This window comes from Candidatus Flexifilum breve (genome assembly GCF_016713355.1).
Genome location: NZ_JADJPI010000010.1, coordinates 1 through 54641, shown reverse-complemented (window position 1 = coordinate 54641; position 54641 = coordinate 1). Strand labels below are relative to the sequence as shown.

Sequence of the window (54641 nt, the reverse complement as noted above, 5' to 3'; positions counted from 1 at the left end):
GTTCAACGTTCACCCGGATATCACCGTGGCGCAGGAAGAGGGCAACCTTGTCGTCACACGGCCGTCCGACGAACGCGAACACCGGGCGCTGCATGGTTTGACCCGGGCGCTCGTGGCGAACATGGTCAAGGGTGTGTCGGAAGGCTATACCCGCCAGCTCACCGTGACCGGCGTTGGTTACAACGGCGAAGTCAAGGGTGGGAACCTGGTCATGAAGCTCGGTTATTCGCACGAGATTGTGGTCCAGCCGCCGGAACATATCACGTTCGAAGTTGAGCGTCCGAACCCGACCGAATTCTTCATCCGCGTCAAGGGTGTGGATAAGCAGGTGGTGGGTCAGGTCGCGGCCAACATCCGCGAACTGCGTCCGCCGGAACCGTATCTCGGTAAGGGCGTGCGTTACTCTGATGAAGTCCTGCGCCGCAAGGTCGGGAAGACTGGGAAGTAAGTTATGGCGACTGCAAAACAGCTTATCAACAAACGTGAGCAGCGCGCGCGGCGTCAGCGCCGGGTGCGCGGTCGCGTGATGGGGACGGCCGAACGTCCTCGTCTGAATGTCTTCCGCAGCCTCGATAACATCTACGTGCAGGTGATCGACGATATCGCCGGTCATACGCTCGTGTCTGCGTCCAGCATCGACAAAGAAGTCGCGGCGCAGATCGACGGCAAGACGAAGAAGGAATCCGCCAAGATCGTCGGTCAGGTCATCGCGCAGCGCGCCAAAGCCGCCGGGATCAGCAAAGTCGTCTTTGATCGAGGCGGCTATCAATATCATGGTCGCGTGGCGGCGGTTGCCGAAGGTGCACGCGAAGGGGGTCTGGAGTTCTAATGCCGAAGAATAACGAACAACGCGATCCGCGTGACAACCGCGAAGGCGGTGATGGTGAACGTCAGCGTCGTGACCGCCGTGATCGGCGCGACCGTGAGCGTGAGCCTCGTGAGGAAAAAGAAGAACTTGACGAACGCGTTATCGATATTAAACGCGTCGCCAAGGTAATCAAGGGCGGTCGTCGCTTCGCCTTCCGCACCGTCGTCGTCGTTGGCGATGGCAAGGGGCGGATCGGCATCGGCATCGGCAAGGCACGCGCTGTGCCGGACAGCATCCGCAAGGGCACGGATCGTGCTCGTCGGCAGATGCGGACGGTCTCCATCTCTGGCCCGACCATCCCGCATCCGGTGGTGGCGGAATACGGTGGCGCGAAAGTGCTGCTGCGTCCGGCGGCGCCCGGTACCGGTGTTATCGCCGGTGGTGGCGTGCGTGCCGTCCTCGAAGCCGTGGGTATTCGTGACGTGTTGACCAAGAGCCAGGGCAGCAACAACCTGCTGAACGTGGCGATGGCGACCATCACCGCCCTCGAAATGCTGCGTTCGCCCGAACAACTCGCGGCGATGCGCGGTAAGCCGGTGGAGCAGATGCGCCCGTTCTGGGAGCGTCAGCGCCGTGACACGGAGACGACGAGCAATGGCTAAGATCAAGATTACGCTGGTCAAGAGCCCGATTGGCTACGAAAAGAGCCAGCGCGACACGGCAAATGCCCTCGGGCTGCGCCGCGTGAAGACGAGCGTTGTTAAAGAAGATTCGCCGACGGTGCGCGGGCAGGTGTTCAAGATTCGCCACCTCGTGCAAGTCGAAGATGTGCAGGAGTAACGATCTATGAAGCTGCACGATTTACAGCCCGACAAGGGTTCTAAGAAAAAGAAGACCCGGCTCGGTCGCGGTATCGCGTCCGGCAAGGGTAAGACCTCCGGTCGTGGTTCCGCTGGTGCGGGCGCTCGTGGTCGTACCTCCAAGAGCCCGGCGTACTTTGAAGGCGGTCAGCTCTCGTTGGTGCGCCGCCTGCCGTTCAAGCGCGGTTTCAACAACATCTTCCGCATTGAATATCAGGAAGTGAATGTTGGCGCGCTCGAAGAGTGGTTCGAAGCTGGCACGGCCATCACACCGGAAGTGCTCGCGGAAGTGGGTCTCGTCCGCAAGGCCGACCGTCCGGTGGTGATCCTCGGCGAAGGCAACCTCACGAAGTCCTTCTCCATTCGCGCTCATCGCTTGTCGAAGGGCGCTCAGGCGAAAGTCACGGGCGCGGGCGGCACGTTCGAAGTGATCCCGCTGCCGCTGACGGGCGCGCGCTTCACCGTGAAGCTGCTCCCCAAAGAAAAACTCGCCAAATTCTATGGACAGGCGTAAAATCCGGTAGGGGTTGAGAGTAAATGCTCTCACCCCTTCTTTTTCGTGTAGACGTTGAATTTAGAGGAACTTTGGCATGATTGAAGGTCTGCGTAATGCCATCCGCCTGCCGGACATTCGCAACAAAATCCTATTCACCCTGCTGATTGTCTTGATCTATCAGTTTGCGGCGCATGTCCCCGTCGTCGGCGTTGACCGTGACGCTATGCGCAGCCTGATCGAGAACCAGGGTGGTTTGTTCGGCGTACTCAACTTGCTTTCGGGCGGGGCTCTGGCGAACTTCAGCGTGATCGCGAACGGCGTGTATCCTTACATCACCGCATCGATCATCCTGCAAGTGTTGACGCCGGTCATCCCGCAGCTTGAAGCACTTTCGAAGGAACCGGGTGGTAAGGAAAAGATGGAAACCTACACCTACTACCTTGCCGTTCCTTTCGCCATTCTGCAAGCGATTAGCCAGATTCAGATTTTCAGCACGCTTAACAACGGCCAGCAGATCATCCCCGGCTTCGGCTCGGATATCCTGCTGACGATTACGGTTATCGTCACGATGACGGCGGGCACGATGCTCGCGGTGTGGCTCGGTAATCAGATCACGGAGCAGGGTATCGGCAACGGTTTGTCGATCATCATCTTCTCCGGCATCATCGCCCGCGCCCCCAGCAATCTCATCCGTTTGCTCACTGGTTCGACGCAGCCGCTGTTCCAACTGGTGCTGTTTGTGGTGATTACGCTCGTCGGGATTGTCGGCGTCGTCCTCGTACAGGAAGGCGTGCGGCGTATTCCGGTGCAGTACGGTAAGCGCGTCCGTGGTCGCCGGCAGTATGGCGGCGCGAGCACGCACATTCCGTTGAAGGTCAACTCGGTCGGTATGATCCCGCTGATCTTCGCGCAGTCGATCATCACCTTCCCGGCGCTGCTTGCCGGGTTGTTCCCGGACGGCCCGGTGCGCCAGTCGATCACCGCGACGTTTGGGCAGCAGCAGGGTGGCTTCTACTGGGCGACCTTCTTCCTGCTCGTGTTCGGCTTCACTTACATCTACTCCGACATCATGGTCGGCAATCAGGATCTCGCGGATAACCTCCAGCGTAATGGTGGGTTCATCCCCGGCATCCGCCCCGGTCGGAACACGCAGGTGTATATCTCCCGCGTGGTGCGGCGCATCACGTTTGTCGGCGCGCTCTTCCTGGGCATTGTCGCCATTGCGCCCGGTGTGGTGGACTTCATTAACCGCCTGCTCTTCCCGACGGAATTCGTCAGCGGGTCGGCGGGGAACGCGGCGCAGGTCTTGTCCGGCTCGGGCATGATCATCGTTGTCGGCGTCGTGATCGATACGCTGCGCCAGCTCGAAGCGCAGTTGGTCATGCGCAATTACGACCGCTTCATGCGGTAAATTAGCATCCCGATGTAGAATTTGTGTAGGGGCGCACGGTCGTGCGCCCCTACATTGACAATTACGGGGATACTACAGGGCGCAATCCTCGTGCGCCCTTGCAACTATTTCACTGGAGTTCCAAAAATGAGCCTCTATATCATCCTGATGGGCGTACAGGGCGCGGGCAAAGGCGAACAGGCCAAGTTTATCCGCGAACGGTACGGGATACCGCACGTCTCAACGGGTGACCTCTTCCGCGCGATGAAAACGCGTGAGGACGAGCTGGCGAAGCGCGTGCAGCAGATCATGGCGTCGGGTAATCTAGTCGATGATGCGACCACCAACGAAGTTGTGAAAGATCGCCTGAGCCAGCCAGATGCGCAGGGCGGCGTGATCTTCGACGGCTATCCGCGCACCCCGAATCAGGCGGCATGGCTGGAGAGCTATCTCGCGGAACGCGGCGAACAGATCAACGCGGTCATCCTGCTCGACCTCGATCTGTACACGGCGTTCAAGCGCGCGTTCGGACGCGTCTCGACCGCCGCCGGCAAGACCTATAACATTTATTTCAATGCTGATGGTCTGCAAGAATTCAAATTTGAAGATCACCCGGAAAAGCAGTTCCCGCCGCGCTTGGTTGCCGTGGAGCAGGGGACAGGTGAACGCCTGATCCGCCGCGCCGACGACGCCAACGCCGACGCGATTCTCAAGCGCATCGACACCTTCGTCGCGACCACGCAGCCGCTGATCGACTACTTCGATGCCAAGAATCTGGTCAAGCGCGTCAACGCCGACCAGTCGATTGAAGCGGTCAGCACGGCCATTCAGCAGGTGATCGGCTAACGACAAGTCAACAGGACTGAGGACTGAGGGCAAAGGACTGAGAAAAAACGCATTGGGGTCGCCTATATAGTCGGTGCTAACCCGGCGATTTTCTCTTTTACTTGGTCCTCCGCACTCAGTCCTCATTCCTTCAGGTGAAATATGTCCAACACAGGCAAAATGCAGCGCGGCACGACCGTGCATCTCAAATCGCCCGAAGAAATCGCGGTCATGCGCGAGGCCGGGCGGATTGTGGCGCTGGCGCATCAGGCGATGCGCGCGGCGGTCAAGCCGGGGGTGACCACCGCTGAACTCGACAAGATCGCCGAGACGGTCATCCGCGACAACAAGGCGATCCCTGCGTTCCTCGGCTATCCCAAGCATGGCGCGCCGGATTACCCCGGCACCATCAACGCCTCGATCAATAACGAGCTGGTGCATGGGCTGCCGGGCAAGCGCGCGCTTAAAGAGGGCGACATCATCAGCCTTGACGTGGGCTGCATCTATGACGGGTTCGTTGGCGATGCCGCCTTTACGATGGGGGTCGGCGAAATCAGCCCGGCGATTCAACGCCTGCTTGATGTGACCGAACAGGCACTGTACGTCGGGATCAAGGCGTCGGTGCTGCCCAATGAGACCAAGCACGTCTCGCTGGCGATTCAGGAGTACGTGTCGAAGTTCGGCTACAGCCTCGCCCGCGAGTACACGGGGCATGGCGTCGGGCGGCACATGCACGAAGAACCGCAGGTGCCGAACTGGTGGCCGAAAGGCGCGCGGCAGCGTGGTTTCATCAGCTACAAGCTGCAGCCGGGTATGACGTATGCTATCGAGCCGATGGTGATCGCTGGGCGCGCGGAAACCCGTGAGCTCGACGACAAGTGGACGGTAGTTACGCGCGACGGGTCGCTGTGCGCGCACTTCGAGCACACCATTGCCATCACGGGCGGCGAACCGATCATTCTGACGGTGTTGTGAGCAGCGATTAGCTGTTAGCGATTAGCCATTAGGGCAAAGCGCAGCGCTCCGCGAGTCATGGACATCAGCACCGGTCTTTCTGTAGGGGCAAGGCATGCGGGTAGCTCAGTACGATACTGTGAAGTCCGTTTGGGGAGTGCGGACGCAATGAATTGCGTCCCTACGAGAAATACTGTGTTTGTGTAGGGATGCGATTTATCGCGTCCGCAAAATCCCAAAACCGATCCATAACCCGTTTTCAAGGTGTTTTCAGCACTTACTGGATGCCTTCCCCCTACAAGATCGCAGTCTCCCGAGTCGATATCCGCTCTTGCTTTTGCTAAAAGCTAATCGCTAATGGCTAACCGCTGATCCGTACCCTAGACGAGATAGCCGCATTTCGTTATAATCAACTGTCTGTTAAAACGCTTTTTTGAGGAAGCGAGTGTTGTCATGCGCGTTTCTGCATCCGTCAAAGTGCGCTGCCCGAAGTGCCGGGTGATCAAGCGCAACGGACACGTAATGGTCATTTGCACGAACCCGAAGCACAAGCAGCGTCAGGGCTAGTGCGGGGAAAGGGTCACCTAAAGTATGGCTCGTATTGAAGGGGTGGACTTACCCCGCGACAAGCGCATTGAAATTGCGCTGACTTATATCTATGGGATCGGCCGTCCGACGAGCAAGAAATTGCTCGAAAAGGCGGGCGTCAGCGCGAACACCCGTGTTCGCGATTTGACGGAAGCCGAACTCCAAGCCCTCCGCGACGCTATCGGCGGTCTGACCGTCGAAGGCGATCTGCGCCGTCAAGTGCAGTTGAACATCAAGCGCCTGTCTGAAATCGGCGCGTATCGCGGGATGCGGCATCGTCGCAGCCTGCCCGTTCGCGGTCAGCGGACCCGGACGAATGCGCGCACTCGAAAAGGCCCCAAGAAGACCGTACCCGGTCGTGGCCGTCGTCGCGGCGCAACCAAGAAGTAAGCCGTTCACCCTTGCCGGTGAATTGTTCGCAGTGACATCTGCGTGGAGGCACGCTCCACGTTTCGGGCGGGTAGGGACGAGACAGGCTCTCGTCCTCCGCCCATTAACTGCTGAACACTTACGAGCGGTTGGCCCAAACAACGAGTTCCGGTGATGCGTGGGGTGGTTCGCCGCCCACGGTCAGGTGTGAACTGATCACCTATCGAACACGATGCGCTCTTAAGGCGTATCACCGTAGTACATTCCGTCTGGAGAACATATGCCGCGTACACCAGCACCGAAAGGCAAGGCAGGTGGTCGTCGCGCCACTGCCAAGAAGGCCGTCAAGAACATTCCTTACGGGCAGGCGCACATCTTCGCCACTTTCAATAACACGATTGTGTCGTTGAGCGATCAGTCCGGTAACGTCGTTGCGTGGGCGAGCGCCGGGACTTCCGGCTTCAAGGGCAGCCGCAAGAGCACGCCCTATGCCGCCCGTGTGGCCGCTCAAACTGCGTCGGATTCCGCCCGTGAACACGGGATGCAGGAAGTCGACGTGTTCGTGAAGGGTCCGGGTCCCGGACGCGAAGCCGCTATTCGTGCCATTCAAGGCAGCGGCCTGAAAGTTCGCTCGATTACCGATTTGACCCCAGTTGCCCACAACGGGGTTCGCCCACCCAAGAAGCGTCGTGTATAGAGCACAGGGAACGCCGATGGTCATGAATAACATGGTACTCCCTCACAAAGTTGAGAGTGATGCCACGACCCGCAATTACGGGCGCTTCATCATTACCCCGCTGGAAAGCGGGTACGGCTTGACGCTGGGGACTGCCCTGCGCCGGGTTCTGCTGTCGTCCCTACCCGGGGCGGCGGTAACGAGTATCCGCGTCTCGGACGTTCATCATGAATTCTCTGCAATTCCGAACGTGCGCGAGGATATGACCCAACTTATCCTGCAGGTCAAGCAGATCCGTCTGCGCTTGCTGGACGGTGTCGAAAGCGCGCGGATGCGCCTTGATCATCGCGGTGAAGGTTTGGTGACGGCGGCGGACATTCAGCATTCGTCCGAAGTCAGCATCATCAACCCCGACCTGTATCTGTTCACCGCCGACTCGCCGGATGCGCACATCGAGATGGAGTTCGAAGTTCAGGCCGGGCGTGGTTACAGCCAGGCCGAAGAACGCGGACGTCTGCCGATTGGCGAACTGCCCGTCGATGCGATTTTCAGCCCGATCCGCCGCGTGAACTTCGAAGTCGAACGCGCGCGTGTGGGTCAGCGGACGAACTACGACAAGCTGATCATCGAAATCTGGACGGACGGTACGATCCGCCCGGAAGATGCGCTCAACCAGTCCGCGCAAATCCTCATGAAGCATCTGACCGTCATTGGCGGCGCGATGCCCGGCATGTTGGGTGAGGGCGGCTACATGGTCGGCGACGAAGGCCCGGAAGGCGGCGACGATTCGCGCCCGACCGCGCTGTACGAGAAGCCGATCGAAGAGCTGGATCTGAGCGTGCGCGTGTTCAACTCGCTCAAGCGTACGGGGATCACCACCATCGGTGACGTGCTCGACATGCTCGACCGCGGTCCCGATGCGATGCTGGCGATCCGCAACTTCGGCGAGAAGTCGCTGGATGAGTTGGTGTCGAAACTCAAGGAGAAGGGGTACCTCCCGCCGGAGTACGAGACCCCTTCGCAGGGAAGTGATTAAGGAAATAGGACAATGCGACATCGCGTAAGTGGAAAGAAACTGGGACGCGACACCGAACAGCGCCGCGCGCTGGCGCGGTCGCTCACGATGGCCTTGATCGAACACGGGCGCATCGAGACGACCCAAGCCAAGGCGGACTTTGTGCGCGCTCACGTGGAAAAGCTGATCACGGTCGCCAAGCGCGGTCTGGCCAGCGATAACCCGGCCTACACCGTGCACACCCGCCGCCTCGCCGCCTCGCGTCTGTTCAATGATCGCGACATGGTGACGAAGCTGTTCGAAATCGCGGCGCGCTCGAAGGACCGTCCGGGTGGTTACCTGCGCATCATCAAGCTGGGGCCGCGTAAAGGCGACGCCGCGCCGATGGTTCTGCTGGAACTGGTGGATCAGCCGTCGAGCTAGTCGGGATGGAGATGAGCCGCTTCCGAGCTACGCTCGCCTATGATGGGACAGCGTATATCGGATTTCAACGGCAAACCGATCCGCGCACGGTGCAGGGAACGCTCGAACGGGCGATCCAGCAGGTGACCAAGCAAGAAGTCACCGTGATCGGCGCGGGGCGAACAGACACGGGCGTACATGCCGTCGGGCAGGTGATAACGTTTGGTGTCGTTTGGAAACACAGCGATGATATTCTGCTGAAGGCTATCAACGCTGTCTTACCGAACGACATCGCACTGCAAGACCTGACCCGGTTGACAGGGGACGCACAGCATTTTAACCCGCGTTTCGACGCGGCGAAGCGCCTTTACAGATATACGCTCTACGAGTCGAAGCAGCGTCAGCCGTTGTTGACGCGGTTCGCGTGGCAGGTCTACCCGCCGTTGAACGGTGAGGCGATGAGTCAGGCGTCCGCGCTCTTGATCGGCACGCACGATTTCGGCGCGTTCGGCAAGCCGCCCAAGGGCGACAATACCGTGCGAACGGTGTATCGCTCAGAATGGACACGGCAGCCCGAAACGTTCGGCGTCCGCTGGGAATATGTGGTTGAGGCGAATGCCTTTCTCCAACACATGGTTCGCCGGATCGTCGGGATGGTGGTGGATGTCGGACGCGGTTGGACGACGCTAGAGCAGTTTGAGACAGCTTTTCGGAACGCGAAAATTGACCATGCGGTCACGGTCGCGCCGCCGCAGGGCCTGGTGCTCGAACACGTGACATACAAAGATAGGATTGCGGGCGATGTTCCCGCAGAGGATTAGACGATGCTGGTGAAAACCTATTCGCCGAAACCGCAGGATATTCAACGGACGTGGTACGTGGTGGACGCCGACGGGCAAACCCTTGGTCGCCTCGCGTCTCGCATCGCCCACATCCTGCGCGGCAAACACAAAGCGATCTTCGCCCCCCACATTGACACGGGCGATTTCGTGATCGTCATCAACGCGGAAAAGATCCGCGTGACCGGTGACCGTTTGGACTCGAAGGTCTACTACCGCCACTCGAAGTATCAGGGCGGCCTCAAGGCCATCACCCTGCGTGATCAGCTCGCCAAGTTCCCGGATCGTCCGATTATGGACGCGGTCAAGGGGATGCTGCCCAAGGGCGCGCTCGGCCACCAGATGATCAAGAAGCTGAAGGTGTATAAAGGCTCGACGCACCCGCACGAGGCGCAGAAGCCCGTCGAACTGAAGTTGGATCTGTAAGCGAGGGTTATAGATGACACAGTATTATGAAGGCATTGGACGCCGCAAGGAAGCTTCCGCGCGCGTTCGCCTGTACCCCGGCGGGACGGGCCGCATCACCATCAACGACAAAGACGGCCCGGAATTCATGCCCCGCGCCGGCGACATGGAAATTCTGCTCCAGCCCCTCACGTTGATCGGGCAGGAACGCAATTACGACATTTCGGTGCACGTCAACGGTGGCGGCGTGTCGGGTCAGCGTGACGCGATCCGCTTGGGCATTGCCCGCGCCCTGCTGCTGGTCGACCCCGAACTCAAGTCGCAGCTTCGTGGTGCCGAACTCCTTACCCGTGACGCTCGCGTCAAGGAACGTAAGAAGCCCGGTCTCAAGCGTGCGCGTAAGGCCCCGACCTACACCAAGCGTTAGCGCTCGGTCCGTGGTTTGAGCTGATAGGCAAGGGGGAACTCCCCTTGCCTCTTTTTGTTTTCGCTAGACGGTGCGCGGTTGCAGCATCGGTGCTTTGCCGAACATGCCCGCGCGAACGGCCAACCCCAGCGCGACCAACCACGCCAATACTACGCCGACCACCGCCCACATGACGCGTTCGCCGTCACTGGCGGTTGGCACTTCCAAAATCAGCGAACTGGACGAGATAAAGAAATGGAACAGCACAACGGCGAGCATACTGCCGCGCGTGCCGTTGTACAGCGCTGTCAACATCACGGAGAAAGCGGTCAGCAGGGCGGGGCCGAGCAGGATGATCAGCGCCACTTTGGTCAAGCCTTCTTGCGGAATCCCGAGATAGTCCGCAAACCCGTGCCAAATGCCTCCCCACACCAGTCCAACGATGATCGCCGAAACAAACGGCGAGTGATGCTTTTGCAGGTGCGGCAGCATGAAGCCGCGCCAGCCGAACTCTTCGATGAATCCCGCCGTCACGCCGAGCATGATGCCCATTGGCAGACGGGCGGCGAAATCGATGGGCGTGCTGCCGCCGAACAAGGTATAGGCGGCGAGCTGGACGAGGTTGAGCAGCAGCGGAATGAGGATGACGACACCCCACACGCCGACGCGCCACATACCAAGGCGACCGTACAAGGCGCGCACACTGCCTTTACCGTAAATCGTCCGTGTCAGCACGATGGCGGCAAACGTCGGACCGATCAGGCCGAGCATCATGAAGCCGAAGGCGGCTGGCTTCATCGGCTCGACCATGAGCGTCCCGGCTGGGGTGACGGTGAGGATGAGACCCCAAAACAGAAAAGACCAGGCGAGCGTGAGGACGATATAGCTGAGAACCGGGCGCTGCCGGGCAAAACGAACCAATGAGTTCACAATGCTTGTTCCTTTGGAGATGGTGAACCTGAAACACGCAGAATCCCTTAATGATTCTCTCTAACTGAGACGTCTCAGTCACTGATATTCCTCATGCTTGTGCGGTGCTGATCATGCTGAAACGAACTTCCCGCGTGTATAATGATCACCGCATTTGGGGACAATGGGTCAGGCATGGAACTGAAAACAGACTATCTCGTCGTGGTGGATCTGGAGGCGTCCTGCTGGTTGGGACATCCACCGCCCGGCGAGCAGAACGAGATCATCGAGGTCGGCGTGTGCCTGCTCTCGCTTGATACTGGCGCAGTGAGCCACAAGCATAGCCTGCTCGTCAAGCCGACGCGCTCCAAGATCAGCGAGTTCTGCACGGAGCTGACGACGCTCACGCAGGAACAGGTCGACGCGGGTATGCCCTTCTCTCAAGCGTGCGACATTTTGCGGACGGAGTACGACACGCCGAACCGCTTATGGGCGAGCTGGGGTAACTACGACAAGAATATGTTCATTTCCCAGTGTGCCAGCTTCGGCGTGCCGTATCCCTTCGGCCCGAAGCATTTCAACTTGAAGAAGATCTACGCGAAGGTGTATAACAGCCGTCCGCCGGGGATGACGGGCGCGCTGGAACAGCTCAATATCCCGCTGACCGGGACCCATCACCGCGGCGGAGATGATGCCTACAACATTGCGCTGATCACCGCGGCGATGCTCAACGCGCGCGGCAGTTCAATCTTTGGAGTGAAACCAGCATGAGCGGTCAAAACGAGTACATCCTGTTCGACTTTCCCGATGAACGCCTGCGCGAGGACGCGCTGATGCACACGCTGCTGGGCAAGATCGCCGAATACGACCGCTTCCGCTACCTGAAGAAAGCCATCGTGTGCGACGACTCGCCGGGTGACATCTACGTGCCGAATACCCCGCAGACGCTGGCGGGCGCGTGGGCGAACGCCAAACGGGCTGTGCAGCGGTACGGCGGCTACTGGATGGAATTCGAGGATACCGACGGCGTGAAGATGTCCTTCGGATTCAACCCGCAGGAGCCGCGCCGCCTCTTCCTGCAGACGAGCAGCAGCGTCCTCAACAAGCGTGACCAGTCAGAGAACGTGCGCGCGTTCGTCAGCGTAATGCAGAAGATTTACGACACGCTGCACCCGGACTACGGCTGCGGCCTGTTCAGCTATGAGAATCACGACTCCGTTGCGCCGGGGACAGCGCCATTCGCCATCTGGGATTACAACCTGTTCAGCCCGGCGTTGGTGGAGCAGTTTGGACGCGACCGCTTGCTGGCGCTGCCCGCGTGGCGCAAGGTCGAATTCAAAGACGGCGGTCTGCTGCTGGAGATGTCCCCGCAGCCCGTGGTCGATGCTCTGGCACACCGCGATCAGTACAAGGCAGCGGCAGCGGCGTTGGGGTTCGAGCGCGTCATCATGGGTGGGTAGCCGCACCCGATTGGCCAAAAACATTGTAGGGACGAGACATGTCTCGTCCTTGTAACCAATATGAGCACAGAGGACGAGGCATGCCTCGTCCCTACGAAGGAACAATCAGGTATGACAATCACCATCGTGGGGTTGGGTTCGGGGCACATCGACGATTTGACGCGGCGGGCGTGGCGTACGCTGGAAACGGCGCAGGTGGTGTATCTGCGCACCAAAGAGCATCCGTGCGTGCCGGAACTGCCGTCGAGTGCCGAGTACCGCTCATTCGATGACGTGTACGAGGCGAACGACGCGTTCGAGCAGGTGTACGCGACCATCACCGAGCGCTTGATCGACGCGGCGCGGGCGGACGATGTGGTGTATGCCGTCCCCGGCGATCCGCTGGTCGCAGAATCGACCGTGATCCGCCTGCTGGAACGCGGACGCGCCGAAGGCATCCCGATCCAGATTGTGAGCGGCGTCAGCTTCATCGAGCCGACGCTCGCGCTGATTGGCGTGGACGCCTTCGACGGGCTGCAAATCCTCGACGCGATTGACATTGCCGCGCTGCACCACCCACCGATCAACCCGGATTATCCGGCGCTGCTGGGGCAGGTCTACAGCCGCGAGCTCGCCAGCGACCTCAAGCTCACGCTGATGAACCAGTACCCCGACGAATTCGAAGTCAAGCTGATCCACGCGGCGGGGACGCCGGAAGCGCTGGTGGAGACTGTGCCGCTCTACGAGATTGACCGCAGCGAACATATCAAGCACCTGACCGCGCTCTACCTGCCCGCGCTCGGTCATATGTCGAGCTTTGAGCAGTTCCAGGAGGTGATCGCGCACCTGCGCGCGCCGGAAGGCTGCCCGTGGGATCGCAAGCAGACGCACCAATCGCTGCGCCAGTACCTGATCGAAGAGGCGCATGAAGTGCTGGAAGCCATCGATGAGGAAGACTGGGACGGGCTGCGCGAAGAACTCGGCGATTTGCTGCTGCAGGTGGCGCTGCACACGCAGATCGCCATCGACGAGGGGGAATTCCGCATGGGCGACGTGCTGAGCGGCATCAACGCCAAGCTGATCTTCCGCCACCCGCATGTGTGGGGCACGACCGAAGCCGACACGCCGGAGCAGGTGGTCAAGAACTGGGACGCGCTCAAGGCGCAGGAGAAGGCGCAGGCGGGCAAACCCAAGCGCGAATCGCTGCTCGACGGCGTGCCGAAGAGCCTGCCCGCGCTGCTGCAAGCCTATGAGTATCAGGCGAAGGCGGCCAAACCCGGCTTTGACTGGCCGGTCATCGATGATGTGATCGCCAAGGTGCGCGAGGAATTCGACGAGGTGCTGACCGCCGAGAGCGACGAGCACCGCGCCGAGGAACTGGGCGATTTGCTGTTCGTGATCGTCAACTGGGCGCGCTGGCACAAGATTGAGCCGGAGACGGCGCTGCGGATGGCGAACCGCAAGTTCTACCGCCGCTTCCGCTACATTGAGGAGCAGGTCGCCGCGACGGGCAAGCCGATGACCGACTACACGCTCGATCAGCTCGACGCATGGTGGAACGAGGCCAAGCGAAACGGTTTATAATAGAGTCAAGTAAGCCGCGAGGGTTGAAATGGTTGTTCAGGAAAAACGCTATACGTTAGTTGAATACCGCGCTTTCACCGAACGACCGGAAAATCGCAACCGCTTATTTGAACTCATCAACGGGGTTATCGTTGAAAAGGCGAGAACCCTATCACGCCGTGCGGATCATTTGGTATTGCCCTACGCTCGATGCAGACGATCCCGCTTGTCTCGTAACAGGCGCTGATGGAACCCCTACAGCCTTTGTCAAACCGGGGACTCAGCAGATCGGCCGATGCGGCCTGACGATCACGGAAGTCTATTTTGGCGAGTATTCGGGCTCATGGAAGTTGGGATCGATGCGCGTGTTGAAGGTGATGTGCCCCCGGTCACCTGCCAGCGTCTTTTTCTGGCACCTCAGTAAGCGGAACATTTCCGCTAGCAGCTAGATCAGCACAAAATTTGATAGGCCGTCAGTTTCCGGGGCGATCAGCGCTGCTTTAGTCAAATTACGTGCAGCACGTTTGCAGCTTTAAAGAAATCAAACGAGGCGTAGATCGACGAGAGCGCCTGTTGTGAGTTACAAGGATTTACGATGCTTTGGCCCAAGATTGCCCCGGGTGAACTACGCCCGGGAATTGGTTATGCAAGACATTCGCGTATGGCGACATTGGAATAATCTTTCAGTGAATGTTTCAACAATGCCCCTCGATCAGCTTCGGCCAAAGCTACTATGGTTTCCCCCAAGAAGTGCGGTAGGAATGATACATTGCCGCTATCGATGAAGCAATTCAGCGACATGGTGAGAACTCATTGATAATGCAATGAGTGACCATCACAGACTGTCGGATTGAGTCCCACGTTTCTGATAGACTTACTTCTGATTGACCAGCACCAGCCCACGCCGACCACTGTGATCGGCGTGCGGTGTGCGCGGAACAACAGCTATCCCGCGTAGTGCTCACTTAGAAATGCGCTGACTGCCTCAAGATAATCCGGCGCATTGTCGCGGCGTATTGAGTGACCCGCGTCTGCAATCTGCACGGCCTGCCCGTCTTTCCAGAGGGCTGCGGCCTCCTGCGCGATGCTGTCATCGACCAGCGTGTGATTGTCGCCATACAGCAGCAGCACCGGACACGCTACCTGCTGCATCAGCGCTTGCCACACGGGGCGCGGCGACCGCGCTGCAAACACGTCCAGATCCACGCGCTGGAGCGCCGCCGCCCAGTACTGCAGTTCGGCGGCGCTCCAGCGGGGCGACCGCTGCCCTTCACCCGCCGCCAGTTCTTCGAGGGATTGCCCCTGCATCCGGCGTAGATTATCGGCCCATTGCTGCATACCTGTTCCGCGTGCCGCTTCCATTTCGGGCGTCGGGGGCGGCGCCAGCGGCGGATCTTCCAGCAGCAAACAGCCTACCAGCTCCGGGTGCTTTGCCGCCAGAATCAGCGCCGTGAAACTGCCCATCGAATGGCCAAGCACGGCGGGGCGGTTCAGCTTTAAGGCGGAGATCAAGGCGGCCACATCTTCGGCCAGCGCCTCGTTGTCAAAGCCGATGTCGGCAATGCGACTCGATTGACCATGTCCCCGCGCGTCGGGCAGAATCACATCGTAGTCCTGTGCCAGCACTTCCGCGACCGGAAACCAGCACGAGCCGTCGTCGGTGAAACCGTGGAGCAGCACGAGCGGTAACTTAGCACCGCCGCTGCGATAATAATGTTGGGTGAGGCCATTGGCCTGAAGCGTGTTCGAAGTAAACATCCTGTGTTCTCCTAGTCTGAGGAGAGGATAGCGCGAAGCGTCAGCGTTGTCACCGCTGGCCACATTAAGCTTTACTTCTGATTGACCAGCACCAGCCCCACAATGCACAGCACCACGCCGAAGATATTGGTCGGCGTGAGGTGTTCGCGGAACAGCAGTACGCCGATGGGCAGCAGCACGAGCGCGACCATCAGGTTGCCCATCAGCGACCCCACGTGACGTTCAACCCGGCGCGGTACGCCAGCACCCACCCGACCTCAATCCCGATGATCGACAGCCCCAAAACCACGTTGGGAATCCCGATGCGGCTGGTCTCCACCTGCAGCGACTCCTTGAGCGGCCACACGATGAATAACAGCAGCGAGGCGATCAGCGCAACAGCGTAGGTCACGACGAGCACCAGCACGGGATTGGCATTCGGCGGAAGGTACTTCTGCACGATATGGTAAGCAGTACTGCCTGCCACAGTGATGAAGAGTGGTATATAGATCATAGATGTTCTCTTTGGATTGAACGGTGCCTACATCATTCTAATCGAGAGAATCAAACGGGGCGATAACCATGTATCGCCCCGCTAACACCAATCCAGCTAGCCGCTGTTACGGGCTGGTGGTCGCTTCTTCGGTCGTGTCGAGCGTCGATCTGAGGGTCGGCATCTGCGTGGCCATGCTGGTCTCCTGCGTGCTCGCGGCCTGCGTGATCAGCGGTGAACGTGCCGCTCATCGTCGGGACGGGCGTCGTGGTGATGAAGTCCATATCGTCATCGAACATGTCGATGCGCGCATTGCCCGTGCAGCCGGTCCAGCCGTAGATGAAGCCCTTGCCATCCGGCAGGTAACCGGTCAGGCGGAATTCGTTATCGCCCACCAGGAACAGCCGCACCGGGCCGTTGACCGCCGTCGCCTGTCCGAGCAGAATCGCAGGCTGCATCGTTTCCATCATATCCGGGGTATTGGTCGCCATCAGCGCCGGTTCTTCCGTGCCCATCGTGGCATCCATCATGCCCATATCGCTGTACTGGTGCAGCGCATCTTCTTCCGCAAAGACATACTGTTCGCCGTTCGAGCCGTACACTGCGATGCGTCCACCGTTATCAAACGAGGCCGCCGGTGCGCCATTCACGTCTTCGCAGAAAATACCGAATTCACCGAGGATGATCGCATTGTTGATGCGACCGTCGCGGAAGATGACTTCCGGCGTACCATCCATCGTCGCTTCGGCGGTCGCTTCTTCAGTCGACTGCGCGAGCGGGGCGCTCACATTTTGCGCGCTCAAGGCGGCGCTGGAAAGCACAAAGATGGCAACTAGCAAGACCAACAGATAGCCAATACGTTCCGTTTTCATATGACAAACTCCTCACGTTTACACATCAAAGCTCATTGTAATGTCAAATGTTAGGTTGTGAATAGGATAGAAGGTGTAAATTCAGATGGCCAATGCACCCACGGGTCGCATGAATGGGGGAGATGCGGCTATAATCCGCGACGCTGAAGGATATCACTATGAGCGAACAAGCAATTCTCGAAGGTATCATCTCGATTGAGGCGGCGATCCGCGCGAACAGCCGACCCGTGCACCGCCTTTTGCTCCGGCGCGGCGAGCACGATCGCGATCTGGGTCGGTTGGCGCGGCTGGCGGAGCGTGAGCAGATTCCCATCGAGCGCGTCGCACCGGATGAGATTGATGGGCAGGCGCAGGGTAAAACGCACGGCGGCGTGATCGCGTTCGTCGGGGATCGGCGCTTCGTGCCGCTCGATCAGCTGATCGCCGGGAAAGCCAATCCGCTGATCGTCATGCTGGATGGCGTGGAGGACCCATTCAATTTCGGGCAGGCGGTGCGGGCTTTTTATGCAGCGGGCGCGGATGGGCTGGTGGTGCGGCCGCGCAACTGGATGAGTGCGGCGGGCGTAGTCGCGCGCTCGTCGGCGGGCGCGTCGGAGTGGATGCCCACGGCGGTCGCGGAGACGACGCAAGCGGCCGCCGATGTGCTCCGCGGGCATGGGCTGAAAGTCGCCGTGGCCGACAAAGAGCGTGCGATATCGATCTACGATGCTGATTTACGCGGTGGGCTGTTTGTGGTAATCGGGGAGAAGCGCGGGATCACGCGTTCGTTTGCGGACGCCGCCGATGTGCGGCTGAGCATTCCCTACGGGCGGCGCTTCGAGCAGTCGCTGGGCACGACCGCCGCCTCGGCGGTGATGGCGTTCGAACTGATGCGGCAAAGATCAGCCGCCGGTGGGAGAAATAAGGACGATGCAAATGCATCGTCCTTACATCGTGTCGGGGCGGCGAGATTTGAACTCACGACCTCAGCGTCCCGATCGCTGCGCGCTACCAAGCTGCGCTACGCCCCGTCGAATGGGATTTAGTCTACTGGACACACGGCAGAATGGCAAGAGTGAGTTGACACAATGAAGCAAAATCCTGTGACATTAACCGACCGCATCCGCGGCGTGACCGGCGGCTGACCAGCGCCGCCGGGATGGCAGTCCATCGGATGGGCGTGCACCCGGACGTGATTACGATCATCGGCTTGGTCGTAGTGGCAATCGGCGGGTATTTCATCGCGGTCGGGCAACTGCAAATCGGCGGCGTGCTGCTGGTGATCAGCTTGCCGCTCGACGCGCTTGATGGGGCGGTCGCACGGGCGATGCAGCGCACAGATCGGCGCGGCGCGGTGCTCGATTCCACGCTGGATCGCTACGCTGACGGCCTGATTTTTGGCGGGCTGGCCTACTACTTCGCCGTGCAGGATCAGTATGGCTATTTTCTCCTAAGTCTGGCATCCCTTGTCGGCAGTTTTGTGGTAAGCTATGTCCGCGCACGGGCAGGAGAGGCTGACCTGTCAGTTAAAATCGGCTTGTTCTCGCGGTTTGAGCGAGTTGTGGCGCTGCTCTTGATGCTGCTCGTTCCGCCGCTGCTTATCCCCATGCTCTGGGTATTGGCAGTGGGCACGAATATCACGGGTGTGCAGCGTCTTTTATACGTTTATAGACATCTTGACAAAAACTGAGGCTGATCATGGAGTTCCAATCCGAACATATCGTCCTGTTTAACACGCTGCAAATTCGTTACTACGGCATCATCATTGTCGTGGCTATGCTGATTGCAGCAACCGTGGCCGCGCGTCTGGCAAAGCGTGACGGGCGTGATCCCGATCATGTGTGGGGGGCGCTCACCTGGGCGATCATCCCGGCGATCATCCTGTCGCGTCTGTGGTTCATCTTCACCCCGAGCCGGGAACTGCTCGCTCAGGGGATGGATACCGCGTGGTTCTTCCAGAACTTCTTTAATACGCAGAACGGCGCCATCGCGATTTGGAGCGGCGGGCTGAGCATCTTCGGCGCCGTGCTGGGCGGCGGTCTCGGCGCGTATGTGTATATGCGGCGCAATAAGCTGCCGGTGGGGCGTGGCTCGACATTGCGGGCATCGTGCTGCCGCTCGGTCAGGCGATTGGGCGCATTGCCAACTACGTCAACCAGGAACTGTACGGTACGGTGACCACGCTCCCGTGGGGCATCACCATCGACGCGGCCAAGCGTGTCGCGCCGTATAAGAGTCTCGTTGATTACCCCGTAGCTGATACGCGTTTCCACCCGCTGTTTCTGTACGAAATGCTGCTGAATATTGTCTTGTTCGTCGTGCTGCTCAATCTGTTCACGCGGCGGCGCAAGCAGTTCCGTTACGGCGATTTCTTCCTGATCTATCTGATGGGTTACGCTGTGATTCGGTTCTTCCTCGAATTCCTGCGTGCGGATATCGCCTACATCGCGGGCACGACGATCAATTCGTCGCAGGCGATGGTGGTGCTGGTGTTCGTGATCGCGCTGGCGGTGTATGTGCTGCGCCGCAACCAACCGACGGCCGCTCAGGTCACGGAACAGCCGGTCAAGCAGTAGTAATTTAATAGCTAACCGCGGCGAACGTGGGACTGTCGGGACGCGATTTATCGCGTCCGTTTGTCGGGGTCAGGCAAGCGGATGTCATGAATCGCGTCCCTCCGATTCCCCTGTAGTAACCCCCGTGACAATCGTCTAGATTTACGTTATCAACCTTCCTTTGTGTCTGACGGCTGGCAAGTGTGCGATAATCGGTCATGGTGTGGGCTAGCCGAAGATGACATACATGATCGAATCGCAAAATCTGACCAAGTTCTACGATGATTTCCTCGCCGTTGACGGGGTGAATCTCAACGTCCCGTCGGGGTCGGTGCTGGCGCTGTTAGGTCCCAATGGCGCTGGCAAAACGACGACCGTCCGGATGCTGACCTCGATTCTGGCGCCATCCTCCGGGTGGGCGAAAATCGCCGGGTATGATGTGAGCCAGCAGCCAGAACAAGTGCGCGCGCATGTTGGCGTGCTCACCGAGCAGCACGGCCTCTATGAACGTATGAAGGCAATTGAGTATCTCGACTTTTTCGGGCAGGTGTACCACATGCCGCTCGAAGTGCGGCGCAAACGGTCGTTTGACCTGATGGAGCGTTTCGGGTTGAGCTTTGCCCTCAAGAAGACGCTCGGCGAATATTCCAAAGGGATGAAGCAGAAGCTCGCACTGGTGCGCGCCATGCTGCACGATCCGCCGGTGCTGCTGCTCGACGAGCCGACTTCGGCGATGGACCCGCAGAGCGCCAAAATGGTGCGTGATGCAATTGTCGAATTGGGGCACGATGACCGCACCTTCCTGATCACGACGCATAACCTGACCGAGGCGCAGGCCCTTGCCGACCAGATCGGCATTATCCGGCATGGGCGCATTATCGCGCAGGGCAACCTCGAAGAATTGTCGCGGCGCATCGCGGGCGATCCGCTGATGGAACTGCGCGTCACGGGGCAGGTGAATGGTTTGGCGAAAGATATCGGTGATCTGGTCAACGTGGAAGAGAGCGGCGCCAGCTGGGTCACCTTCCGCGTGCGTGAACCCAACGTAACCAATTCCTTGCTCCTGCGCCGCGTGCTGGATCTGGGCGTGAATGTCGTCACGCTCGCGCCCATCTCGCAAAGCCTGGAACAAATCTATTTGCAAGTTGTTGAAGAGGATGAACAGCAGCATGGCCGTGAAGGTAATCAACGTTAACGAGCGTCAGCCAGAGAGCGGATGGCGCACAACCATCGCCAATGCCTTGATCATCACCCGGCGCGAGGTGCGCGACAGCTTACGCGACTGGCGCATCATTTCGCCGATCGTCATTCTGACCTTTCTGTTTCCGTTCCTCGCCCAGTTTGTTGCGGGGCGCTTCGCCGGGTTTGTGGAAGGCTTCGGCGCGCAGATCATCGGCGCGCGGATGATCCCCTTCCTGCTGATGATCGTCGGCTTCTTCCCGATTTCCATTTCATTGGTGATCGCGCTGGAAACGTTCGTCGGGGAGAAAGAACGCCGCAGCCTGGAGCCGCTGCTCAGTACGCCGCTCACCAACACCGAGCTGTATATCGGCAAGACGCTCTCGGCCATGCTGCCGCCGCTGATCTCCAGCTACGGTGGGATGACGGTGTATCTGGTCAGCCTGTTGTTTGGCGAGTTGGAATGGCGTCCGCCGGCGATGCTCATTGTGCAGATCATTCTGGTCACGACGGTGCAGGCGCTGGTCATGATCACCGGGGCAGTGGTAGTCAGCAGTCAAACGACCAGCACGCGGGCCGCGAACCTGCTGGCGAGCTTCATCATTATCCCGATGACGCTGGTCATTCAGGGGGAGAGCGCGATCATGTTCCTCGCGCCAGACGCCGACTCACCCAACGGGATCGGCGCGATGTGGGCGATCATCGCCGGGATGCTGGTCGTGATTATCCTGCTGCTGCGCGTCGGCAATGCGATCTTTAACCGGGAAGAACTGCTTGGTCGCACCATTGATCTGCTCAATCTGCGGTCAACGCTGCGCAAGATCGTGCGCTACATCTTAGCGGTCGATGAAGCGGGAACACCGGCGCGCAACCTTGTGGATTGGTATCGTAAGGGCGTGCGCCTGAGCGTGAAGCGGCTCGGTTACGCCCTGCCGATCACGATCGGCGTGTTTGTGCTGGCGTTTGTGGGGGGTGTGGTCATCGGCTTCCTGCCCGAATGGAACCTAAATCTGCCGCAAAACATGCCGCTGAACTCCGTGGCCGGGTCGATTAACATCCCTATTCGGATCTCTTTTCGGCGAAAACGCCATTATGGCGATCGCGTGGCAGAACGCGCGGATTCTGCTAGCGGCGGCGCTGCTCGCCATGTTTACATTCGGCGCGGCCGCAGTGATCCTCACGCCGCTGGTGTATGTTGTGCTCGGTTACGTCCTCAGTCAAGTGATCCTTGCGGGCTACAATCCGTCGTTTATGCTGGCGGCGATCATCCCGCATGGGATCGTCGAGATTCCGGTGATTGTGCTGGCGACCGCGGCGGCGCTGCGCCTCGGTGCGGTCATCACGCGCCCGCCGCGCGGTTATACGGTCGGCCACGCGTGGACGGTCACGTTGGGCGATACGGTCAAGATCGCGCTCGGGTTGATCCTGCCCGGTCTGCTGATCGCCGCCTTCCCTCGAAGCTAACCTTACACCGGTGATCGTACGCGCAGTCCTCGGCGGATAACCTCGGCGACCAAGAAATTGATCTTTAGGAGCGCACAGTCGTGTGCTCCTAGGGATTTTCGCAACTTATGCACCTTCAGCGCGCAGCGCACACGGCCGACCTAGACATCGACCCGATGCAGCCCGAATCCAACACAAATCCTCGACTTTAGGATCTTTCGCGGTACGCAGTACTCATGTCTGCACACCTGTACTATACTTAGGGTGGGACATCAATCGAGCGTTGGGGCGAACATGGCGCGTATCATCAGCTTGGGGTCAGCGGCGGCGGTTTCAGACGCGGAGCACGACAATACCCACTTCATACTAGAAGGTGAATCGACGCCGATTTTGGTGGATTGTGGTTCCAACCCGCTCGGTAAAATCCATAAGCTCGGCATCAGCGATGATACGCTGCAAGATATGATCCTCACGCATTTTCACCCTGACCATGTCTCAGGCGTGCCCAATATGCTGATGCATATGTGGCTGCTTGGGCGCAAAGCGCCGCTGCGCATTTACGGGCTGAATCACTGCGTCAACCGCGTCGAAGACATGATGATGTTCTTTGCGTGATACCTGGCTGAACTTCTTCCCGGTCACCTTCATCGCATTCTCGAAAGAAATAACGCCCCGGTCCTTGATAACGACGACTTCCGGATTTTGCTTACCCGACCAAACACTTTATTCCGACAATCGGTTTGCGCATCGAGAACAAACGCAATGGCAAGGTGCTGGCGTATTCCTGCGACACCGAACCGATCCCCTGCTGCTCGATCTGGCGCGCGATGCCGATCTGCTGATCCACGAGGCGGCAGGGCAGGGCTTCGGGCATTCGGAGCGCTGCTCGCCGGGGAAATTGCCAGTGAGGCGCGCGTGAAATCGCTGTACTTGATCCACTATCAGGTGTGGAATACCGACCCGACGCCGCTGGTCGCCGAAGCGCGCACTACCTACGATGGGCCGATTCACCTGTGCGAGGACTTCGACGAGTACGAATTCTGAACGTTGGTTGACACCCGTCTTGACGTGTAAAGTGGAGAATTAATTGAGAAGACAATCTTTTGGGGTTACACTTTAATCAAAAGTAGCCTGCCAAAGGATTAGTTTAGCGTTGGATGCCGGACATCCGCGCCCATCAAACGTCGCACCCGTAAGTGCTTTCGACGCTCCGGCATCGGGCACAAGTCGAACTTCAGGAGCGCCGGACACAGTACAATCCGCCGCTCAGTGAGGCGGCTAACCCAACATGAAGAGCGTTAATTTTTGCTGAATTGGTTGTATTACAGACTAAAACCAGAAAAAGTTATATTCACTCCTCGTGAGTTGCACTATACAATAGAAACAATCATGATTTTCTGACAGCGCGAATGAGGATATATGAGACGGCTCGTCTCCGAGAGCATTCGACACCTGACAGAAGCACCTCTGTCGAACAAAGACTCAGCAGTCCGTACACGTCAGGTATTTGGCGCGCTGCTGCTGATCAGCACGCCAATTCTGGTCACTTATCTAACTCTGTGGACGGTCTTCGCTCCGGGTCGTTCGGATCGTCTGCTTTTTGGTGTCGCCTTTGGCTTGGTCTCGGTGATCTGCCTGGTGCTGGTTCGGACGCGCTATTACTGGGTGGCACAGTATGTGTTTGTCGGCAGTATCTTCCTCTTGGCGACCGTGATTGCGGCGACGGCGGGTGGGACGCTGGCAGCGTATTACGGTGTGTATCTGGTCGTCATCATCCTGACGGCATGGTTGAGCGGCTGGCGCGCAGCGGGTGTGGTCACGGTCTTGTCGATCCTCGTTGGATTGGGCATGGGGTTGCTGATGCAAGCCGGCAGGTTGCCGCCACCAATTGGCACGCCAATGACTGCCTGGTTGACCCACAGCTTGATCATCACGATCATCACGTTGTTCAGCTACGCTTTGTCTATGCGCCTGAATGGGGCGCTGCAGCACGCCATCGCCGAACTCGACGAGCGGAAAAAGTTGGAATTCGCCTTACGGGAGAGTGAAGAACGCTTTCGCCTCATCACGAGTACCGTTTCGGATTACACCTTCCAAACGCGGGTGGCTGCGGATCGGTCGGTGGAGCCTGTCCTTCTGGGCGGCGCTTTCGAAGTGATTACGGGCTATTCCCAAACGGAATATGTCGCACGCGGCGGTTGGCCGTCGATTGTGCATCCTGACGATGTGAAACAGGATGTGGAAGATATGGCCCGCCTTCACGAGAATCAGCGGGTTGTAAGCGAAATCCGCATTATCGCGAAAGACGGTGCAATCCGGTGGGTGCGGGTCTATGCGAATCCCATGTGGGATGACCAGGCCAACCGCATGATCGGCATTAACGGCGCGGTGCAGGATATCACGGAGCGCAAACTGGCCGAAGAAGCGCTGCGCCAGAGTGAACAACGGTATCGAGCCATTAGCAGCATCATTTCCGACTATGCCTATGCCTATAGAGTCGATCCCGATGGCAGTTACTACCCGGACTGGTTGACGGAAGACTCTTTTCGCCGCGTGACGGGCTACGAGAAGAAAGACATCGATCCCGCCTACGCCATCTATCACCCGGACGATGGCGGGCGGGCGCGACACGATGTTGAGGAAACCGTACGTGGGAACCCGATTTCGGGCGAGTATCGCATCATCACGCAGGAAGGCGAACACCGCTGGATCTATATCCGGCGGCAGGTGGAGCGGGATGAAACGGGGCGGGTTGTCCGTTTTTACGGAGCGGCGCAAAACATCAGCGAACAGAAGCGGCTGGAGGCGGAATTGCAGCAGTACGCTGCGCATCTCGAACAACTTGTCGAGGCCCGCACCGCGCAGCTGCGCAGCACCAAAGAACAGATCGAGATCGTCCTTAACCACTCGACCGACGCGATCGCCCTCATTCAGTCCAATGGCGACATCAAGACGATGAACCCTGCCTTTGTCTCGATGTTTGGCGATCAGGTTTCAGACTGTATCGAGCGCATTTTGTGGGTGCTGGCAGATGATTCGCATCGGGCGGCGGTGGGGAACGCCCTCATCCGGGCGCTGCAGGAACAAGAACCTCTGCGCGTTGAAACACAGATTCTGGCGCAGGATGGCCGCGAACGCGATTTTGATCTGGCGTTCATCCCGGTCGAGCTGGCCGACGAATCGGGGCAGAATGGTTTGCTGGTCAGCGCGCATGATATCACCAACCTGAAAGAAATCGAACGTTTCAAAGCGCGTTTTGTGCAGGATGCACTGCACGACATGGCGACCCCGATCATGGGGCTGACGACGCGTCTGTATTTGCTGCGGCGCGCGCCGGAAAAAGTCGATGAGCATGTGCGGGCACTGGAAAACCAGGTGCAGCACCTCCGGAATCTGCTGGCCGACCTGCGCATGTTGTCGCAGCTAGATCGCGGAGAGCTAACGCTGACGCCCGCCGCCGATGATTTGAATCGCGTGGTGCGCCGCGTGTTTGACACCTACGAGCCCGTGGCGATCAGCAAGCAGCAAACGCTCACGCTCTCGATGGATGAGAATCTGCCACCGCTGTTGATCGATGGCCGCCAGATCGAACGGGCGCTGGTGAATCTGATCTCGAATGCGGTCAATTACACACCGGATGGCAAAGACATTTACATCCAGACGCAGCTGGAGGGCGACTCGGCTGTGTTTCGCGTGGGGGATCAGGGGATGGGCGTGCCGCCGGAGGATCTACCGCGCATCTTCGAACGTTTCTACCGCACCGACCGCGCGCGTAAGACGCAGTCCAGCGGGACGGGGTTAGGCTTGGCGATTGTCAAGGAAATTGTGGAACTGCACAAGGTACAGTCAGCGCGACGAGCAAAGTCGGGGAGGGCAGCACTTTTACTGTCCGCTTACCGTGCAGCGGTTTGCTGTAAGCGCCTCGGTGGGTGGTTTCTACGCAATCGCATTGAGCGTTCGCCGCGTTGTAAGGCGGATGACCACCATGAACCCGCTGACAAACAGGGCCGCCAACAATGGGTTGTAGCCTGAGCCATAATTCGGCGTCATGAACGCTGCGACATTCGAGGTAGCATGGAGCATCACCGCCGCGAAGATGCTGTTCCCCGTGCGTGTGTACCCCCAGCCAATGATCATGCGGAAGGTGACCGTATACACACACTGCCAGACGATCCACCAGATCGGGTTGTGGGTTTGGATAAAGGGGACGATGTGCCACACCGCCCAGACCACCCCTAACCCCAGCCCCGCGCCCCACATCCCCCATTTGGTGCGCAGCGGCTCGAAGGCGTAGCCTTGCCAGCCGATTTCTTCACCCACGGCCGCCACGAAGAAGATGACGCTCATGATCGGCAGCGCGGTGATGGGCACGCTTGGATCAGGTGCCGCTGCCGAGCAGCACCGCTGCTCCGTAAGCTAACCCGATGAGACCCGGCATGAGCAGGATAAGCACAATATGCCAGAAACGTGGACGAACGCTGTCGTAAGCGACAGCGCGCCTGAGGAGACGGCTGACACCCGCTCGACCGTCCGTCCGCCATACGAGAATGATCGCGGCGATGGCGGGATTGAAGGCCATGAGCGCGCTGATCGGGAGCTGGATCGGTAGGTCGTTAGGCCGCACAAGCGCGCCTGCCACCCAGAAAGGAATCGAGAGCCCAAGAATCACCCCGAAGAACAGCGGAAGGGAGATGCGCGATGGCTTATTGGTGTTCATACAGCGCTCCGGCGTTTGCCCCATAACCAGCTATACGCAGCCGGGAGGAGAAAGTTCTAGCGCTTACAGGGGTAAACAAAACAGTCCGTCTAGGCGCCTAGACGGACTGTTCGTGACTGGGGCAGATTGCTGGCTAACTGACCTGTGCCGTGGCGGTGAAGGCACGCTGCACGGGGGTGACGTCTCCGGTCAGCGTTACGCTGCCGCGCAGCGGCAAATCTGCGGAGGAGGTGCCGACCATGATATCGACTGCTCCGGGCGCGACAACCAGTTGATCCGCCGCGTTGACGAACGCCAGCAGATTCACGGGCAAGGTGAACGTCACCGTGCGGGTTTGTCCCGGCTCAAGCTGGACACGCTGGAAGGCTTTGAGTTCCTTCAATGGGCGGGTGATACCGCTCACGAGTTGATGCGTGTAGACTTGCACCACTTCATCGCCCGCGCGGGAACCCGTATTGGTCACATCGACTTGCACGGTGAACGTTTCGTTTGCCTGAGCTGTCGCGCTGACGTTGAGATTGGCCAGCGCGAACGTTGTATAGCTCAGACCGTAGCCGAACGGATACAGCGGCGACGTGGGGGTTTCGACATAGTCATTCTTCCAATTGGAGCGCCCGCCCGACGGACGGTGACTGTAGAAGACCGGGATTTGACCGACCGCCCGCGGGAAGCTGATCGGCAGCTTGCCGCCGGGGTTGGCATCGCCGAACAGCACATCTTTGATTGCGGCGGCGCCTGCTTCCGAAGGAAACCAACATTCGAGAATCGCCGGGATTTTTTCCGCCATCCAGCCGAGGGTGATCGGGCGACCATTGATCAGCACGAGTACGACGGGCGTACCTGTCTCATAGACCGCCTTGACAAGATCCGCCTGGACGCCGGGCAGATCGAGCACGGCGCGATCGCGCGCTTCGCCGGAAGTTGCATCGTCGGTGAGGCCGCCCTTATCGCCGACCACTAGGATCGCCACATCGGCTTTGCGCGCCGTTTCGACGGCCGCCGCAAACCCTGCTGTGGAGGTGTCACGCACGGCGCAGCCCTGAGCGTACAGGATCTCGCAGTCGAGGTCATCGGCGGAGTGGATGGCCGTATACACGCTTTGCGTCTCAATGAAGTCGGCGCCGGCATCAATGCCCGTGGCGGTCGGCATGTTGAACACGTTTTTCTTGTGCATCATTTCCAGCAGGGTTTCCATGTGCGCTGGATAGGAGTAATCCCCGAACAGATTGCGCAGATTATCGGCATTGGGGCCAATCACGGCGATCGAGCGGAGCGTCTTGGGAGCGGCAGCAGATTGCCTTCGTTGCGCAGCAGCACCAGCGACTGCACGGCAATGGTGTGTGCCAGCATCTGCTGATCGGGGGTATCGAACTGCACCGACGCGGAATCGACGTAGGGCGTCTCGAATAGTCCGAGTTCAAATTTCTGGCGCAGCAGGCGCAGCACGGCCTGATCAATCAGTGCCAGCGGGACGCGCCCGGCCTCGACCGCCTTGACCAATCCGTCGTTGTAGGCGTCGGTGGACGGCAGCTCGACATCGATTCCGGCCTCGAGCGCGAGATGGGCCGCTTCGACGCGATCCGCCGCGATCCGGTGGTAATCCTGAAGCTGGGCAACGGCGAAATAATCGGACACGACCGTGCCTTCAAAGCCCCAATCGCCGCGCAGTACATCCGTGAGCAGCCACTTGTTCGCGCCGCAGGGGATGCCGTCGAGTTCATGGTAGCCGTTCATGATTGAGGCGAGTCCGGCTTCGCGGATAGCCGCTTCAAACGGCAGCAAGTAGGTGTCGCGCAGTTCGCGCGCGGTGAGGTGCGCGGGCGACCAGTTCATGCCGCCTTCGGTCATGCCATAGCCGACGAAATGCTTGCCTGTGGCGATGACACCATCGGCGAGCGAACGTCCCTGGATCCCACGCACGTAGGCGCTGCCCATTTGTGAGACGAGATATGGATCTTCGCCGAACGTTTCTTCGACGCGTCCCCAGCGGGCGTCCCGGGTGACATCGAGCACTGGGGCAAGCGCGTGATGCCCGCCAACGGCGCGCATCTGCAGGCGAATGACATCAGCCATCGCTTCGACCAATTCGGGTTGCCAGGTACTTGCCACGCCGATGGCTTGCGGAAAGACGGTTGCGCCCTTCGCCATGTAACCGGAGCAGCATTCCTCATGCACGATGGCAGGAATTCCCAGACGGGTGTGCGCGATCAACCATTTTTGAATCGCGTTAGCGACCTCGGCGCTTTCCCTGCGGGTTGACGTTGCTGGCGCCGCCGATGCGGGTGATGTGACCGACGCCAAGTTGGAGTTTCGGCGCGGCTTTTTCCGGCGCGAAGGTGATGTTGTCGATCAGTTCATAGACCCAGCAGCTGCCCAACTGCGCGACTTTTTCGGTGAGCGTCATGCGCCCCAGCAAGTCGGCACTGCGCTCATCGATAGAACGAGTTGAATCTTGATATGGAAGGGACCCCCGAAGCATGACCTTGTTATCCTTTGAGTTCGCCGCCGGTCAAGCCAGTGACGATCTACCGCTGCGTGAAGATAGAAAATAGAATCGCCGGGACCAGCAGCGACACAAACGTCCTTATGCGATTCCAGTTCGAACGATACTGACCCTGAAATACCATAGTGCCGAGCGTGAGCGGTTGCTTGGAGGCATCGGTGAAGACGAGGAGCGACAGGAAATACACATTTCATGACACAGTCGTTTGCAGCACGATGATCGCACCGAGCGCCAGACGCGTGAGCGGGAACAGCAGGTACCAGAAGAAACCAAGTATACCGCATCCCTCAATATACGCCGTATCTTATCAATGACGGCGAGCAATCCTAGGCTTTTGCGAACGTGCAGGTTTGTCTCAAATAGCTTTTCATTAATTGCAAACGTTTGCAGCCCAGGTACAAGAAAAATCGTTTGTGCTCATGCTCCTTTCGCTTGTTTCGTTCACTCTCTAGGTGGAGCACACGAGTCGCGGATGACGAGCTCGGTTGCGAGCGTCACGCGCCGGGCTTCCTTCTCCGGGTCATCGAGCTTTTCAAGGAGAAGGCGGACGGCGACCTGCCCAATCTGGAATGAGCGGCTGCCGGATCGTTGTCAATTTGGGGTACACAATGGATGCTTCTGGGATGTCGTCGAAGCCAATGACGGACACATCCCGCGGGATTTCTAGACCACGTTCCCGGATCGCCTCCAGCGCGCCGAAAGCCGAGAGGTCGTTCGCTGCGAACACGGCCGTCGGTCGAATGGGTAGATTTAGCAGGCGGAGCATGCTGAGATAGCCGCCTTTGGTCTCGTAATTACCTTCGATGATGAGGTCTGGGTTAACGGGAATTCGGTGATGCTCTAAAGCAGCGCGATACCCGTCGAGGCGTTCGGTCGAACTGCTCAACTGCGGTATACCCGTGATGAAACCTATGCGTTTGTGGCCGAGACCGATTAAATAACTGGTTGCCTCATACGCGCCTTGCCAGTTGGTCACATCAACAGTGGTGCTGGGGCGCTCACTGTCTGCCTGATCAACGAGGACATAGGGGAAATCCTGAGTGGGGAGGGCTTGAAGGTAGTTTTCAGTGACGAGCGGTACGATCAACAGTAAGCCATCGACCAGCCCGTTCGCAATCATTTTGACGTAGTAGGCTTCCTTGCCCGCATAGCGGTGAGTGGTATACAGCATCAGGTCATACTGTGAATTCGCCAGTTCCTGATCGATTCCCTTGACGATTTCACTGATGTAGCCGTTATCAATGCCCGGCACAAGCAGCCCGACGATATTCGAGCGCCCACCGGCCAGAGAACGGGCTTGCAGATTCACCACATAGCCAAGGTGGTTGGCGGCTTCCACCACTTTGCGCCGTGTATCTTCGTTGACAAATTCAAAGCCGGAAAAGACCCGCGACACGGTCGAGTAGGAGACGCCAGCTTCTTTGGCGACATCGACAATGGTGACGCTGCTATGCGATTTTTTGCGGGTGTTCTTTTGAAACTTCATTGATGAAAACGACCCGGAATAAAGCTGCGCAATCTGGCTGAATCATTCTAGTGCTGCAAACGATTGCAGAAAACGCTATAAAACACAGAATATCTTGCCTGACCCCAAAAAGGAGTTCGAATGTCCTGCGAAATATCTTGCAAACGCTTTCAACCGGAGACTAACATAGATGAATTTCGTTGTCAAGAAAGTTGCAGGGTATAAATGAGACCGGCTCATAAAAATCACGTCGTCCCCATGCTAGTCGCTGACACTGATGGGAATACTGTAGTACACAAGCCCATTTTCTCCGATAAGCCGCTCCTGTGTAATATAGTCGTATAACCCGATAGCGAGCACATAATCCCCTGCTACTAACTCGTCCGGTAGGGTCAACTGCAGCGGTTCACCAAAATAGACTTCAGACAGATCCCCCCATGTGGAGGTCGGGCGATTTCAATTCGGCAGCGGCTCTCCGTCCCACTGCGCGACGATGCTTTGCGTACCAGTGGCGAGGACCTCGGCGTTATACACGTGAACGAACATTGACAGGTTTTGAACGCTGGCTTGCTGTAATCTCCAGTACAAACGCAGGCTGATTTCCCCACCGGGATGTAGAGCCGACGACGAGAGATCATAGCCCGTTAAGCGAAACTGTTCGCCAAAGGAAAAATTAACCCGCTCTTGGGGTGGTTCCATACGGTAAACATAGAGTGCATCCCCATCAATGTGACCGGACTCCGGTTGAATACTTTTCACGAACAACAAATTGTCCAGATACGCACGCACTTGCTGCTGATCCTGAGATCGCTCTAGGTCAGGCTCGCTGACGACCAACCAGCGGATATCCCTATCTAAATACTCGCGTGTTGAACTCAGCGGAATTTCGTCGATGGGTGTTAGCCACCATTCATAGGGTTTGCTGCCCACATACGCACCCCAAAAGCGATTCCACAGCGTTTCATAGCGTGATCCTTGGGGTATCAGCACCCATCCATCGTGGGGCGGGTTGGTGTCAAACCAGTCGAGCAGTTGGTTGACGGTATGTGGTCGGCTGTACTGCTCAATAATCTGCAAGTTGCCCGGCACAAACCCGATCACCAAGGCACTGGCCAGACGCGGCGACGGCCCAGCGAATCAGACTCGTTTGGCCTAGATTACGTCTGAGCAGTTGTCTTCCAGCAACTACGATCTGTTCCAAATACACGCACCAAAAGGGCACAAATGCAACGACAATGGGGAAGATATGGCGCATGCGCCCGGCAGTACCGAGGTCGACACGGCTAATTCCTGCACTCAGCCACCAAGTCGCAATGATGTAGGTGCCGACTATCCACAGTGACCCAGTATCCGGAATTATCAGTCGTTTATACCGGCTGTAGAGATAGGCTGTGATGCCGAGCGCGAGGATGACAAACGACAGCCCCATACCTCCGTCGATCGTGTAGGCGATATGCCAAAGGTTGTTGAGTAAGCGGCTAACATCAAACAGATTGGCTAAAAAGCTGCCGCTTGATAGGTTATCGCTGATTTTATTCGTGTTCTGAAGCGGATTGACGACAATGATGAAATGGATTGCGAACAATATTGCGCTGCCGTAAAGCAGCGTGATGCGCAGTAGAAACTTCTGTCGATTGCGTACTATCAGCGCGAGACTCGTCATGATGAAGGGTACTATCGCTGTGACAATCCATAACTTGAGGTAGATAGCTGCAATGCCACACCCCAACGAAATCATGAGAAAGCGCAGCGATTTGCGCTGCCATGCAGCAATAGCGGAGGCGACTGACAACGCGCACGCCAGGTACAACATTGGATCAGGGAGGGCCAGACTGTTGAATTCGACCACAACTGGAGAGAGCGCCCAGACTAAGCCGCTTAGAATGGCGGCCAAGCTACCTGACAACTGCCATCCGATCCATGTCATAGTGAGAGCTGTACATACACCGAACAGCACCGACAGGAGGTGCATCGAGTACAAATACTCGCCTGGAATGTGCCACAGGTGCGACTTAAGTGCGTCATGAATGCTATGCACGATGACGTTGGTACTCACATACAAAGGAGCTAGGGAACCATACTGTTCGCGCAGCGGAGCTTGATTCGAAAAACCACGTACTTCATCAGCCAGCGCGATGTAGACTACTTCGTCCGAGTAATCGACAAACGGAAAGTAGCGATCAAAGGTGAGCAGGCGCGCCACAGTTGCACACAATGTGATCGATATCACCACGAGAAGTGTTCGTATCACACGACTGTCATTGAAATATCCAGTTACGATATGCCGAGCTTCAGAGATTTTCGCCATTTTTTGTTTTCGGATCCTTGTAACTGGAGAGTATAACGCTGTGCTGGTGGATACGCAGCAGCGGTAGGTTGCGATGTAGGGGAATAAAAAGCGGCGTGATCCTAAACGATCACGCCGCTGTGGTTGAGCGTGTGACTACCAGCCGCGCTGCGCGATCTTTTGGCCTTCCGTTATACCCGGTTCAACGCGGTGATTGAAGATATTCGCGACGCAGTAATCCGCTTGTTCTATCGCGCTGGCGATTGCCCGGATGCTGTGGCGGCCATTCCCGATGCGATCAAATACTTCCATGGTGCGGCCACCGATTACGAACGTGGTTCGCGGTTTGATCGCTTGATGTATAAATGCCGGGTGATCGCGGATTGGAGTTCGACCCTGTTGAAGCAGTCTCCGAAACTGTCCGAGAAAAAGGCCGAAGTTCATCTCCAGTTCCTGGAAGCTTTCAGGCGTGCCGAAGGCATCGGCGAAACGCTGATGACGTGGTCTGCTCCCAAAGCTGATCCGGACACGATTGTCTATACCATGCGTGGTCTACCGCTCGCCTACAATCCGGAGATTTATCTGGCCCATCTAGTCATGCTGCTGAACCTGTCCACGACCTACCACAATGACAACTCGGCGCAGAGCGATATCGTACTGGTCGCGTATCTGGCGGTGATGCGCCGTTTCAAGATTGATCTGCCGCAGGAGATTTCGACCTTGCAAGGGCTGAATACACTGGCGCCGCAGACCTACAGCAGCGTGATTGCGGTCATCAATGGCGTGCTGACGGAGCTTTCCTCGCCGGAACTCGCGCAGCACATCCTGTTTAATCCCTATGAAACGTCAGTTAGGGATAAGCAATTGCTTCAAGTTGGCGGGCATCAAGGTGAAGTGAAGGTTTTTTGGGCTGATGGCAGTAGGCAATCAGCCCACACAAGACATTCACACAGAAATTGAGCGGACTGCGGTGCCGGGTGTGTTCAATCTGGAGAGATGTTCTTGAGTTGGTCTGGTGATGGACTCGATGATGGCGCGCTTGCGTAACAAGAGCTTGTCGCTCAGGGGCATCAAACGGTTTTTCATGTTGGATTTCAGTTTGGTGATGAGGTGGACGCCCTGCTGGAAGAGGTGTTCAAAGGCCGCCTGCGAGAGGTAGCCCTTGTCGCCGAATAACTTGCCGAAGAGGTGTTTGGCGAGCTTGGGCAATAACTTGACATCGGCTCGGTTGGCGGGCGTCAAACAGCACGCGAGCAGCTCACCACGGTCGTTCACCACCAGGTGCAGCCAGGCCAAAACACCAGCCCATCGACCCACGCCCACGGGTGGCCCAGCCCAGAAAGACGGTGTGCTGATAGATCCGGCGGTTATCACAGACCGCCAGGAAGGTCGAATCGATGAAACTAATGCCCGCACCGCCAAACAAGTGGGAGAGGTAGCCACACAACAACGCCGCCACCCGCGGCATGAGTTGGACGAAGCGAGCATAGCCGACCAAGCGCGGAAACCCGCCCGAAGATGTTTCTGCACATGTTCGGTGTAGTACGCCTTGAAGGTGCGATAGTGGCTTTGGTGAAAATGGATCAGGATCGTCATGATTTCACTCGCGCTCAGTTCTCCTGCTCGACGGCGATGGGCTTTCCCGTCCGTCATGAGACCGGCTTCAAAGCGCGCTGCGACCTGTTGGTAGAAATCATCGACATGACAATACAGTTCGAGTAGGTCGCGGGATGCCTTTCTGCAGGGGTACCTAGGAGGATAACACCTCCAGTGAAAGGCATCCCGCCTTATCCCTAACTCACGTTAAAGCGCCGTCCGCCGAGAAGTGGCTGTCGGTGCGCGAGATGATGGATGAAGGCGCTGCTGCGATCCACACCCCGGGTGAAAACACCACCTTGAGCAACCCGGCGCCGCATGAAGCGAATTTCTTCGGATCTGCCGCCGCACCAACCTGATCCTGCTGTTTTTATGTGGCCGACGAAGCCCAGCGGTTTCCCCGTCTGGATTCAGAGAGCGGCGAAGCGTTATTTCTCGAAAAATGCCCGGCATTCCGCGGGGTTTGCGTGTTAGCGACGCAGTCGATTGCTAGCCTGCGCTATGGGTTGGAAGCGCAGGACAACATCACGAGCGTGGATGGACGTAATGCACTCCCGATGCTGCTGAATCTGATTGGTTCGTTCTGTACTTCCGCTGATCGTCGCAGCAGCGTCTGTATCAAATGCGCCCGCGCCCAGATCGTCCCCACGTTGTTACAAAGTGCGCCGATCCCGACCCTATAAAGTAGGCGAAGCGTACTACCTGTTTAGTGGTGGACAGATGGGACGCGGACAGATCGTGCTTTAGTAGTAAACGAGCTCGTTACGCGTTTGGGGATACCGGCAGGGGCAGACTAGCCATTCGCCCCACAACCTGTCCTGCAAAATGCTTGCGCGCTACCTTATGCTTGACTGGAAGGCCGCGGGATGCGCAGCGCCGGATCTTGCCCGGCATTTCCACTTCGGGCTCGGGGCGTCCCGGCGCGGGATAGCCATAGCTGGGCAACGCATCCAATCGACGCACGACCGCCGGGGTGATGGTCATCTCCCACGTGTCGATCAGTTCGAACTGATACCTGTCATCCGGAGGAAGCCAGAGCAGCGTGCGCGGTTGATATTCCGCGGTGGAGCAGGTGATAGTCTCCGCAAAGCCGCCGGCAAAGCGATCCACAGCCACTGGCTGATGGGGCGGGGAAAACTCCGGATCCGCATCGATTTCCGGTGACAAACCGCCCGGCGCGGCTTCGACGAGCTGGCGCAGGGAAGGCGATCCGCTTCCAGCTTTCACCGTGCAGGGCACCGCCCTGACCACCACAACATATCGTCGGAATGTATGCCCGGCGTAGCCGTTCAACACCATCAACCAGAAGCGGTGGACTTCTTCCTCGGCGCTGATGCCGCCCCATGGGTAGAAGATGTTACCCTCATATTCCAGTTCGTCGTCAACGATGGGCTTGCCGTACTGTTTGCGCCACCCACGACCCGCCGAACTCTGCGGATGCTGGATGGGGTACATGCACGCCCGGTTTGTTGTGATCATACATGTCTTCCGGGTTCCCCTGATGGATCGAGCGCAGATGATTGTAGGGGTCTTCCGTCATCAGCATCTTCCAGCGTTCCATCGCTTGTATTAGCCGTTCGCCAGTGACCACCACATTGCGATACGCTGACAGTCGCGCAATCAGGTAGCTCAAATAGCGGTAGTCGGTTTCAGCGCCATCCGCGCGTAGCCCCAGCGGTCGTAGGGGTGGAAGATGATGATATCCGCCTCGATCCCGAGTTTGAGCAAATCGCCAACGCGCTGCTCAAAATGTTGGAAGTAGGCCGGGTTAAACCGCGTGAAATCGTGATTGCCGTCTGCATCCCGCTCATAGGGTCAGTGGCGGTTCATTCTGTCCCACGGGTAGTCCTGGGGAACACGCACATGCGATCTTGTTGAATGACGCCGCGTCTGTTCTTCCAATGCTTCGCCCTGATGCGTCCATGCATAGCAGGTTGTGCCGAATGATAATACGGTGTTCCGTCAGCGTGGGCGAAATGGAAGGTATTGTGGACGTAGACCGGTCCATGAATAGTGGCGGAGGGGGCGGTGCAAGCAAACGAACCGGTCAAGTTGTTCAAAGCGCTGGCGCTGCTCTGCGTTGTGTAGCCCGCGCCGAGCGCTCGGCATAAAGCGAATGCAGTACGTACCGCCACCTAAAACCCCGACCTTGAGGGCGTGATCGCCGTTCGTGAACTGGGCGGAGAGTGTAACATCCAGAAAGGGATTGCCGTCAGCCGGTCCGGTTAAGCGGCTTCAAAAGACCCCACTGCAATGATTATGTCAGTCATGTGTAACCTTGTGTCCACCATTTTGGGTCAGTCTGGGGGGTGCCGCCACACAGCACAAGACGGCTGTGCAGCAAGCAACCCTCGAAGAATTGGCGGTTTTGACGTTGGAGCGGTTCTGGCAACAGGAGAGCCGCGTAATCAATCAAACCCTGCACCGATTGATGGGTAGACGCCGCCTTGTCCTGCTCGGTGGCGAAATTCAGGGTGCAGTGGAAGTAAAACGGCGGCAAGTCCGCCACGCTTAATCGACCTTACCAGCCTCGTTTCCCCAAAACTACCTGGTCTGGCGTCACATTGATGCCGACCATGGCTTCGCCGAGACCACGGCTGACATTCGCCAGTACGTCCGGGTTGTCAAAGTGGGTAACCGCTTCGACGATCGCCTTGGCGCGCTTGGCCGGTTCGCCGCTCTTGAAGATGCCCGACCCAACGAACACACCATCGACGCCGAGCTGCATCATGAGCGCGGCATCCGCCGGGGTTGCGACGCCGCCCGCCGCAAATTCGACCACGGGCATGCGCCCCATTTTCGCCGTCTCGACCACGAGATCGTAGGGCGCTTGAATATTCTTCGCAAACGTGTACAGCTCATTGTCATCCATTGAGGCTAGACGGCGAATGTCGCTGTGAACCTGCCGCGCATGGCGCACCGCTTCGACAACATCGCCCGTGCCCGCTTCACCCTTCGTGCGGATCATAGCCGCGCCTTCGGAGATGCGGCGCAGCGCTTCGCCGAGGTTACGGCAGCCGCACACGAACGGCACTTTGAACGGGTGCTTGTTGATGTGATTTTCTTCGTCGGCAGGTGTCAGGACTTCGCTCTCGTCAATGTAGTCGATGCCGATCGACTGGAGGATTTGCGCTTCGACAAAATGACCGATGCGGACCTTCGCCATGACCGGGATCGTCACCGCCTTCATAATGCCTTCGATCATGTCGGGGTCGCTCATGCGCGACACGCCGCCATGCGCGCGAATATCTGCCGGAATGCGTTCCAGCGCCATGACCGCCACTGCGCCCGCATCTTCCGCAATTTTCGCCTGCTCGGGGGTGACCACATCCATAATCACGCCACCCTTAAGCATCTGCGCTAGACCGCGCTTGAGGGCTTCCGTCCCGGTTTCACCACTGCCATTCTGATGACCATTGGATTGCATCGCTTAACCTTTTCCATTCAATTTACCGTATGGGATATACTGCAAGGGTAGCCGCGGCTAACCCGTGTAAATAGAGCCACTTAAGACCATTAGAGCCAGGACTGCGCTGATTCCAGTGCAACTTGCGCATCAGGTTATTCGTTGATTGAAGTTCGATGAAACGTTAGGTTAAAATACATCTGTTTCGCAAGCATCAAAGGATGACATCATGGCTCAACTGCCGATATTGATAGTTCTGGCGGGTGGTGCGTCGTCGCGCATGTGGCCGCTGCGCGAGAAATCACTGTTACGCTTTGGCACAGAACCGCTTTTGGTCAGCCAACTCCGGCGCTACGAGTCGCTGGGGTTACAAGAAGCGGTCATCGTCGCCAATCCGGGCAACCTCGAAGATATTAAAAGCCTCACCGCGGCGATTCGGTCGATGAATATCCGCGTGGTGGTGCAGACTGAAGCTAAAGGCATGGGCGACGCGCTGCTGCAAGCCGCGCCCGCGCTGCCTAACCAACCGGAAACGCCGATCTACGTGGTGCAGGTGCATGATGTTGTGGACGATCAACTCCATGCAGATATGCTCAAGGCCTTCACCGCTGACCCGACTTCGACCTATATCGCCGGCTATGAACGGGAAGAATACTTTCCCGGTGGCTATCTGATCGTCAGCCCGACCGGGCGTATCACGGGAATTGTGGAAAAACCGGGCGCGGAGAATCGCCCGAGCAATCTGGTCAACATCGTGGCGCACATTCACCCGGACGCGACGCGGTTGATGAACGCGCTGCAGGAGGAATATGCGAAGCCCATCGCCAGCGATGATCACTACGAGCGCGCGATGGATCGCTTGATGGCGACGCAGGTTTATAAGGTTGTGCCGTATCGCGGCCCGTGGAGCGCGCTCAAGTTCCCTTGGCATACACTCGACGTGATGAATTACTACCTGTCCAAGATTTCCGGCAAGATTGTCACGGAAAGCGCGTTTGTCGCGCCGACGGCCACGTTGGTCGGCGATGTGTTCATCGGGGAGCGGGCGTAGGTGTTCCCCGGCGCGGCGATTGTCGGCCCAGCGTACATCGGGTCGGATACGATCATCGGCAATAATGCCCTCGTGCGCAATTCCATGGTCTTGAATCACTGCAATGTCGGCTACACCACCGAAGTCGCGCGCAGCTACGTCGCAGATCACTGCGATATGCATGCCTGCCGCGTGCTCGACAGCGTGTTCGCACCGGGCGTCAATTTCTCGGCGGGCTGCACGACGGCTAACCTGCGCATTGATCGCAAAACCATCAAGAGCACGATCAAGGGGACACGGCTTGACAGCGGACGTGACAAATTCGGCGCGATCATCGGTCAGGGCGCGTTTCTCGGCGTTGATGTGATGACCATGCCCGGCGTCAAAATCGGTGAAGCGGTCGAAGTGGGGCCGGGAACGCATGTGCATGAGGATATTCTCGACCGTCGCCGCGTCTATGTGAAGCAGCAGATCGTCATCGTCGAGAAAGAGTAGATAACTAAGGAGGGCTGAGACTGGAATACCTTCAGGACTCGGCACTCCCTACTCAGGACTAGGGGGATTCATGGCTACTGTCAATCCAAAGCTCTTTAAGAAATACGATATTCGCGGTACGGCAATGGGTAAGGATGCACCGCTCACACCGGAAGTCGCCCGTTTGATCGGGCAGGCGTTCGGGACATACCTCCGCAACGTTGAGGAACGCCGCACGGTCGTCGTCGGACGGGACAACCGCCACTCGTCGTCGGCGCTCATGGATGCGGCGATGCACGGGCTGACGCAGGCGGGCTGTTTTGTGGTCGACATCGCGTTGACCTCGACCCCCATCGTCTACTGGAACGCGGTCAAGCGCAACAATGCCGGCGGCATGATGGTCACGGGCAGTCACCTCGCGCCCGATCAAAATGGCTTCAAGTTGAGCGTGGGCGCGCGGAATATCTATGGAGACGGGATTCAGGAAATTCTCCACTTGATCCAGACCGAAAGCTTCCTGCGCGATACCGGCGAAATCGACTGCATCGAATCGGTCGAGGACTATTACAGCGATATCGTCCCGAAGCTGCGCGTGAAAACGCATCCGCTCAAGATCGTCGTCGATGCGGGTAACGGCACGGGTGGGATCTTCGCGCCGAAACTGCTGCGGACGCTTGGTCACAATGTCATTGAGCTGTTTTGTGAGCCGGACTGGAACTATCCGAATCATCAGCCGGATCCGCAGGTGCCGGCAAACATGCGCGCGTTGGGCGACAAAGTGCGCGAAGTTGGTGCGGATCTGGGGATCGCCTTTGATGGCGACGCCGACCGCATGGGCGCGGTGGATGAGCAGGGCAGCATGATCGCGGCGGATCGGCTGCTGGCGCTGCTGGCGCGGGATATGCTGGCGCGGCATCCCGGCGCGACGGTGGTCGGCGATGTGCTGAGCAGTCAGGTGCTATTTGACGAGGTCACAAAGGCGGGCGGCACGCCGATCATGTGGGCGAGCGGGCATTCGCTCGTCAAAGCGAAAATGGTCGAAACGGGCGCGCTGCTCGGCGGTGAAATGAGCGGCCACATTTTCCTCGGCGAAGACTACTACGGCTTCGACGATGCCTATGTGGCGGCAGGGCGCTTGCTGCAAGTGCTGGCGACCGCCAAACAGCCACTCTCCGCGCTTAACGCGAGTATTCCCACACTCTACAGCACGCCGGAATACCGACCGCACTGCCCGGACGATGCGAAAGCCAAAGTCATCGACGGCGTGCGCGCGGTGCTGGAAGGGAAGGGTGAGATTGTCGCCGTTGGCGGCATCCGCGTGCAGTTCGAGCATGGTTGGGGCATCCTGCGCGCCAGCAACACCGAACCGGTGCTGAGCCTGCGCTTTGAGGCCACCACCGAAGTGGACGCGCTTCGCGTACCGCGATCTGTTCGTCGCGGCGCTGCAAGCTTACCCGGAAGTCGAAGCGATTCAGTAGCAGCGCATTATTTCAGGGTGCGTGAGCGGCACGAATCCCACGCTGCCGCTCATGACTCATTAACTACTTCGCATCACTTGAGGTGAACCTATGGAACTCGAAAAACCGATCGTCGCGCCGTTTAAGGTGCTGGTGATTGTGGCGCATCCGGACGATATTGAATTTGGTTCGGCGGGCAGTGTGGCTGTATGGACGGCGGCAGGCGCAGAAGTGATCTACTGTATCGTCACCGATGGCGCCGCCGGCAGCAACGACAAAGACGTGATCTATAATCAACTGGTGGAACGCCGTCAAGCTGAGCAGAATGAGGCAGCCCAGATTGTCGGTGTCAAAGAGGTGGTCTTTCTCGGCTATGCCGATGGCGCGCTCACACCGTCCATGGAATTGCGCCGTGACCTGACGCGCCTCATCCGCAAACTGCGACCGGATCGCGTGTTAATCATGGATCCGACGCAGGTGTTGATCTCCGGCGAAGGCTTTGATTATATCAACCATCCTGATCACCGTGCTGCGGGAGAAGCCTCACTCTATGCCGTGTTCCCGTCGGCGGAAACGCGCCCGATCTTCCCCGAACTGCTCGAAGAAGGGTTAGAGCCGCATCACGTCAACGAACTGTACCTGATGATGAACGACAAGCCGAACATCGCCATCGATGTGACCACGGTGTGGGACAAGAAGATTCAGTCGCTGCTAGCGCATCGTTCGCAGGTCGGTGAAGATGTGGCCGATATGATCCGCAAGTGGGATGTAGCGACGGGTAAAGAGGTCGGCGTGGAGTTGGCGGAGAGCTACCGTGTGATGCGCTTCATTGATGCCACGCCAGAAAAAGACACCCCGGCGGAGTAGAGGCAAAGTAGGTTGCCGAGTGGTTGCTGTAGACACGTATGCGCCCGAAAAAGGGCAGACACATAGGTCTGCCCCGACACCAACGCTTTCGGTAACCTGCTTTACACCAATCGATAGACTCGCGTTTCCCCGTCGATGCCGCGCAGCAGCACGGTATCGAGCTGCGGGGTCAGATTCGCCGCATGGATCATATCGGGCGCGCCGGGGTAGCTGTACACCGGGTCAGTGATGACCAGCTCACCCGCTTCGGCCACCGCCTGCACCCGCGCCGCGATATTCACCGTTTGCCCGAAATAATCTAACCGTTCATTATTTTCGACGGCGATGCACGGCCCCATGTGAATCCCCAGCTTGATGATCAGGCATTCGTGATCGTCGCCGATTTGCCCGATCTCCCGGCTGATCACGAACGCGGCTTGCAGCGCCGTGTTTGGCTCGGAGAAGGTCGCCATGACCGCATCGCCCATCGTTTTGACAACCGCACCGCCACATTCCGCGATGATGTCGCGCAGCAGTGTGAAATGCTTGCGCACGATCTCGTAGGCGCGGATGTCGCCCACCCGCTGATACAGGGCGGTCGAGCCTTTCAAGTCGGTGAACAGGAAGGTCACGCTTTTGAAGGCGAGGCCAAGATCGGAGGGGATGCTTTCCGCCCGGAATAACTCGCGGAAGACCTGCGAGGTCGCCACCTGTTTCCCGGTCAAAAACTCCACTGGTTGGCTGAAATGCGCTTGCAGCAGCGTCTCTTCTTCTGGTGTGAGGTTGGGAATGCCGCGCCGTGGATCGTAAATCACACCGAACACAGTCTCTTTGCCGACCCGGTTGCGGAAGGTAATGGTGACTTTGCCCGGTTTGACGTAGGCGCCTTCCGGCACAATGCGCCCATCGAAGAGGTCGAAGGTGATTGCGCTCGGGGCATCAGGGGCGGTGCTGAGGTTGGCGAAGGCATGAATATCTGGCGTGGTCACAAAGTAGTTCGCGCCATCGACCAGGTTAACCTCGACCGTGCGCCGCGCATCCACCCCGATTTTGTCCGACGTAATCATCAGTTTCACGGCGACATCGCGGATTTCCGGTGCGTGATACATGCTGTGGGTGTAGAACCACAGCAGCCAATCGCGCTGAAAATCGAGCGTCTCCATATCGTGAAAGCGTATGCTGCGTGTTGACGGGGCGACAGTGAATGCGACTTCGATGTTGTCGTCGACGGAGACTTCAAAGCCGATCATGCAGTGGTTGCAGTAATCTTGATTCTGGATCGCGCGCAGGCCGCCCGGCGATGTGATGAACGCATGGCACGAGGGGCACAGCACGCCCCAGTTGAATTCCAGCAGGCCGAAATGCGTCGCATATAGAAAGAGATCGGTTGCTTCGCGTACGGATAATCCGGTGCGGTTCGCGTAGTAGTATGGGCTGACGCGAAACAGATCTTCGTCCGGCGCCGTGAGCAGGTAGCTGGCGAAGTCGTCGATCACCTTCGCGTCAAATTTGCCGAGATCTTTGACCGCATTGAGGCGCGCGGCGAGCGTTGTGTTTTGCAAGGACGTTGACATGACTTCACCTGCCAAAAATATAGTTCATATGCAATCTTGTAGACGAGTCCAGCACGTTAATTGTTACTCTTGTTGCTGTAATAGAGCAAGCTTTCCGGTTGCTTTCAATCGCTGTCCCGCCGGAGTGAATCGATGGTCTGCTGCTCCAGCTCCCACATATCCATTGCCTGGCGGCTTTTGAGCAGGCTGCGCAGGCGCGGATAGTCTGCGTTGAACTCCCTCGACCATTCCTGCGCGAACTTGCTGCTGCGGATTTCTTCGAGCGTAATTTCCATCAGGCGTTCCAGTTTCAAATCGTTGAAGCGTTCGTAGCGGCTGAGGATGCCGTACTGCGCCGTCAGCGACTGCGAATCGAGCGCCTTGAGCAGCCCTTTGCTCGCCGCCGCCCGCAAATAATCCGAGGTTTCGCCAGAGAGGTACAACTCGGTGAACACCGCTTCCGGCGGGTAGCCGAGTTTCATCAGCAGTTCCGCGGCTGTAATCACCACCTGGTGCAGCACGGGCAGCACTGCCTGCTGCAAGAAGAGATCGAGTTCGGTTTCCTGTTCAAAGCGTAGTTCCACCGCGCCGACCTTGAGCGCACCCGCCGCTTTCGCCACCGCGAGGATGGTTGGCCACGCATTGCGGCTGGCATCCTGCGCGACCGCGACGAACGAGGCATAGCCTTCGCCGGAGAGGTAGCGGTTGCGGACGGCCGCACCATGTGTGCGCGCTGCCACCAGCCCCACATCGACGAACGGCGGCGCTTCGATGAAGCCGAAAGTCAGGTTATAGGCGCTGCTGAAGATCAACGTTTGTCCCCGGCGCAAATGCGGGGAGACACCTTCGAGATAAATCTTGGGCATGGCTTCGTCGCGGAACAGCGGCATGATGATATCCGAGACTTCCACTAGTTCCGCGATCGCAATCGGACTGAAACCGTCGGCAATTGCGATCTCCCGCCGTTCGGGGCGTGGTTCATGGAGTACCACGTCGACGCTGCTGTCCCGCAGATTAAGTGCCATCGGACTGCCCATGTTCCCGTAGCCAATAATGCCGACGCGCTTGCCTCTTAGATAATCTACGTTACCATCATCGTCATGATAGACCATGGTCATGGTTGGATCTTTTCGCTAGGAGCGGATGAATGTCCAAACGATACCTTTTGTCCCTGCTGATCGCAACACTCCTTTTGCTGCCGCTGGTGCTGACGGGCTGCGGCGGACTTAGTTTGTTTGGGCCGCCGACGCCGACCCCGCTGCCGTTCGCGCTGTTCACCGCGCAGGATGTGTTCGCAGCTTTCACTGCGGCCGGGCTGGAGACCACGATTGCGCCGGAGGATGAGCAGATTGTCGCTGGTCGCGATGACCCGGCCGACTACGATGAGCGGGTGGTTTTCCAGATTGCCAGTATCGCGCCGCTGGGCGGGCAGGTAATCACCTTTGAAACGGCGGAGCAATTGGCGGCATGGCAAGCCTATATCGAGAGCCAGCGCAACAACTCAGCGACGCGCCGCAGCGTGGTGTATGTGTACTTTCGCAACAATGTGATGGTACAGCTCAACAGCTCGTTGACGAATGCGCAGGCCGAAGATTTCCGCGCCGCACTTGAGGATATGACGTTCTCGTAGGGACGCGATTTGTAGGGACGCGCAACGGCGCGGCGGACAACTGGCGTCAAGCTGGGCCTATCCTGCGCGGGGGTAAGCGCTGAGGTTACAGCTTAATCATCCACACGGGCAGATCGTAGCCGTTGCGCCGGAAGCCATAACGCTCGTAGAGCCGCTGCGAGCGCGTGTTGCTGAGCTGCGTGTTGACCGTCACGGAGGTGATGCCGCGTCGTGAGAAGCGCCGCAGGAGATCATTCACCAGCGCTGAGCCGACGCCCATGCCTTGCAGCTCTGGCAGCACGGCGAGCCGTGCCAGATGGCCCCCATCAAAATACATGGTGCTCGCCTGATAACCGACGATGCGCTCCCCGCTCACCGCGACCGTGCAGTACGCAGAGGCGCGCACTGCTTCACGCACATCGTCGTCGGACAGCTGCCACGGTGGGGTAAAGGCCGCCTGATCCACGCGCGCGATGGTTGGAATATTGCCGTCGCGCGTCGGGTGAATGACCAGATTCAGCAGTTGTTCCTCCAGCGGCGGTGGTTGATCGGCGCGGCGCAGCGTGATGACCTCCTCGGCGAGGGCGAACCCGTGTGGTTGCACGAACGGGATCAGCCAGTCGCGAATGAGCAGCACGGCCACCGTGCGCACCTGCATGGCAATCATTTCTATTTGCAGTGCTTCGAACAACGCCTCAAAGGTGCGCTGCGCGTCGGCGTTGTCGGCCAGCGCCGCGATGCGAATCCACGTCGTATCGCCGAGGGGGGCAGCGGTCGCCAGCATCCCCATCAGCCGCCCATGCTGCCACGCCAGGCGTGTGATTCCCTGCTGCGTTTCCAGCCATTTATCGGTTTCCTGCCAGTCGAGATGCGTGTGAACATTGTAGTTGCGGAACAATAAGTCCGAAACGACGTGCCGGTCGCGGCGGGTGTAGGGCGTAACGGTGATCTGTTTCAGCATCGCTGTATTCATGTCGTCAGTAGGTTTTGTACATCCGGTCGACGTAGGCGCGTCCAGTGAGGACGTAGACCGCCGAACGGCGGCGATCGAGAATGCGCGTGCGCAGGCGAGCATCCATTTCTTCGACGGCGCGCGTGCTGGTGATCACGGTTTTCATGCGGCGCAGATAGCGGTGATCCAGCACCTGAAAGACTTTCTCGCGCGCCCACGCCGACATGGATTCGAAGTTCAGGTCGTCGAGGATGAGCACGGAGACGTTACGCAAAATCGACAGGCGGCGCTCCAGCTTCAACTGGGTACGGCTGTCCACGCCGGAACGCAGATAGTCGAGCAGTTCGGTGTTGGTGACCATAATCACGCCCGCGCCCGCCTTATCCAGTTCATTGGCGATGCCCGCCGCGAGATGCGTTTTGCCCGTGCCAGATGCGCCGAGCAGCACCAGCCACATCGACTTGACCTCGACGAATTCGCGCGCGATCTGGATGGCACGTTCGAGGTTGGCGCGTTCTTCTACGGTCGTGCGGTTGCGCGTGTCGAAGTTCTCCAACGTCATCTCCCGGTACAGCGAGAGATCGGGCACTTCGTCAACGGAGGTGGTCTTATTGGTGCGGAAGTCTGGCGCTTTGATGGCGACGTGCTGCACCAGCTTGTTAGCGGCGAGGCGGCTGGCGAGACGCGGATCGATGGTTTCGAGGTCGGCGTTGGTCGTGACGACCGTGGGCAGGCGGTAGACGTAGCGATGATTCAGCAGTTGGAACAGCTTTTCGCCCGCCCATTCGCTCGGATTTTCCACGCCGAGATCGTCAAGGATCAATACGCGGGCGTCGCGCAGGCGGTCAAACGTCTCGTCGTAGCCCGATTCGGCGTGGGGTGCGTAGGCGCTGCGCAAGTAGTCGAGCAAGTCAGGCACGGTCACGAAGATCACGTGCTCCTCGTGGTCGAGCAGGGCATTGCCGATGGCCGCCGCGAGGTGGGTTTTGCCCGTGCCATACGTCCCTTCGAACAAAATCCACCCGGTTGGCTGGGTGGCGTACGCGCGCGCGTAATGCACCGCCTCGCGCAGCGACTCCCGCTGCTTGGGACTCAGGTTCGGGACATTTTCCGTATCGAACGAGTCGAATAACTTGTCTTTGTAAGCTTCGAGGTTACCGAGTTTGCGCAGCTTTTCTTTGCGCTCGGCGTTGGTGCGGTAGTTGGGGCAGCGGAACAGCTGCCCGAATTGGGGATGCCCGACGGGGAGATCGGCGCGCACGTAGCCCAGACCGCCGCACAGCGATTCCTGCCCACACAGGGCGCAAACCGCGTCGTCGTCACCACTCGAGGAAGTCTGCATATTCCCCGGAGATGTAGCGTTTTCCATCCCGTTCATCAGGTCTTTGATCGACCGCATTGCCTTTACCTTCTCGCTGCCAGCGATCTAAGATAGCCTGCACAAAGCGCCAATTACGCACGTTTTTAGCGACGGCGATGCGCATGGCTTCGATAATCCAACTGAGCGGAAAATCCTTCTCGGTGTCCTTGAGCATGTCCGCGATCATCGGGGTTAGCTGCCCGAAATGATCCTCATACAGGCGGTAGATGTTCGGTCGTTCCGGCAAAATCTCGACCGGAAGGCGTTCGCTCCCCGGCTGCCACAAGCCGAGCCGCACTTGCTCAAAAGCGGCGCGTCCCATCTCCGTATTGATAAAATACAGGTGCTCCGGCGTTTCGCCTAGTTCCACTTTGGCGCACAGCAGCGATTCCCGCGCACACGCCCGCGTCAGCCCCTCGTCCAGCGCCGCTTCGCCGCCCACGCCCGCCATGAAGACCGTGTTCGCCGTGAAGTCGCGCCGCAGCAAATAGCGGAATGTCCCTTCGCGCTGCTGGATCGCCCACATGGCGTACAGCGTCACCTTGAGTTCAGTCACGTTGTCGATGAGCGGCAGCAGGTCGCTGATAAACTGCGCGTAGACGGCGAATGTCGGCTGTTTGCCGGGAAGAAAGCCGCTGGACTTCGTCATAGGCTGCCCAGATCGATCTTCATGGTCTTGGCGTCCGAGAACTTGGTCAGCGACCGCTCGAAGTGCAGGTCAATCGTTCCCGTTGGGCCATTACGATGCTTGGCGATGATGACCTCGGCTTTGTTCGGGAACTCGGTAGCTTCGTTGTACATGATGTCGCGGTACAGAAACATCACGATATCAGCGTCCTGCTCCAAGGTTATGGACGATCGGCTTTCGACGAAATTGGTCCGGACGGTCAAAGCCCCTTCCCGCCCTCGTGGGGTGGCTTGTCCTGCCGCTGTTCGACTGCGCGCGAGAGCTGCGCCGCCGACAGCACCGGGACGTTCAATTCTCGCGCCATTTCTTTTAACGCGCGGCTGATGTAGCTGACTTCCTGCACGCGGTTGTTTTCGTAGCCTGCGCCCGCGCTCATCAACTGTAAGTAATCGACAATGACCAGATCGAGCCCGAATTCGTGGGCGATGCGGCGGCATTTCGTGCGCATCTCAATCGGTGTGATGGCGGCGGAGTCGTCGATGAAAATATTCAGGTTGCCTAAGCGCCCGGTTGCCTCGACGAAGCGCGAATACTCACGCTGATCCAGTTGGCCCGTGCGCAGTTTCTGCGTGTTGATGCCCGTTTCCATCGATACGAACCGCTGCACGATCTGTTCGTGACCCATTTCCATCGTGAAAATGAGGATGCGCGCGCCGAATTTCGCCGCGTTCAAGGCGATCGACAGCATCCAGCTCGTTTTGCCGCTGCCCGGACGACCCGCGAAGATGAGCAGGTCGCTGCGCTGCAAGCCGCTCAACAGGCCGTCGAGGTCGCGGAAGCCCGTCGGCAAGCCCATCGGCTCGTCGGGGTGCTGCATCTTGTGTTCGATGCTGGCGAAGAAGGTGTCAATCGCCTGATACATCGGCACGAGGTCGCCGCGCTGATTGCGTTCCGTCACGCGGAACAGGCGCGACTCGGCTTCGCTGGTGATGCGCTCAATCGGGAGCTGTTCGTCGTACGCCAGCGTTTTGATCTCGTCGGCGGCAGTGAGCAGGCGGCGGCGAATCGCCAGACGTTCGACCACGCGGGCGTAAGCTTCGGTATGCACTGACGTCGGTGTGCGGTTGATCAAATTGACGAGAAAGCCGCGCGCCTTGTCTTCGAACTGTTCCGCCTTGCCGATGGCGCGAATCTCTTCGCTGACCGTGAGCACGTCGATGCCCTCGTTGCGATCGGAGACGCGCATCATCGCTTCCCAGACAATCGCCAGACGATTGATGTGGAAGTCTTCAGGTCGGAGGTAGGCGGCAATTCCGAGGAACAGTTCGGGATCGGTCAGTACGCCGCCGATCACCGCCTCTTCGGCTTCAGGGCTGTGAGGCGCAAGCCTAAGGATACCGGGGTTTGAGGTCATGAACCCTATCCAAAGAGAAACAAAACGGCGCTCCGGTATCGGTACGCCGTTCTCGCGTTACAAGTTGTGCCGACCGACACGACAGGTTGTGGCTCGTTATTCTTCTTCGTCGTCCAGATCATCGAGATCGAGGCTGTTGACGAAATCTTTGAACGCGCTCAGCCGATCTTCGTCGAGTTCTTTCCCGCCAACCGTTCGTTCGACATCTTCTTCCGGCTCAATCGAGTGACGTTCCATCACATGATCCGAGACGAAGACCGGGACTTTGGCGCGGACGGCGAGCGCGATCGCATCGCTGGGGCGGGCGTCGACTTCAATTTGTCGCCCTGCCACATCGATAACAACGCGGGCATAATACACGTCATTGCGGAGATCGTTGATCAGGATGTGGACGGCCTTGCCGCCAAGTTCACGGATCATCGACTTAAGCAAATCGTGCGTGAGTGGGCGTTGAGGAGGCATCTCCTGCAGTTCAATCGTGATCGCGTCCGCCTCACAGGGACCAATCCAGATCGGCAAATATCGGTCGGTCGTCGAATCCTTGAGGATCACGATGCGATACTGCGACATGAGGCTCACGCGGATGCTGTCGATAACTACTTCAATCATGGTGTATAACCTTGGGCTTGTTCTTCTTTCAGTGAACTTCGTCCACCATTCCGATTATACACCGAAGGATGTGGCGGCAAACCTTAAATGTCGGACAAAACAACAGTCATTTTCAATCTTCTCATATCAGGAAAGGGTCACAACTATGCGCAGTGCGGGCTGCTCCTGAGCGCATTGGGCTGATCGTCGGGCTGATCGGCTGTACGGCGCAACCTCTCGGCAGTTCATCCTCCAGGAAGCGCTGCTGCGCGAGAGCTTTGAGCAGGGCTATGCGTGGCGCGGGCGGATTGCCGAGGGTTACGGTGTCGATTTTCGCATTGAGGACGGCGCGTACCGCGCCCCCTATTCGGAGCAGGCCGGATTTGTGTCCGGGCTGAATGCGGAGCGCCACACCGATGTGGTGATCGAGGTGGAGACGACGCAGCTGTCCGATGATCGCAATAACGCCTACGGCGTGCTGTGCCGTGCGAGCACCAGCAACGACGGCGACGGCTACTACTTCCTCATCAGCGGGGATGGCTACTTCTCGATCCGGCGCGGCGCCACCGAACGGGTGGACGGCTTGATCGATTGGACGCAGACGAATGTCGTCAACCAGGATCGCGGCATCAACCGCATTCGGGCGGTGTGCATCGGCGATTATCTGGCGTTGCAGGTGAACGGGCAGTTCATCGCCGACACCCACGACACGCGCTATGCAGAGGGTTACGCGGGACTCCATGGCCGCCGTGGTGGAGGATGGTGCCGTCGAGATTGCGTTTGACGACCTGACCATCTGGTCGGCGCAGTTAGCCGACTAAGACAGCGCGGACTCAGCGAGGGCATGGCAGCGCCATGCCCCTACGTCAATGTTTGTCGCGAGGGACGGCTCGTTGAGCGTCACCCAAAGTCTACCCGCTGGCTAACCATCGCTCGGCGGAATGATGATCCGCTGACCGATCGACAGCCGATCCGGATCGAGGCCGGGGTTCGCGTCGACAATATCGGCAATCGTCACACCATAGTTCGTCGCAATGTTAAACAGTGTATCCCCGGTTCGACGGTGTAGACTTCGCCTGCGGTCGCTGTACCGGGCGCGCTCGTCGGTTCGACAGTGGCCGTCGACCGCGGTACGCGCGTCGAAGTGCCGTCACAATCAGGCAAATTCAGCTCATCTTCCGGGAAAATCACGGGCGGATCGCCGTCAAGGTCAGGATTTACCGCCAACAACTCATCAATCGTAGTATCACGATCAATAGCAATCGAGTACAGGCTGTCACCCGATTCACAACGTAAATGCACGGATCCGTGTTAGCACTTGCCCCCTCGATCTCGGCGTCACCCGCTTCTGCCGCACCCTGCGCTTGGCGGTGGTCTCGCCGGTTCGCGGCACCGTCGTTTCGACCGGGACGGGACCTAACGGTGAACCGGGCGTGATGAACTGGGGTGTTGCCGTTGGCGGCGGTACAATGGTCTGCGGTGAACGGGTGTTGGTCGCTTAAGGGGAGACTTCTTCGGTCGCCGCAGCCGCGTGTATTCAGTGCTAGAACCGTGATGGGGGGGAGCGTTGCCGTTCCGGGGAGCCCGCTCGACGGGGAAGTGGTGGTAGCTTCCAGCACGACCGAGTTCGAGGCAGCATCCTGAGTCGGCTCAATCGTGTCCCCAGCCGAACGAAAACACCCTGCCGAAAGCAATGGGATCGCCAATAACACGACAAGCTGGATAAAACGTTTCAAGCGAAGACCTCCTGTTGCACGATATAATTCTTGAGCATACACCGATCTATAGGGATGAGCAAAACAGGCTGTGGTAAGCTACAGTACAATCGTTTCATCCGAAACGCAGAAAGGCGTGTAAGCGGTGACTTTGAGCGGAAAATGCATCCTCGTGGTTGATGATGACCCCGATCTCCCCTGCAGCTCGTGCGGATTTTGCTCGCACGGATCAACTTAAATGGTGACAGTTGATCATGCGCGCGCCTGCCGGGCAGCAGCGATTCTGGGCTCCGCCCTGATCTTGATTCTGATCTCGCGATGCCCGATATTGGCGGGATGGAATTTCTGGCCGAAATTCGCAGTCATTCACGACCTTCGACCTGATGCCGGTGCTCGTGCTGTCTGCGCTGGTCGACCCCAGATCAGATTCGTGACGCGCTGAACGGCGGCGCGGATCGCTATTTGACCAAGCCTTACATCGCCCATAATCTCGTGACGGTGGTTCAAGAGATGCTAAAGGCGGGCGGCGGTAGCAGTTCATACGACAAACCGCGGTGCGTTATACACCCGTGTCACAGTGAAACCTGCTGCTCGCACCGCATCAAGCCAGCTCGCAATCGGTTTGATCAACCGGAGCGGTCGATAACGGGGGCTGGGTCAGTTTGATCAAGGCCCCGGTGATAAACGCTTCAGTTGTTGGATAAAATTTTACGTTTATCCGTCCACTCGAGATAACAACCTAACTGCCAGGCAACCGATCCACCGGTGGCAGATGATCGCGCCGGGTGACTGGTGGTTGAGGAAATCGGCGAGCTCGTGAATGCCCGTTACGCGCCGCGCTGACCGTTCCCTCGCCGCCGACATTCATTTCCCTTCGCTGCGTTCCACCGCCGACGACCAGCGCCAGCGCGATCGCCGCCGCGATCACGTTCGCTTCGCCGCGGGGCAGGGATGCGGCTGATCGCCCCCACATCCAGATGCCGCCGCGCGCGCCCCTAAAAATTGCCCACCAGCGGAACCAGCGGCAGCAGATAGCGGTCTTACACATTGAAGGCGGGACGCACGTGCGCCCTGATGCAGGCGAGTGACGAACATCGCCAGCACCGTATCGATCAGCGTGGTGGGGTGACGCGGACGCCCGGATTACGCCGCTGATGACCGCCAGCACCGCGCCACCGATCAACAGAAAGTTCGGCGTGCCGAGCAGATCAGGCGCCGAGCTCTGTCCATGCGCCGAGGCGGGCGAACGGGTTGGCGGCCAGCCCGGTAATGGGTTGTTGGCGGCCAGCGCCTAGAGGCTCGTCTCCTGCGCGCGCGCCGCATCCCATGGAACAGCAGCAGGACGCCGACCCCGATAGGCGCGGCGGACTGCGCGGGCGGCGGAGGTTTAGCCCGTCCAGCGCCCAACCGAGTGCGAGCACCAGTGGCGCGAAAACAGGGCCTGCTGTTTGCTGCCTGTAGCGCCAACTTTAGGCCGCTCCAGAGCCAGTTTCCCCGGCTGACCGCCAGCAGCGCCAGCGTCATGAACAGGAGCATCAGCCCATCGGTGAACGCCGTCGCGCTGAACGCCACCGCGACCGGGGAGCATGCGGCGAACAGTGCCGCTTACGCTACCGTCCGATTGCGATACAGCCGCTGGGTCAGCGCATATACACCGCGACCAGCACGATCGCCCGAAAGTGGCGGCAACCGTGCTGTAATTCGCCGACGCGCGATAGTCGAAATCAGAATTGTATTTTCGACGCGCCCTGAACAGCGTCGTCGACAGCGCGCTGGCGTAGATCGCCAGCGGCGGCTTGCTCGAGCCGAGCCGTGCAGCAGCCAATCGCCGTTCAGCGCGGCATGGCGCGCAACGTGCTGAAGAGCGCCTCATCCGGATGAAAGCGCACATCCTGACCGAGCGCATGCAGCCGGATCACCGCGCCGATGATCAGACGAGTAATGACTTTGCGGCTGTCGGCTCCCCTCTGGCCGAAGCGTCCGCGCAGATAAGCCAGCACCACGCGGTCCACGTGCGTGGAAGTTTAATACCTCGCCAGCGTTCTTCGAGATTCCTTCCGTGCCGATCAAGCGGTCAAAGGCCTCGATGGTGAACATGATCCGTATTGGCTGTTCAGGGCGCCGGTATAGTATTTTTGCTCGCGCATGATCAATTGGAGTTCGCGCACCAGTTCCGGGGTGATCGGCAGGCGGTCTTCCGGGCGCGTTTCGCCAAAATAGATGTGATGCAGCTGACCAGCCGTTCAACCGCGCGACCGGATCCGGATTCGTCGCCGACGCGCAGGTCGATATAGCGACTACGCCACCGCCACCGTAACCGCCATTCGTTTTCGCCACGTAGAGCGCCGCCTTGCCGCCTGCGCCGGTCGCCGCCCGCGCGATCACCTGCCAGTTGCGGCGCCAGCAGCCGATCGGCGAGTTCACCTTCGGTGCTGAGGGCAACGCCATTGGGTCGAGGACTTCCGGCCCGGTGAGGATGTTGCCCTGACAGCAGCCCACGTCGATGCGGTGTCCTGCCTGATCTGCTTCGCATTTGACGCCCGGTGTGCGCGGCGGTGCGTCCGTCAGTTTGATGATGCCCACCTGCCGCGTCGCCTTGCCCGGAGCGAGGTCTGAGCAGGCGCTGTAACGTCTCTTCCGCGCTGATGCCGGACGCCATCCGGCCGACCGTCTGGTCCAAAGCCGATCTTGGCGTAGGATTGGGGTCGCCACTGCACCTGCGCCTGCCCGCACCCATGGCAAACCATCGCCCCGACGGCGAGTGAATTTGCTGGCGACGGCGACGCCCCACGCGCCTTCTTGCCGGGATCTTCCATAAGCGGCAATCGAAAAGGTCATC

Annotated in this window: 62 protein-coding genes, 1 tRNA gene and 7 pseudogenes (1 of these 70 running past the window's edge); 38 read left to right on the top strand and 32 right to left on the bottom strand. The window is 58.6% G+C overall.

Going from position 1 to position 54641, the window contains the following annotated elements:
- The 16 genes from rplF to rpsI all read left to right on the top strand — a co-directional run.
- Positions 1–448, top strand: partial view of a 50S ribosomal protein L6 gene (rplF, locus tag IPK17_RS09925; RefSeq protein ID WP_343417533.1) — the 3' portion only. 101 nt of this gene lie to the left of the window's left edge; only the last 448 of its 549 coding nucleotides appear in the window; its start codon lies off the left edge, out of view; its stop codon occupies positions 446–448.
- Between the two features lie 3 nt (positions 449–451).
- Positions 452–829: a 50S ribosomal protein L18 gene (gene rplR, locus IPK17_RS09920; RefSeq protein WP_343417532.1), complete on the top strand. Its 378-nt coding sequence runs from the start codon at positions 452–454 to the stop codon at positions 827–829.
- Positions 829–1470: a 30S ribosomal protein S5 gene (gene rpsE, locus IPK17_RS09915; protein WP_343417531.1), complete on the top strand. Its 642-nt coding sequence runs from the start codon at positions 829–831 to the stop codon at positions 1468–1470. Before rplR ends, rpsE begins: the two co-directional genes overlap by 1 nt.
- Positions 1463–1648, top strand: a complete 186-nt coding sequence (gene rpmD / locus IPK17_RS09910; protein WP_343417530.1) for a 50S ribosomal protein L30 — start codon at positions 1463–1465, stop codon at positions 1646–1648. The genes rpsE and rpmD overlap by 8 nt, the downstream gene beginning before the upstream one ends.
- Before the next feature lie 6 nt (positions 1649–1654).
- The gene (gene rplO / locus IPK17_RS09905; protein WP_343417529.1) at positions 1655–2182 is read left to right on the top strand and encodes a 50S ribosomal protein L15; all 528 of its coding nucleotides are present in this window, start codon (positions 1655–1657) and stop codon (positions 2180–2182) included.
- 76 nt (positions 2183–2258) lie between these two features.
- Positions 2259–3575, top strand: a complete 1317-nt coding sequence (gene secY, locus IPK17_RS09900; RefSeq protein WP_343417528.1) for a preprotein translocase subunit SecY — start codon at positions 2259–2261, stop codon at positions 3573–3575.
- A gap of 126 nt (positions 3576–3701) precedes the next feature.
- Positions 3702–4400, top strand: a complete 699-nt coding sequence (locus tag IPK17_RS09895) for an adenylate kinase family protein (RefSeq protein WP_343417527.1) — start codon at positions 3702–3704, stop codon at positions 4398–4400.
- Between the two features lie 141 nt (positions 4401–4541).
- On the top strand, positions 4542–5354 hold the full coding sequence (map, locus tag IPK17_RS09890) for a type I methionyl aminopeptidase (RefSeq protein ID WP_343417526.1): 813 nt from the start codon (positions 4542–4544) through the stop codon (positions 5352–5354).
- A 432-nt stretch (positions 5355–5786) separates the two neighbouring features.
- Positions 5787–5900 (top strand): 50S ribosomal protein L36, encoded by a 114-nt coding sequence (gene rpmJ / locus IPK17_RS09885; protein ID WP_343417525.1) that lies wholly within the window; start codon positions 5787–5789, stop codon positions 5898–5900.
- Positions 5901–5924: 24 nt separating this feature from the next.
- Entirely contained in the window at positions 5925–6311 is a 387-nt protein-coding gene (gene rpsM / locus IPK17_RS09880) for a 30S ribosomal protein S13 (protein ID WP_343417524.1), read from the top strand.
- Between the two features lie 259 nt (positions 6312–6570).
- Complete coding sequence (gene rpsK, locus IPK17_RS09875; protein WP_343417523.1) at positions 6571–6987, top strand: 30S ribosomal protein S11; 417 nt, start codon at positions 6571–6573, stop codon at positions 6985–6987.
- 16 nt (positions 6988–7003) lie between these two features.
- A complete protein-coding gene (locus tag IPK17_RS09870) occupies positions 7004–8002 on the top strand; it encodes a DNA-directed RNA polymerase subunit alpha (RefSeq protein WP_343417522.1) in 999 nt (332 codons plus the stop codon).
- Between the two features lie 12 nt (positions 8003–8014).
- Positions 8015–8404: a 50S ribosomal protein L17 gene (gene rplQ / locus IPK17_RS09865; RefSeq protein ID WP_343417521.1), complete on the top strand. Its 390-nt coding sequence runs from the start codon at positions 8015–8017 to the stop codon at positions 8402–8404.
- A gap of 11 nt (positions 8405–8415) precedes the next feature.
- Positions 8416–9204 (top strand): tRNA pseudouridine(38-40) synthase TruA, encoded by a 789-nt coding sequence (gene truA, locus IPK17_RS09860; RefSeq protein ID WP_343417520.1) that lies wholly within the window; start codon positions 8416–8418, stop codon positions 9202–9204.
- 9 nt (positions 9205–9213) lie between these two features.
- The gene (gene rplM / locus IPK17_RS09855) at positions 9214–9648 is read left to right on the top strand and encodes a 50S ribosomal protein L13 (protein ID WP_343417876.1); all 435 of its coding nucleotides are present in this window, start codon (positions 9214–9216) and stop codon (positions 9646–9648) included.
- 13 nt (positions 9649–9661) lie between these two features.
- Positions 9662–10054, top strand: coding sequence for a 30S ribosomal protein S9 (gene rpsI, locus IPK17_RS09850; protein WP_343417519.1), 393 nt, complete (start codon positions 9662–9664; stop codon positions 10052–10054).
- Positions 10055–10117: 63 nt separating this feature from the next.
- Here rpsI and IPK17_RS09845 read toward each other — a convergent pair whose 3' ends face one another.
- Complete coding sequence (locus tag IPK17_RS09845) at positions 10118–10963, bottom strand: CPBP family intramembrane glutamic endopeptidase (RefSeq protein WP_343417518.1); 846 nt, start codon at positions 10961–10963, stop codon at positions 10118–10120.
- A gap of 174 nt (positions 10964–11137) precedes the next feature.
- Between IPK17_RS09845 and IPK17_RS09840 the strand changes: the two genes are divergently transcribed.
- The 3 genes from IPK17_RS09840 (at position 11138) to yabN (ending at position 13965) form a co-directional block, all read left to right on the top strand.
- The gene (locus IPK17_RS09840) at positions 11138–11713 is read left to right on the top strand and encodes a 3'-5' exonuclease (RefSeq protein ID WP_343417517.1); all 576 of its coding nucleotides are present in this window, start codon (positions 11138–11140) and stop codon (positions 11711–11713) included.
- On the top strand, positions 11710–12402 hold the full coding sequence (locus IPK17_RS09835; protein ID WP_343417516.1) for a hypothetical protein: 693 nt from the start codon (positions 11710–11712) through the stop codon (positions 12400–12402). The genes IPK17_RS09840 and IPK17_RS09835 overlap by 4 nt, the downstream gene beginning before the upstream one ends.
- 111 nt (positions 12403–12513) lie before the next feature.
- Complete coding sequence (gene yabN, locus IPK17_RS09830; RefSeq protein ID WP_343417515.1) at positions 12514–13965, top strand: bifunctional methyltransferase/pyrophosphohydrolase YabN; 1452 nt, start codon at positions 12514–12516, stop codon at positions 13963–13965.
- A 924-nt stretch (positions 13966–14889) separates the two neighbouring features.
- On the opposite strand, the gene IPK17_RS09825 is transcribed toward yabN, so the two are convergent.
- From IPK17_RS09825 to IPK17_RS09810, 4 genes are all read right to left on the bottom strand, one after another.
- Positions 14890–15702 (bottom strand): alpha/beta fold hydrolase, encoded by an 813-nt coding sequence (locus tag IPK17_RS09825; RefSeq protein WP_343417514.1) that lies wholly within the window; start codon positions 15700–15702, stop codon positions 14890–14892.
- 71 nt (positions 15703–15773) lie between these two features.
- The gene (locus tag IPK17_RS09820) at positions 15774–15905 is read right to left on the bottom strand and encodes a hypothetical protein (RefSeq protein WP_343417513.1); all 132 of its coding nucleotides are present in this window, start codon (positions 15903–15905) and stop codon (positions 15774–15776) included.
- Positions 15905–16195, bottom strand: coding sequence for a hypothetical protein (locus IPK17_RS09815; RefSeq protein WP_343417512.1), 291 nt, complete (start codon positions 16193–16195; stop codon positions 15905–15907). Before IPK17_RS09815 ends, IPK17_RS09820 begins: the two co-directional genes overlap by 1 nt.
- Positions 16196–16245: 50 nt before the next feature.
- Positions 16246–17046 (bottom strand): hypothetical protein, encoded by an 801-nt coding sequence (locus IPK17_RS09810; RefSeq protein ID WP_343417511.1) that lies wholly within the window; start codon positions 17044–17046, stop codon positions 16246–16248.
- 158 nt (positions 17047–17204) lie between these two features.
- Between IPK17_RS09810 and IPK17_RS40465 the strand changes: the two are divergent.
- Positions 17205–17846, top strand: a pseudogene (locus IPK17_RS40465) (TrmH family RNA methyltransferase); the annotation flags it as partial.
- A gap of 136 nt (positions 17847–17982) precedes the next feature.
- Here IPK17_RS40465 and IPK17_RS09795 read toward each other — a convergent pair.
- Positions 17983–18056, bottom strand: a tRNA-Pro gene (locus IPK17_RS09795).
- A 128-nt stretch (positions 18057–18184) separates the two neighbouring features.
- On the opposite strand from IPK17_RS09795, the gene IPK17_RS09790 reads away from it, so the two are divergent.
- The 6 genes from IPK17_RS09790 to IPK17_RS09765 all read left to right on the top strand — a co-directional run bounded on the left by IPK17_RS09790 (position 18185) and on the right by IPK17_RS09765 (position 22817).
- Positions 18185–18715 (top strand): CDP-alcohol phosphatidyltransferase family protein, encoded by a 531-nt coding sequence (locus IPK17_RS09790; protein WP_343417508.1) that lies wholly within the window; start codon positions 18185–18187, stop codon positions 18713–18715.
- Positions 18716–18723: 8 nt separating this feature from the next.
- Positions 18724–19203: a prolipoprotein diacylglyceryl transferase family protein gene (locus tag IPK17_RS09785; protein WP_343417507.1), complete on the top strand. Its 480-nt coding sequence runs from the start codon at positions 18724–18726 to the stop codon at positions 19201–19203.
- Positions 19134–19601 carry a prolipoprotein diacylglyceryl transferase gene (locus tag IPK17_RS09780; protein WP_343417506.1) on the top strand — a complete coding sequence of 156 codons (468 nt, stop codon included), beginning with the start codon at positions 19134–19136 and terminating at the stop codon, positions 19599–19601. The genes IPK17_RS09785 and IPK17_RS09780 overlap by 70 nt, the downstream gene beginning before the upstream one ends.
- Positions 19602–19827: 226 nt before the next feature.
- Entirely contained in the window at positions 19828–20775 is a 948-nt protein-coding gene (locus tag IPK17_RS09775) for an ABC transporter ATP-binding protein (RefSeq protein WP_343417505.1), read from the top strand.
- On the top strand, positions 20750–22237 hold the full coding sequence (locus tag IPK17_RS41025; RefSeq protein ID WP_343417504.1) for an ABC transporter permease subunit: 1488 nt from the start codon (positions 20750–20752) through the stop codon (positions 22235–22237). Before IPK17_RS09775 ends, IPK17_RS41025 begins: the two co-directional genes overlap by 26 nt.
- A gap of 259 nt (positions 22238–22496) precedes the next feature.
- Entirely contained in the window at positions 22497–22817 is a 321-nt protein-coding gene (locus IPK17_RS09765) for an MBL fold metallo-hydrolase (protein ID WP_343417503.1), read from the top strand.
- Between the two features lie 91 nt (positions 22818–22908).
- Here the strand turns inward: IPK17_RS09765 and IPK17_RS09760 are convergent, their stop codons facing one another.
- Positions 22909–23076: a hypothetical protein gene (locus IPK17_RS09760; RefSeq protein WP_343417502.1), complete on the bottom strand. Its 168-nt coding sequence runs from the start codon at positions 23074–23076 to the stop codon at positions 22909–22911.
- 41 nt (positions 23077–23117) lie between these two features.
- Between IPK17_RS09760 and IPK17_RS09755 the strand changes: the two genes are divergently transcribed.
- The 3 genes and pseudogenes from IPK17_RS09755 to IPK17_RS41020 all read left to right on the top strand — a co-directional run.
- The gene (locus IPK17_RS09755; RefSeq protein ID WP_343417501.1) at positions 23118–23246 is read left to right on the top strand and encodes a hypothetical protein; all 129 of its coding nucleotides are present in this window, start codon (positions 23118–23120) and stop codon (positions 23244–23246) included.
- A 375-nt stretch (positions 23247–23621) separates the two neighbouring features.
- A pseudogene (locus IPK17_RS09750) lies at positions 23622–25625 on the top strand (PAS domain-containing protein); the annotation flags it as partial.
- Positions 25614–26039, top strand: a pseudogene (locus IPK17_RS41020) (sensor histidine kinase); the annotation flags it as partial. The pseudogenes IPK17_RS09750 and IPK17_RS41020, both read left to right, overlap by 12 nt.
- Positions 26040–26138: 99 nt before the next feature.
- On the opposite strand, the gene IPK17_RS09745 reads toward IPK17_RS41020, so the two are convergent.
- The 7 genes and pseudogenes from IPK17_RS09745 to IPK17_RS09705 all read right to left on the bottom strand — a co-directional run bounded on the left by IPK17_RS09745 (position 26139) and on the right by IPK17_RS09705 (position 33195).
- Positions 26139–26573, bottom strand: a complete 435-nt coding sequence (locus IPK17_RS09745; RefSeq protein WP_343417499.1) for a CPBP family intramembrane glutamic endopeptidase — start codon at positions 26571–26573, stop codon at positions 26139–26141.
- 7 nt (positions 26574–26580) lie between these two features.
- A complete protein-coding gene (locus IPK17_RS09740) occupies positions 26581–26919 on the bottom strand; it encodes a hypothetical protein (protein WP_343417498.1) in 339 nt (112 codons plus the stop codon).
- Between the two features lie 133 nt (positions 26920–27052).
- Positions 27053–29398 (bottom strand): annotated as a pseudogene (locus IPK17_RS41015) (glycoside hydrolase family 3 N-terminal domain-containing protein).
- 465 nt (positions 29399–29863) lie between these two features.
- Positions 29864–29986, bottom strand: a complete 123-nt coding sequence (locus tag IPK17_RS09720) for a substrate-binding domain-containing protein (protein ID WP_343417875.1) — start codon at positions 29984–29986, stop codon at positions 29864–29866.
- A complete protein-coding gene (locus tag IPK17_RS09715; protein WP_343417494.1) occupies positions 29955–30908 on the bottom strand; it encodes a LacI family DNA-binding transcriptional regulator in 954 nt (317 codons plus the stop codon). The genes IPK17_RS09720 and IPK17_RS09715 overlap by 32 nt, the downstream gene beginning before the upstream one ends.
- 435 nt (positions 30909–31343) lie before the next feature.
- Entirely contained in the window at positions 31344–31976 is a 633-nt protein-coding gene (locus IPK17_RS09710) for a hypothetical protein (RefSeq protein WP_343417493.1), read from the bottom strand.
- Complete coding sequence (locus tag IPK17_RS09705; protein ID WP_343417492.1) at positions 31951–33195, bottom strand: glycosyltransferase family protein; 1245 nt, start codon at positions 33193–33195, stop codon at positions 31951–31953. Before IPK17_RS09705 ends, IPK17_RS09710 begins: the two co-directional genes overlap by 26 nt.
- 159 nt (positions 33196–33354) lie before the next feature.
- Between IPK17_RS09705 and IPK17_RS09700 the strand changes: the two genes are divergently transcribed.
- A complete protein-coding gene (locus tag IPK17_RS09700; protein WP_343417491.1) occupies positions 33355–34134 on the top strand; it encodes a hypothetical protein in 780 nt (259 codons plus the stop codon).
- Here IPK17_RS09700 and IPK17_RS09695 read toward each other — a convergent pair.
- Positions 34025–34887: pseudogene (locus IPK17_RS09695) on the bottom strand (IS982 family transposase). The gene IPK17_RS09700 and the pseudogene IPK17_RS09695 sit on opposite strands and share 110 nt — an antisense overlap.
- A 257-nt stretch (positions 34888–35144) precedes the next feature.
- On the opposite strand from IPK17_RS09695, the gene IPK17_RS09685 reads away from it, so the two are divergent.
- Positions 35145–35453, top strand: a complete 309-nt coding sequence (locus tag IPK17_RS09685) for a hypothetical protein (RefSeq protein ID WP_343417490.1) — start codon at positions 35145–35147, stop codon at positions 35451–35453.
- A gap of 79 nt (positions 35454–35532) precedes the next feature.
- Here IPK17_RS09685 and IPK17_RS09680 read toward each other — a convergent pair whose 3' ends face one another.
- The 4 genes and pseudogenes from IPK17_RS09680 to pdxS all read right to left on the bottom strand — a co-directional run bounded on the left by IPK17_RS09680 (position 35533) and on the right by pdxS (position 38197).
- Entirely contained in the window at positions 35533–36249 is a 717-nt protein-coding gene (locus IPK17_RS09680) for a hypothetical protein (protein ID WP_343417489.1), read from the bottom strand.
- Between the two features lie 483 nt (positions 36250–36732).
- A pseudogene (locus tag IPK17_RS09675) lies at positions 36733–36972 on the bottom strand (hypothetical protein); the annotation flags it as partial.
- A 64-nt stretch (positions 36973–37036) separates the two neighbouring features.
- Positions 37037–37279 carry a hypothetical protein gene (locus tag IPK17_RS09670; RefSeq protein ID WP_343417488.1) on the bottom strand — a complete coding sequence of 81 codons (243 nt, stop codon included), beginning with the start codon at positions 37277–37279 and terminating at the stop codon, positions 37037–37039.
- Between the two features lie 12 nt (positions 37280–37291).
- A complete protein-coding gene (pdxS, locus tag IPK17_RS09665) occupies positions 37292–38197 on the bottom strand; it encodes a pyridoxal 5'-phosphate synthase lyase subunit PdxS (RefSeq protein WP_343417487.1) in 906 nt (301 codons plus the stop codon).
- Positions 38198–38405: 208 nt separating this feature from the next.
- Here pdxS and IPK17_RS09660 point away from each other — a divergent pair, with 208 nt between their 5' ends.
- From IPK17_RS09660 to IPK17_RS09645, 4 genes are all read left to right on the top strand, one after another.
- Positions 38406–39227, top strand: a complete 822-nt coding sequence (locus IPK17_RS09660) for a sugar phosphate nucleotidyltransferase (protein ID WP_343417486.1) — start codon at positions 38406–38408, stop codon at positions 39225–39227.
- On the top strand, positions 39228–39701 hold the full coding sequence (locus IPK17_RS09655) for a hypothetical protein (RefSeq protein WP_343417485.1): 474 nt from the start codon (positions 39228–39230) through the stop codon (positions 39699–39701).
- Between the two features lie 70 nt (positions 39702–39771).
- On the top strand, positions 39772–41244 hold the full coding sequence (locus IPK17_RS09650) for a phosphomannomutase/phosphoglucomutase (protein WP_343417484.1): 1473 nt from the start codon (positions 39772–39774) through the stop codon (positions 41242–41244).
- A gap of 4 nt (positions 41245–41248) precedes the next feature.
- Positions 41249–42004 carry a PIG-L deacetylase family protein gene (locus IPK17_RS09645; RefSeq protein WP_343417483.1) on the top strand — a complete coding sequence of 252 codons (756 nt, stop codon included), beginning with the start codon at positions 41249–41251 and terminating at the stop codon, positions 42002–42004.
- A 101-nt stretch (positions 42005–42105) separates the two neighbouring features.
- On the opposite strand, the gene IPK17_RS09640 is transcribed toward IPK17_RS09645, so the two are convergent.
- Together IPK17_RS09640 and IPK17_RS09635 are read right to left on the bottom strand one after the other, a co-directional pair.
- Positions 42106–43557 carry an adenylate/guanylate cyclase domain-containing protein gene (locus tag IPK17_RS09640; RefSeq protein WP_343417482.1) on the bottom strand — a complete coding sequence of 484 codons (1452 nt, stop codon included), beginning with the start codon at positions 43555–43557 and terminating at the stop codon, positions 42106–42108.
- Between the two features lie 104 nt (positions 43558–43661).
- Entirely contained in the window at positions 43662–44654 is a 993-nt protein-coding gene (locus IPK17_RS09635; RefSeq protein ID WP_343417481.1) for an NAD(P)-binding domain-containing protein, read from the bottom strand.
- A 29-nt stretch (positions 44655–44683) separates the two neighbouring features.
- Between IPK17_RS09635 and IPK17_RS09630 the strand changes: the two genes are divergently transcribed.
- The gene (locus IPK17_RS09630) at positions 44684–45166 is read left to right on the top strand and encodes a hypothetical protein (protein WP_343417480.1); all 483 of its coding nucleotides are present in this window, start codon (positions 44684–44686) and stop codon (positions 45164–45166) included.
- Between the two features lie 85 nt (positions 45167–45251).
- Here the strand turns inward: IPK17_RS09630 and IPK17_RS09625 are convergent, their stop codons facing one another.
- The 6 genes from IPK17_RS09625 to IPK17_RS09600 all read right to left on the bottom strand — a co-directional run bounded on the left by IPK17_RS09625 (position 45252) and on the right by IPK17_RS09600 (position 50108).
- Positions 45252–46106, bottom strand: a complete 855-nt coding sequence (locus IPK17_RS09625; protein ID WP_343417479.1) for a GNAT family N-acetyltransferase — start codon at positions 46104–46106, stop codon at positions 45252–45254.
- Between the two features lie 16 nt (positions 46107–46122).
- Positions 46123–47496, bottom strand: a complete 1374-nt coding sequence (locus IPK17_RS09620) for an ATP-binding protein (RefSeq protein ID WP_343417478.1) — start codon at positions 47494–47496, stop codon at positions 46123–46125.
- Complete coding sequence (locus tag IPK17_RS09615; RefSeq protein ID WP_343417477.1) at positions 47417–48106, bottom strand: DnaD domain-containing protein; 690 nt, start codon at positions 48104–48106, stop codon at positions 47417–47419. The genes IPK17_RS09620 and IPK17_RS09615 overlap by 80 nt, the downstream gene beginning before the upstream one ends.
- A complete protein-coding gene (locus tag IPK17_RS09610; protein ID WP_343417476.1) occupies positions 48103–48348 on the bottom strand; it encodes a DnaB-like helicase C-terminal domain-containing protein in 246 nt (81 codons plus the stop codon). The genes IPK17_RS09615 and IPK17_RS09610 overlap by 4 nt, the downstream gene beginning before the upstream one ends.
- Positions 48345–49499, bottom strand: coding sequence for a replicative DNA helicase (locus tag IPK17_RS09605; RefSeq protein ID WP_343417475.1), 1155 nt, complete (start codon positions 49497–49499; stop codon positions 48345–48347). Before IPK17_RS09605 ends, IPK17_RS09610 begins: the two co-directional genes overlap by 4 nt.
- Before the next feature lie 96 nt (positions 49500–49595).
- Positions 49596–50108, bottom strand: a complete 513-nt coding sequence (locus tag IPK17_RS09600) for a bifunctional nuclease family protein (protein WP_343417474.1) — start codon at positions 50106–50108, stop codon at positions 49596–49598.
- 364 nt (positions 50109–50472) lie between these two features.
- Here IPK17_RS09600 and IPK17_RS09595 point away from each other — a divergent pair, with 364 nt between their 5' ends.
- On the top strand, positions 50473–50871 hold the full coding sequence (locus IPK17_RS09595) for a hypothetical protein (RefSeq protein ID WP_343417473.1): 399 nt from the start codon (positions 50473–50475) through the stop codon (positions 50869–50871).
- Positions 50872–51009: 138 nt separating this feature from the next.
- Here the strand turns inward: IPK17_RS09595 and IPK17_RS09590 are convergent, their stop codons facing one another.
- From IPK17_RS09590 to IPK17_RS09580, 3 genes are all read right to left on the bottom strand, one after another.
- Positions 51010–51105, bottom strand: a complete 96-nt coding sequence (locus IPK17_RS09590; RefSeq protein ID WP_343417472.1) for a LysM peptidoglycan-binding domain-containing protein — start codon at positions 51103–51105, stop codon at positions 51010–51012.
- Complete coding sequence (locus IPK17_RS09585; protein ID WP_343417471.1) at positions 51102–51389, bottom strand: LysM peptidoglycan-binding domain-containing protein; 288 nt, start codon at positions 51387–51389, stop codon at positions 51102–51104. The genes IPK17_RS09590 and IPK17_RS09585 overlap by 4 nt, the downstream gene beginning before the upstream one ends.
- Before the next feature lie 1152 nt (positions 51390–52541).
- A complete protein-coding gene (locus IPK17_RS09580) occupies positions 52542–52850 on the bottom strand; it encodes a hypothetical protein (RefSeq protein ID WP_343417470.1) in 309 nt (102 codons plus the stop codon).
- A gap of 375 nt (positions 52851–53225) precedes the next feature.
- On the opposite strand from IPK17_RS09580, the gene IPK17_RS09575 reads away from it, so the two are divergent.
- Complete coding sequence (locus IPK17_RS09575; RefSeq protein ID WP_343417469.1) at positions 53226–53663, top strand: hypothetical protein; 438 nt, start codon at positions 53226–53228, stop codon at positions 53661–53663.
- A gap of 288 nt (positions 53664–53951) precedes the next feature.
- On the opposite strand, the gene IPK17_RS40450 is transcribed toward IPK17_RS09575, so the two are convergent.
- On the bottom strand, positions 53952–54461 hold the full coding sequence (locus IPK17_RS40450; protein ID WP_350341627.1) for a DUF1028 domain-containing protein: 510 nt from the start codon (positions 54459–54461) through the stop codon (positions 53952–53954).
- 75 nt (positions 54462–54536) lie between these two features.
- A pseudogene (locus IPK17_RS40445) lies at positions 54537–54640 on the bottom strand (hypothetical protein); the annotation flags it as partial.
- Between the last annotated feature and the right edge of the window lies 1 nt (position 54641).

Excerpts from the sequence above, each read along its gene's own strand:
- IPK17_RS09820 (WP_343417513.1), bottom strand. The coding sequence starts at position 15,905 with ATGGGCAACCTGATGGTCGCGCTCGTGCTGCTGCCCATCGGCGTACTG.
- IPK17_RS09705 (WP_343417492.1), bottom strand. The coding sequence starts at position 33,195 with ATGGCGAAAATCTCTGAAGCTCGGCATATCGTAACTGGATATTTCAAT.
- IPK17_RS09645 (WP_343417483.1), top strand. The coding sequence starts at position 41,249 with ATGGAACTCGAAAAACCGATCGTCGCGCCGTTTAAGGTGCTGGTGATT.
- IPK17_RS09630 (WP_343417480.1), top strand. The coding sequence starts at position 44,684 with ATGTCCAAACGATACCTTTTGTCCCTGCTGATCGCAACACTCCTTTTG.
- IPK17_RS09680 (WP_343417489.1), bottom strand. The coding sequence starts at position 36,249 with ATGATCACAACAAACCGGGCGTGCATGTACCCCATCCAGCATCCGCAG.
- truA (WP_343417520.1), top strand. The coding sequence starts at position 8,416 with ATGAGCCGCTTCCGAGCTACGCTCGCCTATGATGGGACAGCGTATATC.
- IPK17_RS09765 (WP_343417503.1), top strand. The coding sequence starts at position 22,497 with ATGGCGCGTATCATCAGCTTGGGGTCAGCGGCGGCGGTTTCAGACGCG.
- IPK17_RS09775 (WP_343417505.1), top strand. The coding sequence starts at position 19,828 with ATGATCGAATCGCAAAATCTGACCAAGTTCTACGATGATTTCCTCGCC.
- IPK17_RS09600 (WP_343417474.1), bottom strand. The coding sequence starts at position 50,108 with ATGATTGAAGTAGTTATCGACAGCATCCGCGTGAGCCTCATGTCGCAG.
- pdxS (WP_343417487.1), bottom strand. The coding sequence starts at position 38,197 with ATGCAATCCAATGGTCATCAGAATGGCAGTGGTGAAACCGGGACGGAA.
- IPK17_RS09785 (WP_343417507.1), top strand. The coding sequence starts at position 18,724 with ATGGAGTTCCAATCCGAACATATCGTCCTGTTTAACACGCTGCAAATT.
- IPK17_RS09625 (WP_343417479.1), bottom strand. The coding sequence starts at position 46,106 with ATGCTGAAACAGATCACCGTTACGCCCTACACCCGCCGCGACCGGCAC.
- rplR (WP_343417532.1), top strand. The coding sequence starts at position 452 with ATGGCGACTGCAAAACAGCTTATCAACAAACGTGAGCAGCGCGCGCGG.
- IPK17_RS09870 (WP_343417522.1), top strand. The coding sequence starts at position 7,004 with ATGGTCATGAATAACATGGTACTCCCTCACAAAGTTGAGAGTGATGCC.
- rplO (WP_343417529.1), top strand. The coding sequence starts at position 1,655 with ATGAAGCTGCACGATTTACAGCCCGACAAGGGTTCTAAGAAAAAGAAG.
- rpmD (WP_343417530.1), top strand. The coding sequence starts at position 1,463 with ATGGCTAAGATCAAGATTACGCTGGTCAAGAGCCCGATTGGCTACGAA.
- yabN (WP_343417515.1), top strand. The coding sequence starts at position 12,514 with ATGACAATCACCATCGTGGGGTTGGGTTCGGGGCACATCGACGATTTG.
- IPK17_RS09740 (WP_343417498.1), bottom strand. The coding sequence starts at position 26,919 with ATGAACACCAATAAGCCATCGCGCATCTCCCTTCCGCTGTTCTTCGGG.
- IPK17_RS09835 (WP_343417516.1), top strand. The coding sequence starts at position 11,710 with ATGAGCGGTCAAAACGAGTACATCCTGTTCGACTTTCCCGATGAACGC.
- IPK17_RS41025 (WP_343417504.1), top strand. The coding sequence starts at position 20,750 with ATGGCCGTGAAGGTAATCAACGTTAACGAGCGTCAGCCAGAGAGCGGA.
- rpsE (WP_343417531.1), top strand. The coding sequence starts at position 829 with ATGCCGAAGAATAACGAACAACGCGATCCGCGTGACAACCGCGAAGGC.
- IPK17_RS09640 (WP_343417482.1), bottom strand. The coding sequence starts at position 43,557 with ATGTCAACGTCCTTGCAAAACACAACGCTCGCCGCGCGCCTCAATGCG.
- rplQ (WP_343417521.1), top strand. The coding sequence starts at position 8,015 with ATGCGACATCGCGTAAGTGGAAAGAAACTGGGACGCGACACCGAACAG.
- IPK17_RS40450 (WP_350341627.1), bottom strand. The coding sequence starts at position 54,461 with ATGGCGTCCGGCATCAGCGCGGAAGAGACGTTACAGCGCCTGCTCAGA.
- IPK17_RS09810 (WP_343417511.1), bottom strand. The coding sequence starts at position 17,046 with ATGAAAACGGAACGTATTGGCTATCTGTTGGTCTTGCTAGTTGCCATC.
- IPK17_RS09580 (WP_343417470.1), bottom strand. The coding sequence starts at position 52,850 with ATGTGTAAGACCGCTATCTGCTGCCGCTGGTTCCGCTGGTGGGCAATT.
- IPK17_RS09715 (WP_343417494.1), bottom strand. The coding sequence starts at position 30,908 with ATGAAGTTTCAAAAGAACACCCGCAAAAAATCGCATAGCAGCGTCACC.
- map (WP_343417526.1), top strand. The coding sequence starts at position 4,542 with ATGTCCAACACAGGCAAAATGCAGCGCGGCACGACCGTGCATCTCAAA.
- IPK17_RS09660 (WP_343417486.1), top strand. The coding sequence starts at position 38,406 with ATGGCTCAACTGCCGATATTGATAGTTCTGGCGGGTGGTGCGTCGTCG.
- IPK17_RS09760 (WP_343417502.1), bottom strand. The coding sequence starts at position 23,076 with ATGCCCGAAGCCCTGCCCTGCCGCCTCGTGGATCAGCAGATCGGCATC.
- IPK17_RS09825 (WP_343417514.1), bottom strand. The coding sequence starts at position 15,702 with ATGTTTACTTCGAACACGCTTCAGGCCAATGGCCTCACCCAACATTAT.
- IPK17_RS09815 (WP_343417512.1), bottom strand. The coding sequence starts at position 16,195 with ATGATCTATATACCACTCTTCATCACTGTGGCAGGCAGTACTGCTTAC.
- IPK17_RS09620 (WP_343417478.1), bottom strand. The coding sequence starts at position 47,496 with ATGCGGTCGATCAAAGACCTGATGAACGGGATGGAAAACGCTACATCT.
- IPK17_RS09605 (WP_343417475.1), bottom strand. The coding sequence starts at position 49,499 with ATGACCTCAAACCCCGGTATCCTTAGGCTTGCGCCTCACAGCCCTGAA.
- secY (WP_343417528.1), top strand. The coding sequence starts at position 2,259 with ATGATTGAAGGTCTGCGTAATGCCATCCGCCTGCCGGACATTCGCAAC.
- IPK17_RS09615 (WP_343417477.1), bottom strand. The coding sequence starts at position 48,106 with ATGACGAAGTCCAGCGGCTTTCTTCCCGGCAAACAGCCGACATTCGCC.
- IPK17_RS09840 (WP_343417517.1), top strand. The coding sequence starts at position 11,138 with ATGGAACTGAAAACAGACTATCTCGTCGTGGTGGATCTGGAGGCGTCC.
- IPK17_RS09790 (WP_343417508.1), top strand. The coding sequence starts at position 18,185 with ATGGCAGTCCATCGGATGGGCGTGCACCCGGACGTGATTACGATCATC.
- rpsM (WP_343417524.1), top strand. The coding sequence starts at position 5,925 with ATGGCTCGTATTGAAGGGGTGGACTTACCCCGCGACAAGCGCATTGAA.
- rpsK (WP_343417523.1), top strand. The coding sequence starts at position 6,571 with ATGCCGCGTACACCAGCACCGAAAGGCAAGGCAGGTGGTCGTCGCGCC.
- rpsI (WP_343417519.1), top strand. The coding sequence starts at position 9,662 with ATGACACAGTATTATGAAGGCATTGGACGCCGCAAGGAAGCTTCCGCG.
- IPK17_RS09635 (WP_343417481.1), bottom strand. The coding sequence starts at position 44,654 with ATGACCATGGTCTATCATGACGATGATGGTAACGTAGATTATCTAAGA.
- IPK17_RS09650 (WP_343417484.1), top strand. The coding sequence starts at position 39,772 with ATGGCTACTGTCAATCCAAAGCTCTTTAAGAAATACGATATTCGCGGT.
- rpmJ (WP_343417525.1), top strand. The coding sequence starts at position 5,787 with ATGCGCGTTTCTGCATCCGTCAAAGTGCGCTGCCCGAAGTGCCGGGTG.
- IPK17_RS09895 (WP_343417527.1), top strand. The coding sequence starts at position 3,702 with ATGAGCCTCTATATCATCCTGATGGGCGTACAGGGCGCGGGCAAAGGC.